Origin of the sequence: Terrimonas ginsenosidimutans, from assembly GCF_022012415.1 — a bacterium.
GTDB classification, from domain to species: domain Bacteria; phylum Bacteroidota; class Bacteroidia; order Chitinophagales; family Chitinophagaceae; genus Terrimonas_A; species Terrimonas_A ginsenosidimutans.
In genome coordinates this window covers 173015-230685 of record NZ_JAKLTR010000005.1, presented here as the reverse complement: position 1 = coordinate 230685, position 57671 = coordinate 173015, and the positions used below count along the sequence as shown (strand labels likewise).

The 57671-nt window shown below is 46.0% G+C and carries 44 protein-coding genes (2 of these 44 running past the window's edge); 18 read left to right on the top strand and 26 right to left on the bottom strand.

Annotated elements, in window-relative coordinates:
• A protein-coding gene (gene hemA / locus LZZ85_RS09945) for a glutamyl-tRNA reductase (protein ID WP_237871181.1) crosses the window boundary here: on the bottom strand, positions 1–77 show its 5' portion. Its footprint begins 1165 nt before the window's first position; the window shows 77 of its 1242 coding nt (coding positions 1–77); the start codon lies at positions 75–77; its stop codon lies beyond the left edge, outside the window.
• A gap of 424 nt (positions 78–501) precedes the next feature.
• On the opposite strand from hemA, the gene hemH reads away from it, so the two are divergent.
• Both hemH and LZZ85_RS09935 read left to right on the top strand, forming a co-directional pair.
• Positions 502–1536, top strand: coding sequence for a ferrochelatase (gene hemH, locus LZZ85_RS09940; protein WP_237871179.1), 1035 nt, complete (start codon positions 502–504; stop codon positions 1534–1536).
• Between the two features lie 135 nt (positions 1537–1671).
• Positions 1672–2202 (top strand): CopD family protein, encoded by a 531-nt coding sequence (locus LZZ85_RS09935; protein ID WP_237871177.1) that lies wholly within the window; start codon positions 1672–1674, stop codon positions 2200–2202.
• A gap of 178 nt (positions 2203–2380) precedes the next feature.
• On the opposite strand, the gene LZZ85_RS09930 is transcribed toward LZZ85_RS09935, so the two are convergent.
• The 7 genes from LZZ85_RS09930 to LZZ85_RS09900 all read right to left on the bottom strand — a co-directional run bounded on the left by LZZ85_RS09930 (position 2381) and on the right by LZZ85_RS09900 (position 9949).
• Entirely contained in the window at positions 2381–3556 is a 1176-nt protein-coding gene (locus LZZ85_RS09930; RefSeq protein ID WP_237871175.1) for a PepSY-associated TM helix domain-containing protein, read from the bottom strand.
• An 85-nt stretch (positions 3557–3641) separates the two neighbouring features.
• Complete coding sequence (locus LZZ85_RS09925) at positions 3642–4355, bottom strand: DUF4198 domain-containing protein (protein ID WP_237871173.1); 714 nt, start codon at positions 4353–4355, stop codon at positions 3642–3644.
• Positions 4356–4761: 406 nt separating this feature from the next.
• On the bottom strand, positions 4762–5235 hold the full coding sequence (locus tag LZZ85_RS09920) for a DUF4920 domain-containing protein (RefSeq protein WP_237871171.1): 474 nt from the start codon (positions 5233–5235) through the stop codon (positions 4762–4764).
• Positions 5236–5442: 207 nt separating this feature from the next.
• Complete coding sequence (locus LZZ85_RS09915; protein WP_237871168.1) at positions 5443–6585, bottom strand: cytochrome-c peroxidase; 1143 nt, start codon at positions 6583–6585, stop codon at positions 5443–5445.
• A gap of 134 nt (positions 6586–6719) precedes the next feature.
• A complete protein-coding gene (locus LZZ85_RS09910) occupies positions 6720–7298 on the bottom strand; it encodes a nitroreductase family protein (protein WP_237871166.1) in 579 nt (192 codons plus the stop codon).
• 302 nt (positions 7299–7600) lie between these two features.
• A complete protein-coding gene (locus LZZ85_RS09905; protein WP_237871164.1) occupies positions 7601–7930 on the bottom strand; it encodes a DUF6686 family protein in 330 nt (109 codons plus the stop codon).
• Between the two features lie 306 nt (positions 7931–8236).
• Complete coding sequence (locus tag LZZ85_RS09900) at positions 8237–9949, bottom strand: tetratricopeptide repeat protein (protein ID WP_237871162.1); 1713 nt, start codon at positions 9947–9949, stop codon at positions 8237–8239.
• 810 nt (positions 9950–10759) lie between these two features.
• Between LZZ85_RS09900 and LZZ85_RS09895 the strand changes: the two genes are divergently transcribed.
• The 4 genes from LZZ85_RS09895 (at position 10760) to LZZ85_RS09880 (ending at position 15965) form a co-directional block, all read left to right on the top strand.
• A complete protein-coding gene (locus tag LZZ85_RS09895; RefSeq protein WP_237871160.1) occupies positions 10760–11731 on the top strand; it encodes a ribonucleoside-diphosphate reductase small subunit in 972 nt (323 codons plus the stop codon).
• Positions 11732–12259: 528 nt separating this feature from the next.
• A complete protein-coding gene (locus LZZ85_RS09890) occupies positions 12260–14692 on the top strand; it encodes a ribonucleoside-diphosphate reductase subunit alpha (protein ID WP_237871158.1) in 2433 nt (810 codons plus the stop codon).
• 515 nt (positions 14693–15207) lie between these two features.
• Complete coding sequence (locus LZZ85_RS09885) at positions 15208–15765, top strand: DUF6934 family protein (RefSeq protein WP_237871156.1); 558 nt, start codon at positions 15208–15210, stop codon at positions 15763–15765.
• Positions 15766–15776: 11 nt separating this feature from the next.
• A complete protein-coding gene (locus LZZ85_RS09880; RefSeq protein WP_237871154.1) occupies positions 15777–15965 on the top strand; it encodes a hypothetical protein in 189 nt (62 codons plus the stop codon).
• Between the two features lie 560 nt (positions 15966–16525).
• Here LZZ85_RS09880 and LZZ85_RS09875 read toward each other — a convergent pair.
• Entirely contained in the window at positions 16526–16987 is a 462-nt protein-coding gene (locus LZZ85_RS09875) for a nuclear transport factor 2 family protein (RefSeq protein ID WP_237871152.1), read from the bottom strand.
• Between the two features lie 220 nt (positions 16988–17207).
• Here LZZ85_RS09875 and LZZ85_RS09870 point away from each other — a divergent pair, with 220 nt between their 5' ends.
• Together LZZ85_RS09870 and LZZ85_RS09865 are read left to right on the top strand one after the other, a co-directional pair.
• Positions 17208–18332 (top strand): sensor histidine kinase, encoded by a 1125-nt coding sequence (locus LZZ85_RS09870; protein ID WP_237871150.1) that lies wholly within the window; start codon positions 17208–17210, stop codon positions 18330–18332.
• Positions 18316–19053 (top strand): LytR/AlgR family response regulator transcription factor, encoded by a 738-nt coding sequence (locus tag LZZ85_RS09865; RefSeq protein ID WP_237871148.1) that lies wholly within the window; start codon positions 18316–18318, stop codon positions 19051–19053. The genes LZZ85_RS09870 and LZZ85_RS09865 overlap by 17 nt, the downstream gene beginning before the upstream one ends.
• Before the next feature lie 103 nt (positions 19054–19156).
• Here the strand turns inward: LZZ85_RS09865 and LZZ85_RS09860 are convergent, their stop codons facing one another.
• Positions 19157–20146, bottom strand: coding sequence for a GlxA family transcriptional regulator (locus LZZ85_RS09860; protein ID WP_237871146.1), 990 nt, complete (start codon positions 20144–20146; stop codon positions 19157–19159).
• Positions 20147–20258: 112 nt separating this feature from the next.
• Between LZZ85_RS09860 and LZZ85_RS09855 the strand changes: the two genes are divergently transcribed.
• Entirely contained in the window at positions 20259–20705 is a 447-nt protein-coding gene (locus LZZ85_RS09855; RefSeq protein WP_237871143.1) for an SRPBCC family protein, read from the top strand.
• A 223-nt stretch (positions 20706–20928) separates the two neighbouring features.
• On the opposite strand, the gene LZZ85_RS09850 is transcribed toward LZZ85_RS09855, so the two are convergent.
• Together LZZ85_RS09850 and LZZ85_RS09845 are read right to left on the bottom strand one after the other, a co-directional pair.
• On the bottom strand, positions 20929–21651 hold the full coding sequence (locus tag LZZ85_RS09850) for a LytR/AlgR family response regulator transcription factor (protein WP_237871141.1): 723 nt from the start codon (positions 21649–21651) through the stop codon (positions 20929–20931).
• Positions 21648–22703 carry a sensor histidine kinase gene (locus tag LZZ85_RS09845; RefSeq protein ID WP_237871139.1) on the bottom strand — a complete coding sequence of 352 codons (1056 nt, stop codon included), beginning with the start codon at positions 22701–22703 and terminating at the stop codon, positions 21648–21650. Before LZZ85_RS09845 ends, LZZ85_RS09850 begins: the two co-directional genes overlap by 4 nt.
• 175 nt (positions 22704–22878) lie before the next feature.
• On the opposite strand from LZZ85_RS09845, the gene LZZ85_RS09840 reads away from it, so the two are divergent.
• Positions 22879–23937, top strand: coding sequence for a DUF4932 domain-containing protein (locus LZZ85_RS09840; RefSeq protein WP_237871138.1), 1059 nt, complete (start codon positions 22879–22881; stop codon positions 23935–23937).
• A gap of 89 nt (positions 23938–24026) precedes the next feature.
• Here LZZ85_RS09840 and LZZ85_RS09835 read toward each other — a convergent pair whose 3' ends face one another.
• Positions 24027–25340, bottom strand: coding sequence for a DUF418 domain-containing protein (locus LZZ85_RS09835; RefSeq protein WP_237871136.1), 1314 nt, complete (start codon positions 25338–25340; stop codon positions 24027–24029).
• Positions 25341–26546: 1206 nt separating this feature from the next.
• Here LZZ85_RS09835 and LZZ85_RS09830 point away from each other — a divergent pair.
• Positions 26547–32126 carry a PKD domain-containing protein gene (locus tag LZZ85_RS09830; RefSeq protein WP_237871134.1) on the top strand — a complete coding sequence of 1860 codons (5580 nt, stop codon included), beginning with the start codon at positions 26547–26549 and terminating at the stop codon, positions 32124–32126.
• 111 nt (positions 32127–32237) lie between these two features.
• Here the strand turns inward: LZZ85_RS09830 and LZZ85_RS09825 are convergent, their stop codons facing one another.
• On the bottom strand, positions 32238–33332 hold the full coding sequence (locus tag LZZ85_RS09825; protein WP_237871131.1) for a DUF695 domain-containing protein: 1095 nt from the start codon (positions 33330–33332) through the stop codon (positions 32238–32240).
• Positions 33333–33595: 263 nt separating this feature from the next.
• Here LZZ85_RS09825 and LZZ85_RS09820 point away from each other — a divergent pair, with 263 nt between their 5' ends.
• Together LZZ85_RS09820 and LZZ85_RS09815 are read left to right on the top strand one after the other, a co-directional pair.
• Positions 33596–34489 (top strand): hypothetical protein, encoded by an 894-nt coding sequence (locus tag LZZ85_RS09820; protein ID WP_237871129.1) that lies wholly within the window; start codon positions 33596–33598, stop codon positions 34487–34489.
• Between the two features lie 17 nt (positions 34490–34506).
• Entirely contained in the window at positions 34507–35421 is a 915-nt protein-coding gene (locus LZZ85_RS09815) for a hypothetical protein (protein WP_237871127.1), read from the top strand.
• Between the two features lie 74 nt (positions 35422–35495).
• Here the strand turns inward: LZZ85_RS09815 and LZZ85_RS09810 are convergent, their stop codons facing one another.
• Entirely contained in the window at positions 35496–36344 is an 849-nt protein-coding gene (locus LZZ85_RS09810) for an alpha/beta fold hydrolase (RefSeq protein WP_237871125.1), read from the bottom strand.
• A 210-nt stretch (positions 36345–36554) separates the two neighbouring features.
• On the bottom strand, positions 36555–38519 hold the full coding sequence (locus LZZ85_RS09805) for a M1 family metallopeptidase (RefSeq protein WP_237871123.1): 1965 nt from the start codon (positions 38517–38519) through the stop codon (positions 36555–36557).
• A gap of 296 nt (positions 38520–38815) precedes the next feature.
• Here LZZ85_RS09805 and LZZ85_RS09800 point away from each other — a divergent pair, with 296 nt between their 5' ends.
• Positions 38816–39340, top strand: a complete 525-nt coding sequence (locus tag LZZ85_RS09800) for a ferritin (RefSeq protein ID WP_237871121.1) — start codon at positions 38816–38818, stop codon at positions 39338–39340.
• A 179-nt stretch (positions 39341–39519) separates the two neighbouring features.
• Here the strand turns inward: LZZ85_RS09800 and LZZ85_RS09795 are convergent, their stop codons facing one another.
• The gene (locus tag LZZ85_RS09795) at positions 39520–40464 is read right to left on the bottom strand and encodes a helix-turn-helix domain-containing protein (protein ID WP_237871119.1); all 945 of its coding nucleotides are present in this window, start codon (positions 40462–40464) and stop codon (positions 39520–39522) included.
• A 311-nt stretch (positions 40465–40775) separates the two neighbouring features.
• Here LZZ85_RS09795 and lpxA point away from each other — a divergent pair, with 311 nt between their 5' ends.
• A complete protein-coding gene (gene lpxA / locus LZZ85_RS09790) occupies positions 40776–41582 on the top strand; it encodes an acyl-ACP--UDP-N-acetylglucosamine O-acyltransferase (RefSeq protein ID WP_237871117.1) in 807 nt (268 codons plus the stop codon).
• Positions 41563–42180: an ABC transporter ATP-binding protein gene (locus tag LZZ85_RS09785; RefSeq protein WP_237871116.1), complete on the top strand. Its 618-nt coding sequence runs from the start codon at positions 41563–41565 to the stop codon at positions 42178–42180. The genes lpxA and LZZ85_RS09785 overlap by 20 nt, the downstream gene beginning before the upstream one ends.
• Before the next feature lie 238 nt (positions 42181–42418).
• On the opposite strand, the gene LZZ85_RS09780 is transcribed toward LZZ85_RS09785, so the two are convergent.
• The 9 genes from LZZ85_RS09780 to tsaE all read right to left on the bottom strand — a co-directional run bounded on the left by LZZ85_RS09780 (position 42419) and on the right by tsaE (position 53769).
• Positions 42419–43303 carry a DUF3667 domain-containing protein gene (locus tag LZZ85_RS09780; RefSeq protein ID WP_237871114.1) on the bottom strand — a complete coding sequence of 295 codons (885 nt, stop codon included), beginning with the start codon at positions 43301–43303 and terminating at the stop codon, positions 42419–42421.
• A 289-nt stretch (positions 43304–43592) separates the two neighbouring features.
• A complete protein-coding gene (locus LZZ85_RS09775) occupies positions 43593–45176 on the bottom strand; it encodes a DHA2 family efflux MFS transporter permease subunit (protein WP_237871112.1) in 1584 nt (527 codons plus the stop codon).
• Positions 45177–45503: 327 nt separating this feature from the next.
• A complete protein-coding gene (locus tag LZZ85_RS09770) occupies positions 45504–46601 on the bottom strand; it encodes an HlyD family secretion protein (RefSeq protein ID WP_237871110.1) in 1098 nt (365 codons plus the stop codon).
• A 28-nt stretch (positions 46602–46629) separates the two neighbouring features.
• On the bottom strand, positions 46630–47967 hold the full coding sequence (locus LZZ85_RS09765; RefSeq protein WP_237871109.1) for a TolC family protein: 1338 nt from the start codon (positions 47965–47967) through the stop codon (positions 46630–46632).
• A complete protein-coding gene (locus tag LZZ85_RS09760; protein ID WP_237871107.1) occupies positions 47957–48589 on the bottom strand; it encodes a TetR family transcriptional regulator in 633 nt (210 codons plus the stop codon). Before LZZ85_RS09760 ends, LZZ85_RS09765 begins: the two co-directional genes overlap by 11 nt.
• A gap of 405 nt (positions 48590–48994) precedes the next feature.
• Complete coding sequence (locus LZZ85_RS09755) at positions 48995–51223, bottom strand: monovalent cation:proton antiporter family protein (RefSeq protein WP_255724047.1); 2229 nt, start codon at positions 51221–51223, stop codon at positions 48995–48997.
• A 108-nt stretch (positions 51224–51331) separates the two neighbouring features.
• On the bottom strand, positions 51332–51703 hold the full coding sequence (locus LZZ85_RS09750; protein WP_237871103.1) for a hypothetical protein: 372 nt from the start codon (positions 51701–51703) through the stop codon (positions 51332–51334).
• Between the two features lie 155 nt (positions 51704–51858).
• Positions 51859–53073: an alanine dehydrogenase gene (locus LZZ85_RS09745; RefSeq protein ID WP_237871101.1), complete on the bottom strand. Its 1215-nt coding sequence runs from the start codon at positions 53071–53073 to the stop codon at positions 51859–51861.
• A 255-nt stretch (positions 53074–53328) separates the two neighbouring features.
• Entirely contained in the window at positions 53329–53769 is a 441-nt protein-coding gene (gene tsaE / locus LZZ85_RS09740; protein WP_237871099.1) for a tRNA (adenosine(37)-N6)-threonylcarbamoyltransferase complex ATPase subunit type 1 TsaE, read from the bottom strand.
• A 120-nt stretch (positions 53770–53889) separates the two neighbouring features.
• On the opposite strand from tsaE, the gene LZZ85_RS09735 reads away from it, so the two are divergent.
• Positions 53890–56037, top strand: a complete 2148-nt coding sequence (locus tag LZZ85_RS09735; RefSeq protein WP_237871097.1) for a heavy metal translocating P-type ATPase — start codon at positions 53890–53892, stop codon at positions 56035–56037.
• 232 nt (positions 56038–56269) lie between these two features.
• Positions 56270–57671, top strand: the 5' portion of a protein-coding gene (locus LZZ85_RS09730; protein WP_237871095.1) for a RecQ family ATP-dependent DNA helicase. Its footprint extends 506 nt past the window's final position; the window shows 1402 of its 1908 coding nt (coding positions 1–1402); it begins with the start codon at positions 56270–56272; its stop codon lies beyond the right edge, outside the window.

Genomic DNA, 57671 nt, shown 5'->3' with positions numbered 1-57671 from the left:
GCTTTATGATAATTGATGCCGGCCACGCAAAAGCGGTCGAGGATCGGGGTGGATATAGTATGCGGTTGCGTGGACATAAAGTGCACAAATGTATAAAGTGGTTACGGTTAATCCGTCATCGTTTTGTCATCCGGTTGTAAATCATCATGATCAGGTGAAATCAGCGGATGAAACATGATTAAAATCATATGGGTTGAGGCTTGTTTTTGAGTGGTCCGGCATAGGTCCCCGCAGATTACGCAAATATCTCTGAGACGGAAACTTATCTGCGTAATCTGCGAAATCATATAGAAGTAAGTACCTTACAAATGGAACTTTTCAACTTTTTGACTGATAAATCTGCGCAAATCTGCGGGAACCTACGCCAGACATTCCAGTGCATACCCAAGTCATTATCGCTAATCTTCAAACAAAAGTTGCCGGTATCCGAATTTATTTCTGCTAAAACTCACGAACTTTGCCCCGCCTCTTCTTTCCTCTATAACAATTTTAATTGATACGATGAGTCAGGTTGAAAAAGCCATTTTGTTAATGAATCTCGGTTCGCCGGATAGTACCTCCGTACCCGATCTGAAGAAATATCTGAATGAATTTTTGATGGATCCACGGGTGATCGATAAGCCTGCTTCGAAATTGCTGAGAACGATTTTGGTGAAGGGGATCATCGTGCCCTTGCGCGCGCCAAAGAGTGCGGAAGCGTATAAAACGGTTTGGACGAAAGACGGATCGCCGTTGATCGTGCTGACGGATCAATTGAAAGCGGAGCTGGAAAAGAAAACTGATCTTCCCGTAGAAGTATGCATGCGTTATGGCAACCCGCATCCGAAGGTAGCGATGGATAACCTGAAGAAGAAGTATCCTTCGTTAAAGGAAGTGGTGCTTGTTCCATTGTATCCGCATTATGCCTGGAGCAGTTATGAAACTGCAGTGGAATATGCAAAGGAGATCCATCAGAAAGAAGGTTATTCATTTAAGCTAAGCATCGTTCCGCAGTTTTATAAAGACGAAGACTATATCCATGCATTAACGGAAAGCATGCGCCCTTATGTAGAGCAGAATGAATTTGATCTGCTCGTGTTCAGTTATCATGGCATTCCGGAGAGACATATCACGGCGCGTCATCCGGCGGGAACACATGATGTGCATGATCCGGAGAAATGTTGTACCGATCCTGCAGTGCAGGAGGTTTGTTATCGTCACCAGGTGATTACAACCACGAAACTGGTCGCGCAGAAATTAGGATTACCGAAGGAAAAATATACGATCTCGTTTCAAAGCCGTTTGGGTCGTGATCCCTGGTTGCAGCCATATACAGCAAAGAGTCTGGCTGAGTGGCCGGCGAAAGGATATAAGAAAGTACTGGTGGCTTGTCCGGCTTTTGTGAGTGATTGTTTGGAAACACTGGAAGAAATGGGTGGTGAAGGAAGTGAGATATTCCTTCATAATGGAGGAGAGAAGTTCACGTTGATCCCCTGTATGAATACGCATCCGGTGTGGGTGGAGAGTTTGCTCAAACTTATAGGGAAGGTGCGTTAATAACTTGTATTTCGCCGCGCGCGCTGCGTATCGTTGCGTCCGCCGCGTTCCTAACTAAGACCGGCGTAAAAGGAACGCGGCGGACGCAACCATACGCAGCGGACGCAACGAAAACAGCCAAGAAATTTCCGAATAATGTACTTATACATAAAAGCCCTCCACATTATCTTTATCGTCACATGGTTCAGCGGTATGTTCTATATCGTCAGGCTTTTTATTTACAATACGGAAGCTGGTGAAAAAGATGAACCGGAGAAGTCGATCCTTCAGCGGCAGTTCTCGATCATGATCAAAAGATTGTGGTTCGGCATCACCTGGCCATCGGCAGTGCTGACGCTGATACTCGGACTGAGTGTGTGGCACATGTTAGGATTCACTCCTACCTGGCTGATCATCAAACTTTGTTTTGTTGCAGGTTTATTCCTGTATCATTTGAGCCTGCATAAGATCTATAAGCAGCAGATGCAAGGCGTGTTCAATTACTCTTCCCAACAATTGAGAATATGGAATGAAATAGCTACCATTTTCCTGGTGGCTATCGTGATGCTGGTTGTGGTGAAGCAGAATATGAGTGTGGTTTGGGGATTGCTGGGCTTGACCCTGTTTGTGATCGTGCTGATGAGCGCGATCAGGATCTATAAGCTGATCAGAACGAAAAAGCAATAGCGTGCTTCCGGAGGGTGAGACACTATATCCGTTAATGCAGGAACGCGGCGATACGCAGCGCGCGGCGAACTACAATGTCTTTCTTGGCTGTTTCGCGGCGTCCGCTGCGTATCGCCGCTTCCGCCGCGTTCCTCCTACGCCAATCATGCCTTAGGTTGACCGCCCTGAAGCAACGGCTTTAGGCTGGATTCAATACCTGCGCCTTTGTTACATTCGACCTGGGCGCCGCTTTACTCTTCTTCCGCCTTCCCCACCAGATACAGAAACCCGTGATCGGCAAGCTCGCCGCAATCATGCTGGCAAAGAATGCCATAATCTTCCCCGGTAAACCCAGCACAGCGCCCACGTGAATATCGTAGTTCATGCGAACGAGCTTATCCGCCAGAGAAGCCGCTTTATACGTGCCGGCATAACTACCCGTGGCGGAAAGTTCAACGCCTGTATACTGGTCATAATGATAATAATCCGCGTTGTAATAAGTGCCGGGCCGGTGATTCACCACGATCTCTACCGGATCTGTATGTGTTGCAGGATACCAAACACCCATGCTTTCTTTTTCTCCCACCTGCGGTTTATGTTCATTCCATACATGGTCCGCTACATTCATGCCTTGCGCGATCTTCGTTGTATCAGATACCGGATGCGCATGCTCCACCATTGTTTTACCCCCACTGCTTACCCAGTAAACAGATTTCGCAAACCATTGAAAGCCCCAGACCAATCCGGTGATAGCGATAAAGATCGCTACCCAGGTCATATAGAAACCCAGCACATTGTGCAGATCATAGTTCACCCGCCTCCACTTCGCATTCCATTTTACAGAGAAGCGTTGCTTGCGTGCTGCTTTGTTCTTTGGCCACCAGAGGATCAGTCCAGAGATCATCATGATCAGGAAGATCAGCGTAGCGGATGCCACGATCGGCTGGCCAATATTCGGCGGAAGCCACAAATAAAAATGCCCGTTGATGATGATCCGGAAGAAATCACGGTTCATATTCTTCACCTTCAGCGTTTCTCCTGTGTAGGGATTCAGGTAGATAAGTTTGTAATCCGTGTCATCATAGTAATAAGCGACGGCAGATTTTCCTTTGCCGGGATATTCAATACCATTTGCTTTTTTTCCTTCAAGATGTTTCTCTGCATTTTCTTTCAGCACTGTGGGAGATAAATAAGCTCTATCCTGCGCTTCCGTTTTGAGATAGGGTTGCGTTACACTTCTGATCTCGTGTTCGAACGCGAGCATACAACCAGTAATGCCGAGGAACACGACCAGCACACCAGAGATCAGTCCGAGCCACAGATGCACGAGGCCGATTATTTTTTTGAACCCTAATTTGTTTTTTCCCTTTGCCACCATTTTACTTTTTAAACACAAAACCCTGAAGGATGGGGCCTTCAAGGTTGAGTTATCACTAAACTTATCTAATCAATGCATTACTTCACTTCACCTCTATGACAGAGTTCGCACCGCGCCATTCTGTTTCATAAGGCTTGCCTTCATGCTGACCAGCTTTTTTATCGCTGCGGGTGAATTCAAGATTGTATTTGCCAGGCCAGAGAGGTTTGAAGTTGGCAGTGCCAGTGCTGTCAGTAAACAGTTTTTTCGACCAGCCATTAGGTGCCACCACTTCCACTTCAGCTTTCGCAGCTGGTTTGCCATCGAGGAAAGCGCTGATCGAAACGGATTGATCTTTTTTGAAACCAGCTTTGCCATCTGCTGAAACTCCGATATTGCTGAATGGAAGGAGTGCAGCAGCAGCCGTTCCAACATGAACCAAAGCACTTGAGTTATAGTCGAGGCGGTTACCATGATAAACATCTTTTACCACATGATGCAGGCGAACGGCATAAACGCCGTCTTTATCAGGCGTAAATGTTGCGGAAAAATATTGTGGTTGTTGGGTTGGCGTGAGTTTGATCTCCTGTCCATCAGGAGTGGTGACGATCAGCGAAAAGCTTCGTGTATCCGAGAACCATTTAGAAGTAGGAGTTGCGGCTGCGTATCCTTCTGAGAATTCGCCAAAGAAAACGCGTATTTCCTGTGCGGTTCCTTTTTTACCGGTTGATGAAGTTTCGATCCAGAGTGCATGTGCAAATGTTTCGGAGAAGAAACAGCATAAGAGCAACGCGAGCAAGGAGAGTTTCCTGTTCATTTTTATGTTTTAGTCAGAGTGATATTTGTTCGATTGGCGGGCACACTCCCGAAAACTTTTGCCCAACTGCTCAAGGCGAAAGAAAACCAGGAATGGCCCTATTAGCTCAGTGTTTTTGTATCCAATGCAAAAGTAGGATGGTGCGAAATTTTGAAGATGCGGTATCGGGAAAAAGGGGTTGCGAAAGGCGAAACTTGACAGAGTTGTGACAGCCATGGTATGCCTAATACAGACTGGCGTAGAAGCAACCTGGCGAACGCAGCGGACCGCAGCGAGCGGCGGACTACAAACGATATAATTCTTTGCGTTCGCTGCGGTCCGCTGCGTTCGCCGCGTAACTTCTACGCCTCCCAAAACAAAACTGCCGACCAATGGCCGGCAGTTCCTTATATATTTTCTGTAATACTTATTCCACTACAACGATTCCTTTTGCAAGGAAGCTGATCTCTTTCTTAGGCTGAGTGATCGCATCGATCTCTGCCTTTGATTTCTTTGCATCTTCAGCGTAGTGCTTTTGCTCGTCAACAGAAACAGTTTTCACCTTAGCCGCACCATCGAGAATGATCGTTTTTCCTTTGATGGCTTCTGGCAGGAAGAATGCATAGTCTTTCATTTTCACGAAAGCTGTTGTAGAATCATTCACTTCCAGTTTCAACCAGCAGCCTTTTTTAGGGCAAACGTCCAGGACTTTCGCTTTGATCTTTGTATCGAAAGACTCTTTCTTATCGAGTTTTCCCGGGATCTCTGAAATACTGATCGCGCCGTCAGCAGATGTTTTTTCACCATACCATTCGCCTGGTTTTGCGTCACCAGCTGGTGGTTGAGCCATTGCGGCTGTTGCAGAAAGGGCTACTACGAAAAGAGAGAATATTTTTTTCATGATTTGAGGTTTAGAATGCAGACGCAAAAATAGATAATATGGATGGTAGTGTGCCATGGTTTGGTAAAAAGAAGTTCGAAATGCGGAAAGCTTGTATTCGACTGGCGTAGGCAGCATCGCAGAGTGCGCAAAGAACCGCCAGGGGCGCAAAGCTTAGCGATCCTTGCGGTTCTTTGCGCACTCTGCGATACCCTACGCCAGTCAATATTATTGAGGCATCAAAGGCTTGATAACAATCGGAGGTTCAGCAGACAACGAACGGAGGAATGCCACCAGGTCTTCCCGCTCCCGGCGGCTCAGGCCGAGCGGTTTGATCAACCTGTCAGTTTGCGGAAACAGGCTATCTGTTGAATTGGCCGGTTTTGATCCCGCCTGTGGCATACCCATATTGTACATGTTCATCAATGCATCCATATTGGTAAACAGCCCATTATGCATCCACGGTGCGGTTTTCATCACATCCCGGAGAGAAGGCGTTTTAAACCGGCCGACATCTTCTGCCTTATGCGTTACCGCGTACCGCCCCAGATCTTCCTGCGGCAATTGGTAATAAGTAAGGCCTATATTATGAAACTCCTGATCTGTAAACAACGGACCATTATGGCAACTCATGCAACCGGCTTTGGTCCGGAAGACATGCAGGCCACGCATGGCGGAATCATTCAACGCCTTTTTATCACCCATGAGAAATTTATCGAAGCTGCTGGGATTACCGACGAGCGTCCGCTGGAAAGTTGCAAGCGCTGTGGCCAGTGTTTCGGGAGAGATCTCTCCATTTTTAAATGCAGCCTGGAACATCGGTTTGTATCCCTTGATCCGCCGGAGTTTCATCATCACTTCGGACATATCGCTATGCATTTCCGTTTCGCTGTTGATTGGAGCAAATGCCTGATCTTCAAGGCTGTTGCTGCGTCCATCCCAGAAAAGTTTCTTCTGCGCCCAGACGTTCAGCAGTCCGGGGGAATTGCGTTTGTTGAGCTGGTCTTCGTGCCCGACTGATTTGGATCTTCCGTCTGCCCAGGAAAGTTCGGGGAGATGGCAGGTGGCACAGGCGATCTTGTTGCTGCCGCTTAGACGGGTGTCGAAGAAGAGAGTTTTGCCGAGGAGGATTAGGGGTTGTACTGAATCGAGATTTAGTGGGCTTTGCGGTAGCAGCCCGAGTTCGGTCCATTTAACAGAGGAGTCGATATTCGGGGCGGGCCATTGATCTGGCTGCAGGGAATAGAGGTAGCGAAGGGTGTCTTCGTAGGTGCCGGCGGGGATTTGCGAGCTGTTTCCGGATTTCTTTACGGATACGGAACAGGCGATGACGAAGCAGCTTAGCAAGGCAATGGTGAAGACCTTCTTCATGGGCTGCTAATATAGCAAAACTGGCGTAGGAGTATCGCGAAGAGCTCAAAGAAAACGCAGAGAACGCTAAGCTTTGCGCCCCTTGCGCTTTCTTTGCGCTCTTCGCGATACTACTATGCCAGCCGACATTAATATCACTTCACCCACTTCACTTTCTCTTCGATCGGGATCCGAGTTGCCGTCGTAGAAGGCACTGCCACATGTCCGATATAGAAAAAGCCCAGCAGCTTATCCTGCTCACCCAACCCGAAAAACTCTTTTGCTGATTCTTTGTACGTTACACCGCCCGATGTCCAGTATCCACCCAATCCGTAAGCGCTAACAGACAGGTAAATATTCTGCACCGCACATGCTACCGCTTCCACATCTTCAATCTCAGGAATTGGTTTAGACAATGTGCGCTTCATGCCGATCGCGATGATATGCGAAGCCTGCAGCGGTTGTTTCTTCAGCTTATTATACGTGATCTCTTTCAGATTCTCACCCGCTTCTTTCTTATACAGCTCACTCTGAAAATCCGCAAACTTCTGCAATCCATCACCAGAGAAAACAGTGAATTCCCATGGCTCGGTCTTGCCATGATTCGGAGCCCATGTTGCATTCGTGAGGATCTCTTTTATAATTGAGTCGTCAACTTTACGCGTACTATCAAACTGATCAGGGAATACTGAGCGGCGGCTTCTTGCCAGCGCGTTAAACATATCTGGAGTCATCTCTAAAAATTTTGACACGAAAGTACACGAATGGCCACGAATGATCGCGAATAGATTCCTATAGATTAGAAAAAGCTACTGTAACGAAGGATTAAAAAAGAAAAGCCCGGCCTTCGGGCCTGGACTTTCAAATTTTTTGAGGCATTCGCGTTGATTCGCGGCCATTCGTGAATATTCGTGTTGTTTTTTTAGTGCCGTCTTAAGACTAAGACCACACCTTTATGATCCACATTTTATGATATTCCTTCTTTCAAGAAAACAATTCGCAAAAGATGAAAGACTTCACCTCTATCCCCTCTTAGCTAGCTTTCGAACAACTTGATGAGTTCCAGTGATCTCAGTTCTGTATCAGCCGATTCCAGCATGGTATCGAAATCCCGTAATTCCCGCATGCTGAGAAGAAGTTTCATTCCATCGCAGGGCGTTGGGATCACGATGCAGCGGAGCGTTGGACTTTGTGCCGGCGATTGCTCCTCTTTGATGCGGCGAAGCCACCAGCGGAAATCCTCAAACTCCGAACGGCCAAACGTGACCATGAGGTTACCGTACCCAATCTGTATCTTCTCACATTCCGGGCATCGTACGACATAACCGGTATTGTCGTTATGATATAGGGTTTGGTAATGACACATCTTGTTTTCTTTTAGTAAAAGTGCAGTAAGAAAAACGAATTAGCTTACGATTTCCGCAAACACCGTTTACGCAATCAGAAAACTGACAGGTAGCTGACATTTCAGGCTGATCGTTACCTGATTTATGATTGGCGTAGGTTCCCGCGGATTACGCAGATTTTGGCCTTGCTATTGAAGGAAAGTATTTTGCTGTGCGGGCACATATCTATTTGAATGCGCAGATGACGCAGATCAGTCCCATATAGAAAGTTGATATCCGCGAAATCTGCGGGAACCTACACCTACACCAATCAAGCGCTCAGCATTTCAGGGAATACGGGAAGACTCGAGTGTGATATCCGCCCATTGCCAGGCTTTGGTAAAAGCTTCGTTAGTTTGTCTGGCTTCTTCGGATTTATTTTGCCCTTTGAGACTGTTGTAAAGTCCCTTAAGCGCCCAACCATTTGCAGGAAAGGTGACAAGATCTGCACGGTACACTTTTTCAGCTTCTCCAAATTGGCGGGCTTTAAGCAGCCAGTAGCCGAGTGAGAGTCGGACAGAAAAGAACCAGTCCGGTGGTTCCTGATACATGAGCCCATCTTCAATCGCAACGGCATTTTTCAGAGAAGCAATTGCCTGATCAGATTGCCCGTTTCTTCCCTGTATCTCTCCCTGTAATGTATGGTGGGCAATTTGTACAAGATCGAATGCATTGTTCATTTCCCAGATCGTGATCTTCTTCAATGATTCATCTTTCGTGATGTTATCGATTGCTTTTAATTCGAGTTTTGCATTTGACAGATTTTTTGTTGCGGCAAAAGCCATTCCGCGTGCATAATGCCAGATTGCATTTGCATAGAGCATACTATCAGCAGGCGCGGGTAATTGCAGGATCTCCTTCCATCTCCCTAATTGTACCAGCATGTAATAGGGAATGATCGCGAAATGCTGGATGCCACCAAACTGATGCATGAAATCTGCATTAGCTTTTCGAGCGATCATCCATGCAGCATCCATTGCTTTTTTGCTGTTGCCTTCGAGGAAAGCGCAGGCAGCAAGAAAGTGAATGTTATGTGGATAATACAACAATGGATAAGCGCCCTGCACTTTACATTGAGCGATGTAGGTACTGTCAGCTTCTGATGCCTGTTCATTTAACAAAACACCTTTGTGATATTCCCCGGTACGAATGTAAATATGAGAGGGCATGTGAACGATATGGCCGGCGGCTGGCATTAATGCTGCCAGTTTATCCGCATAAGGAGTGGCTCGTGCAGCATCACGCGATGCTTCTGTTGCATGAATATAATAGTGAATCGCACCGGGATGATCGGGATTTGCTTTCAGGGCTTCTTCGAGCGTGGCTAGGATGGCGGGCGTCCATGGTTGTGCGGTGCCGTCTTTCAACCAAAGATCCCAGGGGTGCATGTTCATCAATGCATCGGCATACAGCGTGGTGATCTCAGCATCATTGGGAAAATCTTCATGTGCTTTTTTCATAGCATCGACATACTGCGAGTAATACGGCGTCATGTCCTTTGCTTCTTCTTTAGGGAAACGTTTGGCGAGCGCATTGATCAATGCTTTTTCATTCCCGGAAATATGGTTGCTGTATTCAACGGCTTTGTTGATGGCGGCATTGATATCGGTCAGTTGAGTGGGATTTAGTGCGGCGTTATAGTTTGGACCGAGGATCATGGCGATACCCCAGTAAGCCATTGCCATTGTTGAGTCATGACGCAAGGCAGTTTTGAAAGAGCGGCCTGCTTCGCCGTGATTGAAACCGTACATTAAAGCAAGGCCCTGGTTAAAGAAGATGGCGGCTTTTTCGCTTTTTGTGGTGACGTGATAGTTCCATTTACCAAAGCCATCAAGAAGCGGAGCATTGGCATCTTGCATGGCGGTGGGGTCGAAGGTGGGGGAGCAATAAACGATAGAGCGGCGTTGTTCGTTTTTGGGGATTGCTGCATTTTCTTTTTTGCGCGAGATCACCACTCCGCTGAAAAGTCCGAGGGCAATAAGTAAAATTGTAATTCTCATTGATGATTTTTTTAAAATGAAAAGAACAATAGGGCCGATTTTGCAGGGTAGCGGGGTGGGAATAGGCGTCAAAGGTATTGTGGGTAACTGAACGGGGATGAGGCTCACTCAAAAAGAGGAGGCAGGTCAGTTATGTTAGACTGGCGTATAAGGAACGCGGCGGACACGGCGAACCGCAGCGGACGCAGCGAAAACAGCCACGATAAATATTGTTTTCGCCGCGGTTCGCCGTGTCCGCCGCGTTCCTTATATGCCAGCCAATAAAATGTACACTGACAAATTTGCCGACAGTTGTTTCTCGTCATTATTAGAAATTGCTGGTAATGCAGTCGCCCAACCGAAATGTACAGCGATTTTTATTCACCAAAATTTTACATAGAAGTGAAAAACTATCTGGAAAATTCGCATCCGAATTCCACCAGATTCTGTAAAAATCAACTTCAGAATATACTCTTTTTAGTCCTGCCAAAGACCTTTTTCCACAGAAAAAAACTATCCACATTTGTTAAGAAGTACCTCCGGGATTTTCCTGATTTAAAAACTACATTCGTTACAGTTCTACGATAATTCAGCCAACAAACAGACATTCTGTCTGACAGACCTGGCCCTCCTGATTTGACCACTATAGTGTTTATGAGGTGGTTTCCAAAAGATTAGGTGGATACCGGGTCAGCCATATGAAATTATTGTTAGGACAATTCCATAAAAAATAAGGTACTGCCGAAGCCGATCATTGACTTCACCCCATCAGGGTGTGGCCTTTTTGTCTCCCGCCGTGCCGCATTATATATAACTGATCAACCAACCGCTATGCAGAACGAAGAGGAAGTGCTGTTAAAGGAAAATAAAGACCGATTTGTGATCCTCCCGATCAACTATCCGAAGATCTGGGAACAGTACAAGAAACATGAAGCCAGCTTCTGGACTGCCGAGGAGATTGACCTGGGTGCCGACGCGAAAGACTGGGCTTCTCTGAATGACGGCGAGAGACACTTCATTTCCCATGTACTGGCATTCTTTGCAGCAAGTGACGGCATCGTGAACGAGAACCTGGCGGTGAACTTCATGAGCGAAGTCCAACTTCCGGAAGCGCGTTGCTTCTATGGCTTCCAGATCATGATGGAAAATATCCACTCAGAAACTTACGCATTACTGATCGATACCTATATCAAAGATCCAAAAGAAAAAGACCGACTGTTCCATGCGATCGATACCGTTCCTGCGGTAAAGAAAAAAGCGGAATGGGCACTGCGCTGGATCGAGAATGGTTCTTTTGCCGAAAGACTGGTTGCATTCGCAGCTGTGGAAGGCATCTTCTTCAGCGGAAGCTTCTGCTCTATCTTCTGGCTGAAGAAAAGAGGTTTGATGCCGGGGTTGACGTTCAGTAATGAGCTGATCAGCCGCGATGAAGGTTTGCATTGTGAGTTTGCCTGTCTGCTCTACAGCATGCTGAATAAAAAGATGAGCCAGGAAGAGGTATTTGCGATCATTGGTGATGCGGTGGCGATCGAAAAAGAATTCATAACTGAAGCATTGCCGGTGGCATTGATCGGAATGAATGCGAAGCTGATGCAACAATATATCGAGTTTGTTGCGGATCGTTGGTTGGGAGAACTCGGTTATCCGAAGATGTTCAATGCAACGAATCCGTTTGATTTCATGGAGATGATCTCACTGGAGGGTAAGACGAATTTCTTTGAGAAGAGAGTGGGAGATTATCAAAAAGCGGGGGTTCTTTCTAATAAGGAAGACCAGGCTTTTTCTACGGAGGAAGATTTCTAGATCGACTGGCGTGGAAGGAACGCGGCGGACGCAGCGGATCGCGGCGATCGCGGCGAAATACAGTAAGTCAGGATCTTCGATAAAAAAATCAATGATGAAAGTTCTTAAGGTTATGAGGTTAACGTTGCGCTCGCCGCGGTTCGCCGCGTCCGCCGCGCTCCTCTACGCCAATCGAATATAAAATCTGCAGCTGAACTAACTGCTTTTCGTGCTGCTCAATATCCCATCAAGAAACCACATCGCCAAAGGCGAATCCAAAAATCCAAAGAAAGCCTGCAAAGGCAATGGCCTTTTGTAAATCGACCTGGAAAAGGAATCTGAAGGACAATCCGTTTTTTTTCCATTTGAAATACAAGAACCCTGATCTGCTTTTTCATTATTTGAAAAAGTGAATCATCAGCATCTTCATCAGTGAACGAACATATCAGTTGATTTGAAGTTATGCTTTGTTAAACATCTGAAAATGATGTTTTCCGGAATAAGAATTGTATAAAGACGACACTACTAACCTATATAAATATATCTGCTATGCAAGTAATCAAAAGAGACGGAAAAAAGGAGAGCGTGAAATTCGACAAGATCACCGCTCGTATAGAAAAGCTATGTTACGGCCTGGACAGAAGATTCGTAAACTCAATTGATGTAGCAAAGAAAGTGATCGAAGGATTGTATGATGGCGTGACCACTACAGAACTCGATAACCTCGCTGCGGAAACAGCTGCTTCCCTTACGGTGAAGCACCCTGACTATGCATTGCTCGCAAGCCGCATCGCGGTGAGCAACCTGCACAAGAACACAACCAAGAGCTTTTCCAAAACAATGAAAGCGCTCTATGATTGTGTGGATGAAAAATCCGGTAAGTATTCCCCACTCCTGTCTGACGAAGTATGGCAGATCATCCAGGACAATGACGAGCTGCTGGATTCTACCATCATCTATGACCGTGACTACGGATTTGATTACTTCGGTTTCAAAACGCTGGAAAAATCTTACCTGCTGAAACTCGAGGGTAAAGTAGCAGAACGCCCACAGCACATGTTCATGCGTGTCGCGATCGGTATCCACAGAAACGATATCGAGTCTGCGATCAAAACATACAACCTCATGAGCGAGCGTTGGTTCACACACGCGACACCAACATTGTTCAATGCAGGTACACCTAAACCTCAGATGTCATCCTGCTTCCTTCTCACCATGAAAGAAGACAGCATTGACGGTATCTATGATACGCTGAAACAAACGGCTAAAATTTCCCAAAGTGCCGGCGGGATCGGTCTGGCGATCAGTGGCATCCGTGCTACTGGTAGTTATATCGGCGGTACGAACGGCACCAGCAATGGTATCATCCCGATGCTGCGTGTTTATAATGACACAGCGCGTTATGTAGATCAGGGCGGTGGCAAACGCAAGGGTGCGTTCGCTGTTTACCTCGAGCCATGGCATGCTGACGTGTTCGAGTTCCTCGATCTCCGTAAGAACCACGGTAAGGAAGAAATGCGTGCACGTGATCTGTTCTATGCACTCTGGATCCCTGATCTGTTCATGAAACGTGTTGAAGAAGATGGCAACTGGAGCCTATTCTGCCCTAACGAAGCGCCAGGCATGCATGAGTGCTGGGGTGAAGAATTCGAAGCATTGTATCACAAATACGAAGCAGAAGGACGTGCCCGCAAAACGGTGAAAGCACAGGAACTGTGGTTCGCGATCCTCGATGCACAGATCGAAACCGGTACGCCTTACCTGCTGTATAAAGATTCAGCGAACCGTAAGAGCAACCAGCAGAATCTCGGAACGATCAAAAGTTCTAACCTCTGCACAGAGATCATCGAATATACATCACCTGATGAAGTAGCGGTTTGTAACCTCGCTTCATTGGCATTGCCACGATATGTAGTGAATGGCAAATTCGATCACGATAAACTGTATGAAGTAACTTACGAGGTTACGAAGAACCTGAATAAGATCATCGACGGCAACTACTACCCTGTTGATGAAGCGCGCAACTCTAACATGCGTCACCGTCCGATCGGACTCGGCGTGCAAGGTCTGGCGGATGTTTTCATCCTGATGCGTTTGCCATTCGAGAGTGACGAAGCAAAACAGCTGAACAAAGAGATCTTCGAAACGATCTACTTCGCAGCGATGACAGCAAGTAAAGACCTCGCAAAAGTGGATGGTCCTTACGAAACGTTTGCAGGTTCTCCTGTATCAAAAGGGATTTTCCAGTTTGATATGTGGGATGTTGAACCCACGCTGCGTTGGGATTGGTACACGCTGAAAGCGGAAGTGCTGAAGCATGGTGTACGCAACTCATTGCTGGTGGCGCCGATGCCTACGGCATCTACATCACAGATCCTTGGCAACAACGAGTGCTTCGAGCCATATACGTCGAACATTTATGTTCGTCGCGTATTGAGTGGTGAGTTCGTGGTGGTGAACAAACACCTGTTGAAAGATCTCGTTGACCTGAACCTGTGGACAGATGAAATGAAGAATGCGATCATTTCGAATAATGGTTCTATTCAGAAGATCAATGCGATCCCTGATCATATCAAAGAGATCTATAAAACAGTTTGGGAGATCAAACAACGTGCGATCATTGATATGGCGGCAGACCGTGGAGCATACATTTGCCAGTCGCAGTCGCTGAACCTGTTTGTTGATGCGCCTACTGCGGGTAAACTGACTTCTATGCATTTCTATGGCTGGAAGAAAGGTTTGAAAACAGGTATGTATTACCTGCGTACGAAAGCGGCTTCACAGGCGGTACAGTTCACGGTGGAGAAACAAGGCGGCAAATCTGTTGAGCCATTGATCGATAACAAAACGAATACTTCGATCAGTTCGGAAGGTAAAGCGGGTGATGCGGCGGTAGCTGCAGCGGCGGCGAATATTGAACCGACGTTTACGGAGGGAGCGGTTTGTACGATGCAGGATGGTTGTATCTCCTGCGGCTCGTAATGCGAATAGAGCACGAATGATCGCCAATAGACGCGAATCGCGAATGGGTCGTTTGTGATGGAAGATGATTTTAACCTGGACGTTAAATATATAGAGTGTGTTGCGAAAGCGGCACGCTCTTTTTTATTGTACGCGAATGAGCGCGAATGGCCGCGAAGGAACGCGAATGGGTCGATGATGAAATGAGGTTCCAATACTAAGCGGTTATGTGTAGACTGTGTCTACACATCGGTTTCGTAGAAGCCGTCCGTTTTCGGATTACGGGATGTAGTGGATGGAGTTGAAGATTACTGTCGCATAAAACGCTTCTTGCTGCTTTAATCATGGAGGCGCCATGTTGGCACCTCCATGATGATACGTGTTCTGTTTTCTCAGTTGCTTAGACTTTATTCTAAAAATATAGCTTGAAATAATTTTCCGATGAAAAAAACGATAAAATCGGGTAAAAAACATGGCGGTTATACGTGTTAGCTTATTACGCTTGCAATAGCTTAGCGTATAATTGCATAGTGAGAATGGTACGGAATGTAAAAATCGATTTTGACAACAGGTATGGGTTATGTCAGATCACGGAAGATTTTCGGAACAGTGAGTTTACGACTGTATTGAGAGATGGAAAGATAGTTCCGGTATATATACAAATAAGCAATGAGGTGCATGAGTTGATGCCTGATGTTTATAATATGGCCTTCGGACCACTTAAAGGAAACAGAATAGATGATAAGGCCGAGTTAGCTCATTTTGATCATTCAAAAGTCTTTTCTACGATACTTTTCAATGCATGGAATTACCTGCTAGAAAATCCAACGCATTCGGTTGGATTTGATGGATCAGATTACCGTAGGGCGCGTTTGTATTATCAGATTTTACAGAGAAACTTTGATTATCTCAATGAGCGACTCATACTGTCGGGATTAAAGTACTATGTAAGAATAACCCGTTTCGGCAAGACACAATATAATAATCCGTTTGATTTTGCAGACATAATACCGGGTATTGTCCCTATCGGAAAGGACATTGACCTTCCCTGGGACCTCATGTTCAACTACTTTATTTTTAAATTGAAAAATTAAACCTTTAAACTATGAATGAAGAATCTTTAAAGAAGGCTAGAGAGGAATTAAAGAAGAAAGCGCAAGAGTGCAAAGGGAATGGTATGAAATGGCCAAAGGGAAGCGTGACGGGATCTTCGCTGCATCAGATAATCCGGACGCCTGAACAGGCGAAGCGGTTTATGAAGATGTTAAATAATGCGCATAGGGAGGCTGAATGATTTCAATAGCATTTCGCTAAGGAGTATACCCGATAGCATACAATTTATTTGAGCCTATCGGGTTTTATTTTTTTGACGCTGTATAGGGCGTGGGAATGCTTATTCAACATACATTCTACATGCTTTACAATTTCCATCACCCTTCCCGCTTCAGATCGTGCAACAGCCCACGGTTTCAACCGTGGGACGAGGGAATGTTCGATCATTCTTATACCCATCGGAAATCTTCGCCCACGATTGAAATCCAATGTCGTTTAGTTTAGGCTAAGGAACGCGGCGGACGCGGCGATCTGCGGCGGACGCAGCGAAAACAGCCATGGAACATCTTCTATTTTCGCCGCGTCCGCCGCGTTCCTTCGGGGCTAGCAGATGTTCATCGAACATACATTATAAATGCATCTTCAACTTCAATCACCGTTCCCGCTTTCAGATCGTGCAACCGCCCACGGTTTCAACCGTGGGAAGAGGGAATGTTCGATCATTCTTATACCCATCGGAAATCTCCGCCACCCGCCCGCCAGGATTGAAATCCTGGGCTACAAACATCGATCGAACATCCTCTACATATTATTCCTCACCGGAAACAACCCCTCATCCACCTCTGTTCCCTGACCCGCTACCATACACCATACTCCTCCACTCTTATGATAAACCTCCAGGCGTCTCACCTTCAAGGCCACGTCCTTCCCATCCACCACCAGCGACACATCCGCCACAAAATTCACGACGGCCGACGTTCCATCATAAACCCGCACCACCTCACTGCCCGGAATGATCCGCATCGATTTAAAGACCAGTTTCAGCTTTTTTTGCACTTCTATCCACTCCTTACGTGAAAAAGAGATATCGCCTTTGGGTCCCACCGCGATGAAATCGCCGCAACTTTTATCTCCACCCTCTGCACCTTTATGCAATAGCGCTAATATCTCCCGGCGCTGGTCGGGATAACTTGTGGTATCTATCTGTGCAGACCCACTTGCGGCCATAAAAGCCAAAAAGAAAAACAGTGATAAATGTTTCATAGCTGATTTGTTTTCGCAAACGTACCATCAACATATCCGCTAATTCAGTTAATTCGCTGTGATGACCTTTTTTCAAAGCAGAAACCCACCAGCATCAGCCAGTGACGTTCAGCGACGACGAACGGATCTGATATCACTCAAAAGCCTGTTTGCCGAATAAAATCACTGCCGCAACCGCTCAAATCATCTGATGTTGTATATTGAACAAAATCACGCTGATTTGCCCGCTTTACCCTTTATATTTTCCAATGAATCCCGGTGGAAATGGATCCGGCACCTGAGCTTCTGGATCGTATGGCTGCTATTCCAGTTATTCCTGTATTCATTCACGCCTTCCCCGGTATTGAGTCAACAGAATTTCTGGACAAGGATCTATCTCACATTGCCTGAAACGGTACTTTACCTGGTCCCGCAATTATTCCTTGCCTATTCGCTGATGTACGGTGTGATCACTAAACTCGTGATCCCGGGAAGATACATTACAGCCATGTTCGCGACGATTGTGTTGATTCTGGCGACAGCGTTGTTATCAGCACTGATGTCAATCACTGTAGTAGATCAAGTGAGATTTGCAATGACCCGCTCGATCTCGCCAGTGATCGCGCAGCATCCCACCACACCGCGTTCGATCTCTATCGGAGTGGCAATGCTGGCTGGATTACGCGGCGCCGTAACCATCGGCGGAATTGCCGCAGCCATCAAACTGATGAAATGCTTTTATGAAAAACAGCAGGCAGCCCTGACATTGGAAAAGGAAAAGATCAATGCCGAATTGCAGATGCTGAAAGCACAACTGCATCCGCATTTCCTGTTCAACACGCTGAACAATATTTACTCTTTAACACAGGACGTATCAATCAAAGCCTCCGGCATGATCATGCGGCTTTCAGGAATGCTGAGATATATGCTGTACGAAGGCAGTAAGGCATCCGTTCCGCTGAACAAAGAACTGCAGATGATCAATGACTATATTCAGCTCGAGGCGATCCGCTATGACAAATCCCTTGAGTTAAGCATAGCTATTCCGGATAATACCAACGCCGCGATAGCTCCATTGATACTGTTGCCTTTCGTAGAGAATGCCTTTAAACACGGCGCAAGTAAAATGATCGAACAACCATGGATCAGTCTCACCATTGAAATGAATGGAAATCATTTATCAATGAAACTAATCAATGGGAAAGACAACAACAAGCCCGACACTGAACCGGGAATCGGCATCGCCAATGCCCGTAAGCGGCTCGGCTTACTTTACCCGCAAAAACATAATTTGCAGATCAGCGAAGAAGAGGAAATGTTTTTTGTTCATCTGAAAATCGAACTCAGCGATGCCAGTCTTACATAACCGGATATATAACTGCCTCATCGTAGATGATGAGCCGCTTGCGCGGGAAGTGATCCGCCGGTACATACAACAGTTACCGATGCTGGCGATCGCCGGAGAATGCTCCAATGCTGTTGAAGCGATCGTAAGATTAAAGCAACAACCCATAGACCTGTTATTTCTCGATATCCAGATGCCCAAGATCTCCGGCATCGAGTTGATCAAAAGCATTTCATCCTTACCAAAAATCATTTTAACCACCGCATTTGAACAATATGCACTTCAGGCATTCGATCTGGATGTTACAGACTACCTGCTGAAGCCTGTTCAATTTGAACGCTTCCTGAAAGCAGTGATGAAAGCATTACCTTCAAATGATACAGCTGCTACGGAATCATCACTTGTTACGAATGCTGATCCACTTAACGAACCGCCGTTTCTGTATTTCCGTGCCGAACGGAAAATGATGAAAGTATACCTGGATAAGATCCTTTATATAGAAAGCCTGAAAGATTATATAAAGATCCGGACTACTGATGGTGACGTGATCACAAAATATTCAATGGCGGCGCTTGAGGCTGTGTTGCCTGATAAGCGTTTTATTCGTATACACCGTTCGTTCATTGCGGGCATCGATAAAGTCAATTCGTTCACATCGGAGCAGATAGAGATCGGAGGCGTTAAATTGCCGGTTGGGAAGTTATACAGGATGCAGGTGTTAAAGATGTTGCAGGGTTTGTGAAATGGAAGAGGACGGTTGGGGATACTCTTTTTCTGCTTGGGTGCATCTTTTTAATTGACCTGCGTAGGTTCCCGCTGATCAGAAAACACCATCCCACTTCCAGCTAAACCGCCGGACTCAACGCCTCCTTACTATACCTATTCCTATACTGCATTGGCGACATCCCCGTTACCCTTCTAAACACCTCCCTGAACGCCTTCACATCCGTATACCCCACCTCAAACATCACTTCACTGATCGTCTTTCGATTCGTTTCAAACGCCTTCTTCGCTGCTTCCACTTTCACCCGCTGCGCATATTCCACCGGCGTATTACCGGTTGCCTTAATAAACCGTCTGTCAAAGTTGCGACGGCCCACAGAGAATTTTGAAGATAATGATTCCATTGAGATCCTTTCCTGTACATTCTTCTCTATATATTCCTGCGCCTGCCTGATCACCTCATCATCATGTTCTTTCTGCCCTTTAAATATAATGAACGAAGATTGTGAATGCCTGTCTATCTCGATCTGAAATACTTTCGAACAAAACACCGCTGTCTTCCTGTCAAAATATTTCTCTACGAGATAAATGATCAGGTTCAAAAACGAATATGCTCCTCCATTGGTGTAAATCCCATTTTGATCGGTGATGATCTTATCTTCCTGCAGATCGATCTCCGGAAACATTGTTCGGAATGTATTCGCAAAGGCCCAATGCGTAGAACATGTTCTGTTAGTCAGCAATCCAGATGCTGCCAGCAAAAACGCACCGGTGCAAATACTCGCCACCTCCGCTCCGTTTTTATACTGCTCATCGATCCAGCGGATCAAGGCTGCATTTTTCTCTATCGTTTGCTGATAATTATGATTCAACGAAGGAATAATAATAAGATCGGTACGCAATACCGATGACAATAACACCTGCGGCTTCACCGTGAACAATCCACCATGAAACGCCACTTCTTCCCTCACCCCTACCAACTGGATCTTATAAAGATCCCGGCCGCCATTCTCCATGAAATATGCATTCGCCCGCGTAAGGATCTTATACGCTCCCACAATACTGCTCAGGTTGTTCTCACCGTCAGGCACAAGTATGGAGATATGTTTCATCTTTTATTTAAAGATACTGATCTGAGCTGTCCAAATCAACCCGCGAGATTGTCCATTTTACACAGCACCAAAGTCAGGAACAGACAATAATTTTGAGAAAAATCATTCAACCATGGCAGATATCTTACACAAAGTCGGGATCAGATCAGCATCGATCGATCAGGTTTACAAGGCATTGACTACCCAGGACGGTCTTGCCGGCTGGTGGACTTCCAATACAAAAGGAGAAGGAGATAAAGTCGGAAATATCATCCAGTTCCGTTTCGGCGCTGGTGGATTTGATATGCGGGTCACGGAACTGAATGCACCAACACTGGTGAAATGGGAATTGGCGGAAGGGCCCGAAGAGTGGATGCCCACGACTATTCAATTTGAGTTAAAGGAAGATGGTGAATATGTGATCGTACTCTTCAAACATTTGAACTGGAAAGAACCGGTTGAGTTCATGCATCATTGCAGTACGAAGTGGGCGATCTTTCTGATGAGTTTGAAATCATTCATAGAAACAGGGAAAGGAAACCCCGATCCGTATGATGTGAAGATCGATAACTGGAATTGATGTTTCCTGATCTTCCGGGGCGGGAGGGGCAAACCAACGGTTGATACAATCTACTGCGAGCCAGGGCCCGGGCTTATCGTAGCTTAAAGAATCTTCCTAAGAGAAATTCCCGGCTTTTTTCGGGATGTATCAAACTGCGGAATCCGGCGATCGGCGATCGGTCATCGGCCATCGGTCATCGTCCATCGGCCATCGGCCATCTCACAAACCGCGTCCCTTGACATCACGTCCCCCGCCACCTCTCTAACGCCTCATAAAATCCATCCCTGTATTTATCTCCAATACCAATCTCTTTATCACCAATCAATATACGGCTTCGCTTCACACTACTAATATGTCGTAACCCAATAATGAAAGACCTGTGCACCCGCTGAAAATATTTCACCGGCAACTGATCTTCCACCGCTTTGAGTGTTTGAAGAGTCAGGATCCTGCCATCAACCGTCTGCAATGCCACATAATTCTGCAGGCTTTCCGCATATTGCAATTCTGCCAGGTTGATCCGCTGAATGCGATACTCTGTTTTTACAAACAAAAAATCGTTCGTTTCGCTGATAATATTTTGAACGGCCTGGTTACCAGTTACCGCTCCTGCCTGCTTCAGTGCTTTTTCCGCTGCTCGGTAAAACCGGTCAAAAGCGATCGGCTTGAGCAGGTAATCGACCACATCATATTCGTATCCGGCCAGCGCATAGTCTGAATACGCTGTTGTAAGGATAAACATACATTCTTTAGGACAAAGTCTGATGAACTGCAGACCAGTCAGCTCCGGCATCTGTATATCCAGGAATACAAGATCCACTCTCTTTTTACGGACAATATCCAGTCCTTCCACAGGATTTGTTGTGCTTCCAACCAGTTCCAGGAAAGATGTTTTACTGACATAGTCTGCCAGCACATCGATCGCGAGCGGCTTATCATCGACTATCAAACATTTTAATGTCATGATCCTAACTGGATTTTTAGATATACGGAATAGCGTTCCTGTTCGCTGATGATCAGTTCATGTTTTCCGGGATATATCAGTTCGAGCCGGCGTTTTATATTACTCAATCCTATCCCACTTGTCTGATCTTTCTGAGTTCCGGATACTACTGTTGAATTCGACACGGAGAATTCAACCTGCTGATTGGAGGCTTTTAGCTGTATACATACCGGTTTATCAGGGTCGTTCAAAACACCATGCTTGAATGCGTTTTCAACAAACGCCACAAACAATAGCGGAGCCACTTCCTGCCCGCCAACATATCCTTCGATCTCAAAACTGATATTCGCAAGCCCTTTTGAACCGATCCGTTGCAACTCAACCAAATCATTCAGGTATTCCACTTCATGATGAAGCGGCACTTTATCACGCGCTCCTTCATAAAGCATATAACGAAGGATCTTCGACAGCTTCAACAATGCCACCGGAGCTTCATCCGATTTCTGATACGTCAGTGAATAGATATCGTTGATCGTATTGAACAGGAAATGCGGATTGATCTGCGAACGGAGAAATGCAAGTTCCGTACTCAGCTTCTCGCGCTGCAAAGCTTCCTGCCTGTTCCGGTTACGGATCCAGTTCTCGGCAGAGAAATACAGCAGACCATAAACAAAATACTTGGGAAAATAATACCAGAAAATATTGCTCACATAATAGCTGACTGATACATTATTTCCCTTGTAATTATCAAAGCCCAGCACGGGTTTAAAAAACCAGAATTCAAGAAGGTATCGCCAACCTGTCATCAAGAATAACAGTACTGCCGTCATCAGAAGGGCTTTGAGATAATTCTTACGAAGGAACAGTGCCGGTGATACCAGGAAATAGCTGCCATAAAAACAAAGTATCATGATTGAATTATACCCTGCGACAAGCATAATGTCCTTAAAGATCACAGCACTATCGATGACCGTATTATGTGCACGGGTGGCCGCAATGGAATTGATCACGTTATTTGTTATCAGCAATGTCCAGAATAAGATATGTAATCCAACGATGTACTTCCGCTTCATCCGGTAAAGATATCACGCAGAAGTCTCATCTCGCCCGGAGCCCGCATTTTCATTGACGAAAAGGCAAATCATATTGACTAAACGCCTGTCCCTTGTTTGATCAGCAAAAAAACGTTTTACATCAATCAGTTTTCTACAGGCGTGGCCGGAGATGCACTTTTACAAAAAATAGCTCATGAAAAAGACATTTATTATTCTCCTGGCCTGTTTCGGCTTTTCAAGTGTAAGATCACAGGTTCAGGACAAACTAAAAGTGGATGTTCATCCCGGAGTGGAACTCTTCACCATCATTCAGATCCTTGCCAACCAATTTCCAAAACCCAACCCATCTGCCTATACGAAAGAGGCAATGGCCTATTTTTCGCCTTACAAAGATCATCCGGCTGTTAAGAAAGTGGCCGGCTTTGGCAAAGTGTATACCGACCTGGTTGAACTCGGCTGGTGTATGAGTGGTTTCCCCGAGATAAAGATCTATACACCGGAACAGACCAGCTGGTATGATTATTATGGGAAAGAGAATGTGAAGGAATATATTAACCTGTGCCGGGACTTTTTTAATGAAACGAAATTCTGGGATTTCTTTCTTCAACACAGCAGCCGTTATAAAAAATGGGGCGATGAATTGAAAACGAAGGTTGATTCAGCAGGATTGGTCCAAAAGCTCCAGGGCTTTTATAAGTATGACGCTGATGTTCGCTGGTGGATCTGCATCGATCCATTGAATAGCTGGGGCTCGCATGCCATCATGACCAAAACGCTGAATCCGCCATTTTCCGACTGGATCGTGTACAATACCGGCTTTTTTAAAAGAGATGGAGATTCTTTAAGCGATCCTGTTTTTGAGTTCCGGGATTTTGACAATCTGGTATTCCATGAAGGCAGTCATGTTTATGTCAATGGCCTTTTTGATAAGTATGAAAAACAGATCGACGAGCTCAGTTATCTTTTCAACAAAGACGATGAAGGAATGAAGAGGAACACTATCGGAAACTGGCGGTATTGTCTCGATGAAAATATTGTGAGAGCTGTTACAGCTACTTTATATCGCCAGTACAGGAGCGAGCGCGCTTACAAAAAACAACTTGCACGAGAACTGTTAAGCGATTTTATCTATGTGGAAGAATTGGAATCATTTATCCATGAGAAGTATGTACAGGGAAAGAAGTATAAAACGTTTGCCGAGTTCTTCCCCGAAATACTTGTATTTCTGAAGAAAAAACATCCTGGAAAGTAAGTCAGGAAGATGATATTGATATCGCGGAGCACCCTGGCCGATCGGGTATGCTCCGCGATATTAATTACTACGGTAACCTGTATGCTAACTCACTTCCTCATCGGCTGCCTTTTCCAATACGTCAAACTCCTCCACAACCATTCCATCGGACCGAACAGGAAAAACCGCAACCAGATATGACTCCAGATGATCTGTAATACCCATGTCGCTACCACCACATAATAGATCTCATACCGCTGCAACTTCCCGAACATACCAAAACCAACTCCATAAAAGAACAAGCCCATTAAGAACGATTGCGTCAAATAGTTTGTAAATGCCATTTGCCCCACGGGCCTCATCAATGCAAAGAACCATTTGAATAAACCCGACCTGTATAACAACATGATCAATCCTAAAATGCCAACAGATCTCAATCCACGGGCAATCGCATACATATCAAACCTAACAGATTTCGCGATCTGATAGTTGTCAAAATTCAGATCGATATAATGCTGCAGGTAAAACCAGGTCAGTATACATCCGGGGATTAATCCTCCCAGGCATAGCAGCCAGTACACTTTGGTTGATGCAACTCCCGTCAATATCCCATTTTTGTAGAAGGCCATACCAAGGAACATGAACACAAGAACATCCCAGATAAAATAGTACAAGCCGGCCGTTTCACCACGAAAGCTTCGCTCACTTTGGTATTCGTACAGCTCAGCATAACTGCCTCTTACTTTCCGGAGACTTTTCTCCATCGCTTTTCGCTTCGCTTCAACAGTGCTTTTCTCTTTCATTTCCGTCATCGCGCCAAGTTGGGCAGATTCGTCTTCAGTTAGTTTCAAAACAGATGTATCCCTGGTTGCAAGCATTTCTCCTGTGGTTACGATCCTCTTATCCCGGTAGAAATTGACATTCTCCCTGGCGAATTGCAGCACCAGGCAGATCAGCGCCGCGATGATCAATGACTTCGCAGAAAGCTTTCTGAACGCAAACAGGATCATTCCGGCGATGGCATAATGATACAGTACATCCCAAAACCACAAAAGAACAAATGCATTGAACAACCCGAATACCAGCAGCCACAGTTGCCTTCTGAAAAAGTAGTCAGCGGGGATCAGTCCTTCCGCATTCTTTTCCTTCCTGCTGATGAACAGGATCATGCCTGCCCCAAAAAGCATCGAAAAGAGTGCCCGCTGCGTTCCCTCCACACTCATGGACACATAATACCAGGCCTTGAAGTTTGCACCGGTTTCGTTTAATACGGCAAGGTCGCCATTGTGAAGTGGGGATGGTAACCCGAAGCCGGGGATGTTCATTAACAGTATCCCCAGGATGGCGATACCGCGGAGGCTGTCGATAAGAGTAATACGATCCTGCTGGTTTACAGGTGCGACTGAAATGTACGAGGTTGACATCTGATTAGTTTTGGTGGGAAAAAGACGAAGAAGTTGTAAGGGATAGGCATCAAAGTTCAGATGAAACAAAAGTTCGCGTGAGGATTAATTACGCATTTTCCGAGAGATTTTCGATTTTCCACACGGACAATTTCTGAGAAGGCGGATATAATGACCGGATTAGGTTTTGTACATGTGTATGGGCCGGGGGTGTACGGAAATGTGGGGGGAGATCAGGTATTATTGAGTTAATAACCTGAAACGATAGACTTCAATCTAAGTCTTAAACGGGGCCTCTCGGTTCCCAGCCTTGTTGCATTTTGTTAAACTGCCGGGAATAATATGCATGTTCTCTGTTATCCAGATAAATACTGGATCAGGAACAAAGGTTGGGGGAAGGGAGGGATCATGTTGAAAAGTTGGGGGATGGTCCACAAATGGCTTGGGGTGAAATGTTCCGGATGAGCATCGCTCGCATAAACTTCTGGCGGCCCTTTCACCGTAGCGAAGCGGAGGAGGGAACCTGGGCCAGTCGCTCAAAAGATTTATCACCCTCAGCGTGTCAGCTTGTCACGATTTTTCACTGCCTAAAATCCCGTCAAACTTTGGACGACCAAAGGACGACCAAGAGACGGACTAACGACGACTAACAAGCATTTCAAAAACACGCGAAGTTTGACCCTGAATGATTATCATCAGTCAACACATCAGCTGGCTTGGCGTGCCAGAATGTCGTATCTAAGGAGCATTTATCGCTTCAAGGCGTGCTCACGTTTTTGTGCCCGATCCGACAGCTATCGCTTAAAAACCTGTAAGTGGACAAGTGATAATAACCCGTTTGCAGCATACCGCCAAGCCTGATTACATCAGGCGAGGGCCCGAAGCAAAAACAATAACTTTAAACTTTTAAACCATTAAACATTTAAACAACCATCCCACAACTTTTACGCTTGATCCTATATTGTCCACGCTTTCAGAAGATCTGTTGAAAACGGAGAATTCAGCATTTTTAGCCTGATGAACAGCGTAAGTAGTTTAACGGGGTTTGGTTTTCAGATACTTATTAAACGCACGACCAGCTTCGGTTTCATCATAAAGAATTAATAACCTGCCTGTATAGCAATACTCAAATTAAATCTCGATTTTTACCCCCGGAGATAGCATAAAGCCTGAGAATTTTACCTATCTTATTTCCCTTACAAGCCCACCAAGGCCTACTAACTATTTATGAGGATCTATTTCTTTTTTGCTGCAATGATTTGCGGCATTTGTTCTTTTGCCCAAAACATCTCTGTCTCCGGCCCAACGAACCTGTGCCAGGGCGAAACTGTTACGCTGACCGCTCCGGCTGGGGCGCCGTGGCAATGGCTGGAAAACAATACACCGATACCCGGGGCAACCGGACAGACTTTTACAGCAAATACAAGCGGATCTTATTCAGTCACCTATACTGTTGGCGGGGCTTCCCAAACGGCCAATCCTGTTGTCGTAAACGTCCGTCCTCTTCCCATTGCGACATTTACTTTTACAAATAATGCCTGTTCCGGCACATCGGTCAACTTCACAAGCAATGTGTCGGTTGGTACGGCTCCCTATACTTACAGTTGGAATTTTGGGGATGGCGGCACTTCTACTGCGGCAAACCCCAGTCATGTCTTTACTTCATTAGGTTGTGCCACACAAAACTTCCCGGTGACATTGAGCGTCACTGACGCAAATGGGTGTACAGCTACTGTCAGCCATACCATCACAATCAAACAGGCTCCTATTGTTGAACTACAGGACCAGGATATTTTCTCCCCCTTCAGCAATTGTGACAATGCTCCCTCACCAGGCAACTCAAGCTTTACGCTAACAGTTAACAATGTTTCTCCTAATCTGTCCTGCATTGCCACGTATACATTGAATTGGGGAGATGGAACTATTGAAACTGGTCTGACATTGGGAAGCTTTCCTCGGAGCCATACCTATACACAACTTGGAGCTTTCGATCTGGTGATCACCGCCAACGGCACTAATGGATGCATTTCTCAGAAATCCTATCCGGTGGCTAACCAGGTAGAACCAAACGCCAGCCTCGGTACTTCCGGACAACTTTCTGGCTGCGAATCCATTCAGGTACAACTGGAAATCGGTCTCTGGGCACAAAACTCTCCCGGCACTAAATACCGCTTGGATTTTGGAGACGGAACCTTCCAGGAATTTACCCATCCGATCAATGGAACCAATTCAAACCAGGTCATCCAGCATACCTATACTGCGTCTTCGTGTATTAATGGCAGCATCAAGCCAATACTAACCACAACAAACTACTGTAAGACTACACAGTTTGTCGGTCCTGAGATCCTGGTTTATAAAAAACCTCAACCGGAGTTTTCAACCTCGCCGGTTCCAGGATGTGTTGGTCAACCCCTTTCCTTTACCAATCAAACAATAGCGGGCTATTTTTTAAACTGCTCACGAACGACCACTTATCTGTGGGATTTTGGCGATGGAGCAACCTCCACATTGACAAATCCCCCCGCGCATATTTACGCCGCTGCGGGAACCTATACCGTAACATTGACTGCAAATAACGGCTGCGGCTCTAATGCCATCACAAAACAAGTTTGTATAACACCAAAGCCCACTGCGAACTTCACACTCGATAACCTTGCCGTCTGCGCAGGCACCACTGTTAACGCAACAAACACATCTGTAAAATCCACTTGCGGAGTGACCAATTATAACTGGACTGTTGCCTACGCTTCCGGCTTCTGTGGCACCAGCTCTTCCTGGTCATTTGCCAACGGGACAAATGCCAATTCGGAAACACCCTCTTTCACGTTTACCAACCCGGGCACTTATACTATTACACTTACGGTAAACAGCCCTTGCGGTAATACAACCTCCCAGCAGGTTGTCAAAGTAAAACAGAAGCCGACCGTTGTTTTACCAACTATTCCTGATGCATGCGACATTGTCAACTATACGCCTCAACCAACCATCACCAGCTGCGGTGAATCTCCTCTTACCTACGCATGGCTGTTTGACGGCGCACCATCAGGCAATGCAAACAGCGCAACCCCGGGTACCATCTCCTTTACCACTCCGGGAGTACATACCGTAAGTCTTGCAGTCACAAATGAATGTGGCACAACAACAGTTACCCGGCAATTCACGATCAGCTCCAGTGCTAACCTTTCTGTTCCCCCATCCACCGCATTCTGTAATGGAGAGACCACCGGAAACCTCAACATCACAAGTACAACTCCGGGCGCTATCATCAGCTGGACAAACAATAACACGTCCATAGGATTACCTGCAAACGGATCCGGCAGCATCAATTCATTTGCCGCCATCAATACCGGCACTACGCCGCGCATTGCAGTCATCACCGTAACAGCGATGTCAAATAGCTGTTCTGCACAATCATCGTTCACTATCACTGTAAATCCTACCCCACAAGCACCAGTAGTAAGCGTAGTAAATTATTGCCAGGGAGATGCGGCAACACCGCTTGGTGCAACGGCTGCACCGGGACATACATTGAATTGGTATAGCGCATCTACCGGTGGCTCCGGTTCAACGACAGCTCCAACTCCTGTAACAACAGGTATTGGCAGTACGGCTTACTATGTGAGCCAGATCAACAACACCACGAATTGTGAAAGCAGCCGTGCGATGATTACCGTGAATGTGTATCCCGTGCCTGTGATCAGCAGCAGCAGCTTCACGGCTCCCTTGAATTGTGCGAGTACAACCGGAACAATTACGCTTAATGGATTGACAGCGTCATCCACTTATAATGTTCAGTATACATTGAACGGCGCGCCTGTATCGATAAATATTATGTCAAATGCTTCAGGATCCTTGCTGATCTCAGCACTGGGCGCAGGCACCTATGATAATATCCGCGTGTCACTAAATGGATGTACCTCCAATGCCGTTGGTCCGTATACACTTACCGATCCGAATCCACCTGCAACGCCGACCACAGCTACCAACGCACCATTCTGTGAAGGCGGATCATTGAGCCTGAACGCAAGCTCCGCAACACCAGGCGTCAGCTATACCTGGACTGGTCCAAATGGTTATACAAGCACGCAACAGAACCCGGTGATCAATCCGGCGAATGCCAATGTAAGCGGCACTTACAATGTAATTGCGATACTGAACAACTGTAAGTCGGCACCGGCGCCGCTGAACGTCCTGATCTATCCGCGACCCGCTGCCCCAACTACTGTAAACGCCGTTACGATCTGTGCCGGAGAAACAATAAATTTAACCTCGAATACATCATTCCCTGGTGTGGTTACCTACAGCTGGACTGGCCCGAACGGTTTTACAAGTGCTGATCAGAATCCATCGATCGCTAACACTACTACCGCAATGAGCGGGAACTATAACGCAACGGTTACATCAGCAACGGGAAGCTGCATGTCGCCTTCAGCCTCGGTGCCTGTTGTAGTAAACCCCATTCCGGCTATCTCCGGTCATTCGTTTACCAATCCGACCAACTGCGGTTCTTCTACAGGAACGATCACATTGATCGGGTTATTCCCGTCAACCTCCTACATCGTCCGTTACCTGAAAAATGGAACCCCTGTAACCACAACGATCATCTCCAATGCAAGTGGAAACCTGATCATCCCAGCTCTCACTGCCGGGGTATATACTGATATCTATGTGACGTTAGCGGGATGTATATCGAATACGATCGCATCTGTTACGCTGGCCGATCCGAATCCTCCAGCTGCACCGGCAACAAGCACAACAGGGCCTGTTTGCCAGGGGGAGAGCTTCCAGCTGAATGCGACCTCTTTAGCCGGAGCTGTTTATTCCTGGACAGGGCCAAACTCGTTTACAAGTACACAACAAAATCCGGTGATCAATAGCGCATCGCTTGCTGCCGCCGGTACATATAATGTGATCGCAACATTGAACAACTGCCCTTCGCCCGCTGCGCCTGTCAATGTGCTCATCCATCCCAGACCACTGGCGCCGACATTACCGGCAGTAGTGACCACGTGTCTGAATGAAACGATCCGGCTTACCTCTTCATCAACCTTTGCCGGTGCGCTTTCTTATGCATGGACAGGACCAAACGGATTCACCAGTAATCAGCAGAACCCTGAGATCCCAAATGCAACGGCGGCTATGGCCGGTACATACACTTTAACCGTTACGTCTGTGACTGGAAGCTGTGCTTCACCTTCAGCATCTTTGAATGTAACCATCCTCCCATTACCAAATATCACCAGCAGTTCACATATCAATCCGATCGGTTGCGGCACCGCAACAGGCTCTATCATTTTAAACGGATTGATCGCAAACCAGGTATATACCGTCTTCTATCGCAAAAATGCAGGGGCCATTGTTTCGGAAACAGTGACGGCAAATAATTCAGGAAGCGTGATCATCAGTGGAATGACAGCGGGAGTGTACACAGATGTACTCGTAAGCCGCAACGGATGCAACTCGAATATTGCAGGACCATTCCTGCTGACCGATACTGCTCCTTACTCCATTATGGCATCAACCAATGCGCCGCTTTGTGAAGGAACGACCATACTCTTAAATGCTGAAGTGACCACTACCGGTGGTGCTACCTATGAGTGGAACGGACCAAACGGCTTTACGAGCACGATCAAGTCGCCGGTTATTCCAAACGGAAATATTACCCACAATGGTATTTATTATGCAGCCGTAACGATCGATGGATGTACAGCGAACGATAGCATTACTGTAACAGTCTCTGAGCGTACTATTGCAGGTAATACCTCAACCAATGCGACGATATGCCGGGGTAAAAATGATGGAACGGTCTATCTGTCGGGCCAGCTTGGACAAGTGGTCCGCTGGGAAACATCCATCAACAATGGGGCAAGCTGGATGCCTGTTCAGAACAGCGGCCTGTTTATCCGTTATAAAGACCTGATGGTAACTACCTGGTATCGCGCATTGGTACAGAATGGTGCCTGCCAGGGTTTATATTCCGGCATCACGATGATCACTGTATTAAATACTGTGGAAAATGTCAGTTTCACGCCAAATGATCTCGGCACCTGTGTACGTGATACAACGATCAGGTTGAACGCAGCCTATAATTATACCGGCAGCGACCCCGTGTCTTTCTACTGGTATGTTAACGGTCAGATCCGCAGTACGACCAATCCATTCAATCTTGAGATCCGCGTACCGGCGAACAGTACGTTGAGTGATGTGACAAACATACGCGTACTTGCTGAAAACTCTTTTGGTTGTGGCGATACATCTGCAATGGGCAAGATCACTATTTATCCAACCCCACAACTCGTCAAGACAAAAGATAATGATATCAATTGCAAACTGGCAATCTCACATATCAGCGTATCAGGAGCAAGTACTTACCTGTGGCGTTCAACAGATCCCGCGGTAAATGGCGCAATCACACCTGCTCTCACCGTTACACCGTCTACTACAAGCACGTATTATGTTCTCGCCACTTCGGCTGACGGTTGTCAGGCACGTGATAGTATTCAGGTTGTGGTAGACCGCAGCATTGGCGATGGAAGTTTTGAGCTCCCCAACGCGTTTACACCAAATGGCGATGGAAAGAATGATTGCTTCGGTGCAAAAGCATGGGGAAATGTATCGAACTTCAGACTTTCTATATTCAATAGAAAAGGTCAGGTTATGTTTACCACCACCAATCCAAACGATTGCTGGGATGGGCAGTTCAACGGCAAGCCACAGCCGCCAGATGCTTATGTATATTGGATTGAAGCGAAAACGATTTGTGAAGAAAGGGCGTTCAGAAAGGGAACGGTCGTTCTGATCAGGTAGCCGGCTTAAAGAATAGAACAAGACTTCAAAAATGCATTATACTATTCCTGCCGTCCTACCGATGAGTAATCAACCGGTAAGACGGCAGGAATGCTCTTCAGGTGATCTTGTTTATTCTTTGTGAAATCGTTCAAAACTTCTCCAGTATTTGTCCTGATAGATCTCGTAGGAAACATCATATCGTGAAGCCAGCTCCTGCTGAACCTGGTAAAATATCTTTGAAGGTTTACGAAAATCCCTGCAGGCAAAATAGATCTCACGGATCCCATCGGCAGTTTGCCTGCCAATATTGAGATACCCCTCATGGTCAGGTAGGGCCGCCAGAATCTTTTCTTCTACCTGATTGAACAGCTCATAATCGGTAGAATCCGGCATGCCATTTCCTTTACTGCCATCGTACTTTATTACCAGCACTGCAACCCACGGGTGCGAAGCCTTCCTGTCCCACCGCAACAATTCTGTATTGATCGTCGCAATGAGCGCATTGCCGTTTTCAAGTTTTGCTTCGAGGATAGCACGATCATTTACCTCCGTATCATACGTTGCATCTTCATACTTCTCTACAAACTCTCTTTGGCGCCAGGATAGAAATCCCTGAAGCTTCGTGATGGGGATCAACTCCTGCTTCGCGAGGTTGTGGCTGGTCACATGCACCTCATCGATGTTATTCACGAAATCAAGTTCACCCAGTATGTGTTCCAGAAAAATGAATACACCATTTGAGATCACACTTTTGTTCTCTTCAGTAAAATCCGGATGACAAACAGTGATATTGATCTCGTCAGGATAGCTGTCATCAATCTCGCTGTAGAAGGAAAGCGTCTCCGCACTGAATTTATATCCACCCATCGAGATGCCGATATCGTTAACATTCAACGCAGCCTTCAGGGCGGTAAATTTCCAGCCTGCTATTCCCGGAGCGCTGCTTACCAGTTCTTCCACAAAAACAATATTATTGAGATTACTATCTGCAGTGAACACAAGTTCAACTGTATCGTCATCAAACATGCCAGTAAGAAAAAAATAGCCCTCTTTTAATTCAGCAAGTTTCGCAGCGAGATCATTAAAAAAGTCTTTCTCGATATTTCCTTTCTTTTTTACGGTAGCGAAAAAAAATTTCTCCCTCGTCAAAAACCAGTTCCAGAAGTCTGTATAATTTTTTACAGGCCTGTCTTTCTTACCGAAAAATCTTTTCAGGAAATTCATGGTGGGGTTGAATTTTATAAAAGGATGGTTTGGTAAACAATATAGGTAATTTTTGCATATGTAAGGTTCCCCGCAGTAGCGTGAGACTACTGATAAAGATTCTGATCTGGCAGATCAATACCCCCAAAGAGGTACAAAATTATCCGGTCCGGAAAATATTTCCAGGAGCAGAGTTCCCTGTTTGAAAGAATGAAATATAGTCCGTTTATTAGCGTTATCATCCGCTGTTTACTTTTGACCAATAGCGGTAAACCCTGCAACACATGAAGCTATTTATTCCATTTCTGCTTTTTCTGCTAAATATGACTGCCTCAGCGCAGTTTAAGAAAATCGATCGGTCAACTAACAATCTGCAGGGAGCTGTAAAGTCGATCACAACTGTTTACCACCGCGCTGAGGAAAAGTTTGGGGAGTTGACCAAACAATCCATCCAGATGACAGAGACGGAGGAGTACAATAAAGACGGACTCTTGACATTTTCTAAACTCGTCATAGGGAGCTCCACTACCAGGACAACATATAAATACGATAAGGCCAATAACCTGATCGAAAAAAAGGAAGATGAAGACGGCGAGGCAACCCTGGTACAGGCCATTTATAATGCCGACGGGAAGGAAATAGAACTGAATACTTTCGATAAAAAAGGCGCGCTTGAAACTAAACTCAAAAAGAAATATAATGAGCAGGGGCAATTGATAACAGCAAGCTTATATAACGGTGATGGGACATTGCGGGAAAAAGAAACATTTTCTTACAATGAAAAGAAATACCTGGATGAGAAAACTACATCTAATGCCAAGGGAGAAGAAAAGAAAATGTCAACATATAAATTTAGCGACAAAGGATTGCTGCTGGAAGAAATTACCTTCACTTATGAAAAGCTGATATCCTTCGTATACTACGTCAATAAATATGACGACAAGGACCGCGTGATCCTGAAAAAGAAATCCCTTCCAGACGGTGAAAGTTTCGAGGACACCAAAATAGAATATGATACGTTCGGGAATATCACCAACGAATTTACGAATGCCGATAACTATCAGAAAGATAAGTACACCTACGATACCCGGAATAACTGGACAATGTCTGTACGCGAATGGAACTATTTCAAAAATAAGCGTAAATACATCATTGAAAGAAGTATAAAATATTATTAACCTTTCCTGCTATAAATATGAAAAAGAGAATTTCATTGATTGCTTTTTCTTTCCTGTTGCTTTTACATATGCAGGCACAGACCGAATTGCTAACGATCGCAGAAAACAATCTGAAAGGGTCTGTTAAATCGGCCACGATCAAAGCCCATTGGATGAAAGAGATGTTTGGAGAGCTGGAGCCAGATGGTTTTTATTTTGGAGAATCCTGTGCTTTCAACAAAGAGGGACTTCTCACTACCTCTACCAGGGAAGAAAACTTTGACTACGGAAAAGTGTATAGCTTCAGGTATGATAAAAACAACAGGCTGAGCGTTAAAAAAAGTGAATTCGGTAAAGCAAAGGAAAAGAAACATTATACATGGAAACCTGTTTATGATGCGGATGGTAAAGAGATTGAGGTGAACATGTATGATGAAAAAGATAAGCTGAACTGGAGGCAAAAAATAAAATATCGCGAAGACGGCCAGATCAAAGAAAGCGTCTATTACGATGGCGAAGGTGATTTGTCTTCAAGGCTGGAATATATCTACAATAGCAAGAACCAACTAACTTCCACTACAAGCTATAATAAAGACGATAAGGTATTCAGAAGAGTGACGGCTGAATATGATGAACAGGGAAATAAAGTAAAAGAGGAAATAAAGGAGTTCGCAGGAAAATATGGCACCGACGTATCCTACACCTGGGAGTATGCGAACGGCAAAAAGATCGCTGAATTTAAGACTACTGTTAATGACAATAAGGTAAAGAAATACAGTTCAGAATTTGATCAATGGGGGAATGTGATCAGGGAGGTAGGAGCGTCAGGCACGGTGATCACGACCGTGTATACGTTCGATAGCTATAACAACTGGGTCACTGCTACGAGTAGCTGGAAAGGGTTCAACGGACCGGCGGTGTACCGGAAGGTCCGCGAGATTAAGTATTACTAGGTTCAAGCCGGCTTAGATCAAATTTAAACAGGCACCAGCTTCATCAGCGGTCTGCCAGCTGCGTCCAGCATTGATCAATGCTGTTGATTGCTGCGCTGTTTTAAGCCATCTAAAAACTCCTCCACTAATTTCGCTCCCACCCAATCCTTTTTTTCTGGCTGTTTTAGCGTGGTTATTTCTCCGATATATTCTCCATGTCCGCCGGGGATGATCGCAAGTCTGGCATTCGGTATCAGGCGACTCAGCCAAACAGCATGCTCGGGTAAGATCATGTCTTTGTCACCGATCATGATCAGGGCAGGAGATTGAATACCGCTTAACGCGGAATCCGGTATATCTTTAAAGTTCACCATGCGCTTTACATCGCGGTCATGCATGATCTGCAATCCGTTCGTATCGGGCGCAACGTCCCTGTATGCTTCTTTTAATTGTTCAGGCATTTGTTCTATTTGCGCCTGATCCATGAATTCCCAGAAACCTTCAGGAGCTCCATCGCGCTTAGCCAGGGCAGAACCAAGAATGAGTGCGTTTACTAGTTGAGGATGGCGGATTGCGATCTGCAGAACCGTTGTACCTCCATTACTGAACCCGAAGAAATCTGCCTTCACTATTCCCATAGTATGCAGTAATGCTGCCACGTCATCCGCATCCTGCTCGAAGGAGAGATCCGCATCTCTGTCACTCGTACGCCCGTGCGCCTGCAATTCGACTGCAATGAGCTGGCGTGACTGGGCAAGCTGAGGCAGGACGCGGCCAAAAGTAGTTCCAATGGTAGATCCTCCTCCATGGATCAAAACAAGAGGATCGCCTTTACCATAGATCTCGTAATACATCGGGAGTCCATTGACGGAAGAATATCTCGTCTGTGAAGGTTTCACGGCCACAAAAGAATAATCGGCCTGGCTGTTATCACAAGATGCCATAGTATAGACTATTATTAATATGAATATCGAAACTCTCAACTTTATCAATCAAAAATTAATGACGGTGTGGCCTTATCAAAGGCCATGCAGGTTGTTTTGAGTAAGGGAAGTTAAAAAATTTACCGCAGGTTATAAACCCTGACTCAACCTAACAAAAAAATCCCATCCCGCAATTAAGCAGGATGGGATCCACAACTAAAAAAATCAGTCTTATTGTTTACTCCAGGTGTTATTCGCACCATTCGCATCAGGTAATACTTTATCAGGATCGATCACCACTTTGGTAACTTCTTCTTCTGTTGGAAGTAAAACCTTCCAGCTTATATTGTTCTGCCAGATCTCAACAGGCAATTTCTTACGCGCAACTTTACCGCTTGCTGTAGTGTACTCGATGGTAACCGGCATCGCCATTTTTTCCAGGTTATCGATCGTTACGATCGCGCCTTTCTTCACATCATTTTCAAGATATTCTACTTTGTTTACTGCCTGATCCAGTGAATAGGTTTCAAAGAATACAGCTTTCCAGAACCATGCGAGATCTTCACCCGCTGAGTTCTCGATGCTGCGGAAGAAATCTGTTGGTGTCGGATGCTTGTATGACCAGTCGCTGATGTATTTGCGGAAAGCGAAATCAAAACGTTCTTGTCCAAGCACTTCATCACGCAGCAGTCCAAGTGCGAAACCTGGTTTGCTATAGAGAAGGCTTCCGATATTTCTTTCAGCCATGCCATCTGGTGTATTCAAAACTGATTCGATGTTCGCACTGAACAGGCGGTTTCCATGCTGACTTCTTTTTGGAGAGGCATATTCTCCATTGTTGAAATCCTTTTCAGCGATACCATTAATGAAAGTATTGAAACCTTCATCCATCCAGCCGTATCTTCTTTCGTTGCTACCAACGATCATCGGGAACCATGTATGGCCGAACTCGTGATCAGTCACACCAAACAAACCCGCGGTACGTGCGCGATAGCTGCAGAATACGATACCAGGATATTCCATGCCACCGATATTGGATGCCACATTCACTGCAGCAGGATAAGGGTAAGGGAACCATCTTTTTGAATAGTTCTCAATAGAACCTTTTGTATATTCTGTTGAACGGCCCCATGCATTTTTACCATTTGATTCTGCGGGATAAGCGGAGATCGCCAGAGCGGTTTTACCACCAGGCAGGTTCATTCTTGCCGCATCAAGGATGAATGATTTGGAAGATGCCCACGCAAAATCACGCGCATTGACCATTTTGTATTTCCAGGTCACTGTCGGTTTTGAGGGACGTGATGCAGGATCTGTCACTTCAGCGCTGTCGCGGATGATCACTGTAGCATCACTTGTTTTTGCCTGGTTGTATTTCTGCAATTGTTTTGCCGTAAATACTTCTGAAGGATTCAGCAGGTCACCAGATGCAACCACAATATGATTAGCAGGAGCAGTAATGTTTACATCAAAGTCGCCATACTCACAATAGAATTCGCTGGCGCCAAGATATGGATCGGTATTCCATCCACGAACGTCATCAAACACGCAGAGGCGTGGGAACCATTGGGCGATCGCATAGATATCGCCATTTTTTGTTGGTTGAATACCTGTACGGTCAGCACCATACTGAGGAACAGTGTAAGAATATTCGATCCTGAATTTCAGTGTGCCGCCTTTTGCCGCAAGAGCATTGGCGAGTTTCAACTGCATTCTTGTATCAGTGATCAAATAGTTTGCGTCACTCGCAGTAGCACCATTGATCAGTTGTACTGATTTGATCTTGTATCCGCCATCGAATCCGCTTTTTGCATCACCATAACGGCTGCGGCCGGTTGCAGGCATTTTTGCCTGTCCGCGTGAATCTTTATTAAAGAGGTTCTGATCCAGCTGAAGCCAGAGGAAAGGCAGTTTCAGCGGGCTGTTATTTTTGTAAGTGATAGTAACAGTCGCGCTTACTTCATTCTTTGTATCATCCAGTTTTGCATTGATCTGGTAATCCACTTTATTCTGCCAGTAAGATGGTCCGGGTTCGCCGGTTGCCGCGCGGTATTCATTGCCGTTCTGTGTGTAGAAAAGGGGGGAGAATAACGCATGTGGGTCATATTTCGATTGGGTGGCTGCTGGTTGCTGCGCGTTGAGCGTACCTGCTACCAGCAATGTTCCCATTGCCCATGCGAGCCTTGCTTTCGTCATGTTGATTGTGTTGTTTTGAGCGGATGCTACCTCCGCGAATGATTAAAGAGGGGTTGAAAGTAAGGAAAAAGGAGGATTTGACAATCGTTGTCCGTTGTCCGTTTACCCATGACCATAGTTCCCCGGTTAAGCATTCGTTCTCACACCTGGTCCGGGCCAGTGCATCCGCTGACGGGTAAAACCAGGATAATGTGTTTGCCATCTTTCTCTCCGGCAACCGTCAACGGTCAACAGACAACGGCCAACGATTGCTAAATCCCCAAAATGTGTATCTTGCTATTCTAAATCAAACAGCTATGTTATCCAAAGCCATTCAGGAAGCGTTAAATAAGCAAGTTCAAATGGAGGCCGAATCATCCCAGGCATACCTGGCCATGGCTTCCTGGGCCGAGATACAACCGGGCCTTGAAGGTGTTACAGAGTTCTTTTATAAGCAATCAGACGAGGAAAGAGTGCACGAGTTGAAGCTGATCCGGTTTATCAATGAGCGGGGCGGGTTTGCAACTATTCCTCCTTTGCCACAGCCAATGATCACGTTTCAGTCACTGCGCAGGGTGTTTGAAGAATTCCTGAAACATGAATTGCAGGTTAGTAACAGCATAAATGATCTCGTACATTTATCCTTACAGGAGAAAGATTATGCAACGCATAACTTTTTGCAGTGGTATGTAAATGAGCAGATCGAAGAAGAAAGAACAGCCAGGGTATTGAACGATAAGCTGGAACTGATCGGAGACGATAAGAGCGGCTTGTATCTGTTTGACCGGGATATTATGAATTACCGCGGACCGAATAAGGGCGGCGGTAAAGGCGGGCATTAATATATAATGTACTTTACTATAATTGATCCCGGGTGTCTGATGATATCCGGGATTTCTTTATGCTAACTGGCATGCAAGTATCGCAAAGGACGCTAAGTAACAGCCAGGAACGTAAAGATACTTGGCGTTCATTGCGGTTACTTAGCGTCCTTTGCGATACTGATTACGCCAATCGAAAATTAGCGCAACAATAACTCGCAAGGCTTCAACCCTGTATGTTTCTTAAATGCAGTGGAAAAATGGGAAATAGAAGAATATCCCAATAATAAAGAAACCTCCGTCACACTCAATCCTTTTTCATACAAAAGATATTTCGCGTGTTCCATTCGCTGACTCTGATAGAAATCAAAGATGGTAGTACCGAACATTTCCTTGAACCCCTTTTTCAGATAGCATTCATTCATGGCCACCTTACGGCTGAGTTCTTTAATGGTGATGGGCTCACCAATATGTTGAATGAGGACCTCCCTTGCTTTCACGATCTTGTCCCGGTCAGCTTCATTCGCCAGGAATTTACAGCTGATCGTATCGATCTCTTTTTCGCCCACCATACAATCCAGGCTATGCAAAAGCAACATCTGGATCTGTGCGTTGACGAAGATATTTTCCAGGGAACCCGCATAGGTATTGTTCAGCATCGCTTCCAATACCATTCGCGACTTGCCGCAAAGAGGAAGAATTTTTGTAAAAGAAGAAGACCGTTTGAACGCCATCACCTCATCACTGATCACATTATCATTGGCAGCACGGGGTTTTACAAACTGGGAAAGCTGGGCGGGAGTGAACTTAAAGCTCAGCAGATCCACGCTTTCTTCTTTTGAAAGACAGTCTTTAGATGTATTGAGTTTGCATTTGTCGCACTCAGTATCCTTCTGACGGCAATAAACATTCCCGCTGATACAGAATTTAAGCTCCAGGAAGCTTTCGCGGCTCTTTTCTTTTTCGTAATGATACACCATCATTCCGGTGTCTTCCATATTCCATTGCTCATTCCGTTTGAAACGCTTGATGGTATATTGAACAGACCCGGGAACCTGCTGCTCTTTTTCATGAATAAGAGACATCTGTTCCTGCATCGGGGCTTGCTTGTAAGCCAAAGTCCATATATCGGGAGCCTGGTGCATAATATTGGTGTTTGGTTCAATATGGCTTCTAATCGTAATCTGTTTGATGCATGATCGGATGCGTAGTCAGAGACTCCGCAACCCACATAATAGAACGCAAACGTTATTCGTAGTTTCAACGCTATCGTAGTCTTAGACCACGAATGCTACGAACAACGCAAATTTACATGTAAACGCAGGAACCAGCAAGAAGGTTTCCTGTAAAACCGGGTTTTGGTCAACTTCACGAAAAAAAATTCGGTTTTGGGCTGTAAAAGCTAACTTTGCCTGTCACGTTTACTAACAAACGTGGCTTTTTTGTAATACGACTCATGATCCATCCCCATACTTATATTCATCCCAATGCGAAATTGGCGACGAATGTGAAGATTGACCCCTTCACTGTTATACATCAGGACGTTGAGATCGGCGATGGCACCTGGATTGGTTCCAACGTTACGATCATGGAAGGCGCCCGGATCGGAAAAAACTGCCGGATCTTCCCGGGTGCGGTGATTGCCGCCATTCCCCAGGACCTGAAATTCCAGGGAGAATATTCCCAGGTTATCATCGGTGATGGCACAACGATCCGTGAATTTGTGACCGTTAACCGCGGTACCAAGGACAGGGACAAGACCGTGATCGGCAAGAACTGCCTGATCCAGGCTTATTGTCACCTGGCGCACGATTGTATTGTGGGCGATAACTGTATCATGAGCAATAATACCCAGGTAGCTGGTCACGTGGTGATCGGTGACTGGGCGATCCTCGCCGGCATGTGCGCGGTGCACCAGTTCGTAAAGATCGGTGCGCATGCATTCGTTGGTGGCGGCTCACTCGTTGGCAAAGATGTACCTCCCTTTATCAAAGCCGGCCGCAATCCTTTAAGCTATTCGGGTGTGAACTCGATCGGTTTGAAGCGCCGTGGTTTCAGCGTTGATACCATTAACCAGATCCTGGATATCTATCGTGTTCTTTATAACAAAGGCATGAATACCAGCCAGGCGGTTGAATATATCGAAGAAGAAATGCCTGCAACGGACGAGCGGGATGAAATCCTGACGTTTATCCGTGAAAGCGGACGCGGTATCATCAAACGCTTCACCAAAGGCAGCAGCGATGACGATCTCCCTATCTGATACCGGAAAACGGTTCAACAGGGAATGGATCTTCCGCCATTTCAGCTACCAGTTTATTCAAGGCCATTCATACGCCATCACCGGGGCAAACGGCTCGGGTAAGTCCACATTATTGCAGGTACTAAGCGGCTCCATGCATTTTAATGAAGGGAAATGCGACTGGTCCTCCGGCGGAAAATCTATCGATCCCGAAAAAGTCTTTCAGCAGGTTTCAATTTGCGCTCCCTACCTCGAAGTAGTGGAAGAAATGACGGTGACCGAATTCCTGGATTTTCACCAGTCTTTTAAATCTTTTCTACCTGGCGTTACAACTGCTTCAGCGATTGAACTTGTCGGATTAAAGGCTGCGGCGGATAAACAGATCCGTTATTATTCTTCCGGCATGAAGCAAAGAGTGAAGCTGGCGCAATGTATTTTCTCTGACACTTCACTTGTGCTGCTGGACGAACCCTGCACCAATCTTGATCTCACCGGGATCGATCTCTATAATTCATTGATAGAACAGTATGGCAGGAACAGACTGGTCATCGTTTGCAGTAATGATAAAACGGAATATGGATTCTGCGAAGAGATCATTAATATAATGGATTATAAATAAATCCAGTCTTTGTCGCCGGCCGGGATAGTTGTCAATTCAGAAACATCTTTGTGAACTGGCGGGAGGCCCCCTCTAAATCTCCTCCTTCAGGGGAGACATTACGCCGCCTCAATAGATATCTCTTTTTGAAATTAACATAGCCTATACGATACGAAAGGATAGCTCCACTTATAATGATTGTGCAAAGTCTCCCGTGAAGGGGGAGATTTAGAGTGGGCCTCCCGCCAATCGAACGGATTTACTCCACCGTCACAGATATCCACAAAATAATCTCCCGGTACAAAGGAATGATCACGATCAGTCCCGCTATCAAAACCAGTGTACGAAGAATCTGCAACAACACTGATCTCAACGGCAGCACCTTCCTGAACGATAAGAACGCATACACGATAAATAAAAGATTGGGGGGAATGAAGGCAATGTTTGCATCGAACTTCCAGTGAAACCATTTCTCCAGCAACTGATATACACACAACCACACTGTAACGACCGCCAAAAGAAAAGTGAAAAGATGCGTTGCGTGAACAAGATGAGGAACGTATCGTTTCTCCTGTTTGAAGCCCGTAATATAAATGAAGACTGACATAAGCGGGATCATCAGGAACGCCAGCAGCTTTGCCAGCGCCGGCTGATGCTCGTCAACCTTCACAACAAACTCAAGCAGGCTTATTCCTTTTGCCGTAGCCTTCGTTTCCGCATAATTACGTAACGCCAATGAGAGTCCTTTCAGTTCACCAGGCTTGAACGCAATGGTAGTTCCTGTTTCAGCATCATAGTTCCCTAATATTGCATACTGAAGACGCACAAAGAATATATCCCAGCTTTTAAAAAGAAAGAAAAAGGCTATGCCAACGATCACATAAAGCTGTAATGGCTTCATCAGCTTAACGCGTCTGCCCGCAACATAATCCGCCGTCAGTTTTCCGGGTTGGAAAAGAAGATATTTGAATGATTTGAAGAATTTCCCTTCAAAGTGAGTGAAAGCGTCGAGGCCCTGAAGCAGGTACTTTTTCAGGCGCATATCCTCGGGTGACGGCTTCTTTTCTCCGCAATTGGGGCAGAACTTGCTGGTGCGGCCGGCACCGCAGGTCTGGCAGATCTCTGCTGAGTTGACTTGCTGCATAAGGTGTTTTGGTCTGTACAAAATACAGCAAAATGGGATGGGAAAGAGCAGGGTGGATATTTTCTGCAGATACACTGGCGTATAAGTAACGCGGCGAACGCGGCGAACCGCAGCGAACGCGGCGAAAACAGCCACGGAGAACTATTGTATTTCGCCGCGCTCGCCGCGGTTCACCGCGTCCGTTGCGTTCCCTATACGCCAGACGATAAAACCCGGAAAGCAGGACCACATGAATTTGCCGATCAACCATTGTCTCCCATAGGAGTGATCCTGACTTTCCGGATTGTATTTAGTGTGCATTGCTCAGATCGAGCTTCTCACCTTTTTTCTTATTACTTCTTACCAGCATCACAAATGGTACACAGAGCAGGAACATCACACCGATATACCAGAATACATCCATATAAGAAAGCACCATTGCCTGTTTCATTACACCACCATCCAATGCCTTATATGCAAACTGCTCTGCCAGGTTTGGGGGTAAACCATGCGCCATGAAATTTTGCTGCATGGCTGCCACGCGTGTAAGATCCGCAGGGTTTGTTACATCAATGTGAGACACAAGGTCTGCACGGTGCTGCATGGTCTGTCTGGCCATAAATGTCGTGATCGCAGCGATACCAAAAGAACCGCCTAATTGCCGCATCATACCGGTAAATGCCGCACCTTCTCCAATCTGCTTCCCTTTCAAACCGCTTAGTGAAAGTGCGGTGATCGGGATAAACAATAACCCCATTCCTATACCACGCATCATCAGCATCCAGAAAAAGTTAGCCTTGGCTGTATCCGGTGTGATGATCTTAAATCCCCAGTAGCAGAAGAAGAAAAATACCAGCATGCCCGCGGCAACAAGGAATTGCTGCGGAACACCTCTTTGCATGAGCTGTGCAATCACAGGCATCATAAACGCCGTCATCAATGCAGCAGGGACCATCAGAACGCCCGCCTGTGTGGCTGTCCACCCAAGAGTCGCCTGAGTATAAAGTGGAATAATGAACGTTGAGCCATATAAACCAAAGCCCATAATAAAAGACAGTACGGTACCTACTCTCAGGTTACTATTTTTCAATACCCTGAGCTGCACTACGGGATTTTTGGCTGTCCATTCCCTCCAAATGAAGAAAAAACCTCCCAGCACCGCCAGTGCGGTGAACAAAGAAATCATGGGACTACTGAACCAATCTTCATCCTGCCCCTTTTCCAGTACAAGCTGAAGAGACCCTACAAATAAAGCAAGTAATCCGATACCCAACCAATCAATTTCACTTGCAGCTTTCTTTTCGCCATACTTAGGACTTCTCACATATTGCAAAGTCAGCAAAGTTGCAATAACCCCGAGCGGGATATTGATGTAAAAGATCAATGGCCAGCTTTCAAATGTATCAATGATATAGCCTCCCAGGGGTGGCCCTAATGTCGGACCTACGATCACACCCAGGCCATAGATCGCCTGTGCCATACTTCTCTTTTCAGGAGGATAACTTTCAGTGATGATCGTTTGCGAAGTAACCAGCAATGCTCCACCACCAACGCCTTGCAAAAAGCGGAAGATGATCAGTTCATTGATCGTTGTTGCGTTACCACACAGAAAAGAACAAATGGTAAATAATATAATAGACGCGGCAAAATAATTCCTTCGCCCAAACTGCTGTGACAGCCAGCTTGTCAATGGAATGATGATCACGTTACCGATCGCGTATGCCGTTATCACCCATCCCACTTCGCTGGTAGTTGCACCAAGGTTTCCCTTCATGTCATTCAACGCCACGTTCACGATGGTGGTGTCCACTATCTCCAATAAGGCACACACGATTGCAGTCAACGTTATGATCACCCGCCTCGATCCGTATTCAATTAATGATTCCTGTTGCATGTTTTCGATTTTTCGAAAAAACAAGAGAAAGAGATGGATTAAAGTTTAAATGTTTAATAGTTTAAAAGTTCTTCCAGCAATAAAAATCTCTTCGGTTTGGTAGTATCGCTGATCCTTTCCTTTATTAAATCCGAACTGTAAGAACCTTAAACTATTAAACATTTAAACTTTTAAACCGTCCTCCCACTCCTCTTTCACACATATAAAGTTGTAAGGCTCTCACAGCGATAATCATTCTTCGGCCTGGTAGTCTAGCTGATCCTTTCTTATTAAATCCTTTGCCGCAAGAACCTTAAACTTTAAAAAATTTATACTTTTAAACTTCGCTCAATCCAGATGTACATCCACTTCCACGTTCATCCCCGGGCGGAGCTTCTTCACCAGTGGATCATTCTTATCTGTAAATTCGATCTTCACTGGGACGCGCTGTACAACCTTCACAAAATTTCCGCTTGCATTGTCGGGAGGCAACAATGCGAATGTCGCACCCGTTGCAGGGGAAAAAGATGTTAGTGTCGCGTTGAACTCATGACCGGGATAGGCATCTACTTTCACCACCACTTTCTGGCCGACACTCATTTTATTCAGTTGCGTTTCTTTGAAGTTGGCGACTACCCATAATGCATCTCCATGTACGATACTGAACAATGCCTGTCCGCCCTGTACATATTGACCGGGTTGAACGTTTATCTTTGATACCAGTCCATCCTGTGGAGCAGTGATGACAGTATAAGAAAGATTCAGCTTTGCCGCATCCACATCCACTTCACGCTGATGGATGGTTGCTTCGGCTACGCTGATCTGAGAAGCGGTTGCTACACTCTGAACAGCTACTGCATTTGTTTGCTGAGCGGCCTGTTTTCTTTGCTCAGTTAATACACCAAGCTGCCGTTCCGCACTTTGCTTTGCCGCTTCCGCCTGTTCGAATTGCTGTTGAGTGACTGAATGATCTTTGATCAGGTTTGCATAGCGGTCATAATCCTGGGAAGCTCTCCACAGGTTTACTTTTGCTGCTTCGATCTGAGCATCGATCGTTCCTACAGACGCCCTGGCCGTAGCAATACCAGCTTCCGCAGCAGATGTTGTTGCCTGCGCGCTTCCGCGGTTTGATTTCGCGATCTGCAACGCTGCTTCTGCCTGTGATACTTTCACCGCATAGTCACGGTTATCAAGGATCAGCAATGTATCGCCTTTCTTCACCTGCTGGTTATCTTTTACACGTACATCTGCCACATATCCGGCCACACGGGGGATCACCGGACTTATATCACCGCTGATCTGCGCATCTTCTGTGTCTTCATGGTGTTGGCCATGAATATAGCTGGAGATACCAAAGTATCCGCCACCGATCACCAGTACCGCCAGTACGATCGGGAATACCAGGTTACGCTTTTTAGGAGTTGAGTTTTGAGCTGTTGTTTCCATATCAATAAATTGATTCTTTCTTTCTTAATTATTTGTTTCCAGCATTCTCAAGCATGCCGGCTGCTTTTAAAAGATCGTTGTATTTTACAATAGCATCTGCTTTTGCAAACACATAGTTGACTCTCGCTTCCAGTTGGGCAACGTCCGCATCTAAAAGATCAGTCGTTGTGGCAAGACTGTTATTGTATTTATTCTTTGTGATACGATAGTTCTCTTCCGCCTGCTCGATCGCTTTTTTATATACCTCGATCTTCTTTTCATTGCTTAGTACATCGAGATAGTTCTTATTCACTTCCAACCGAACCTGGTCACCAAGCATTGCTTCGTTTGCTGCAAATTGCTTCACTCTCGCTTCGCTTTGCTGCACTTTAGCCTTATTCTTCCATAAAGAACTGACGCTGTAAGAAACACCCACACCAACATTCACCGCATTGGTCACCGTAAGCAGGTTTGGTATGTTTGCAGCGACATAACCTGCCTGAACATTCAGGCTTGGATAGAGATCAGATCTGCTCGACTTCACATTCGTTTCTGCAGACTTCTTTTTCAGATCAATAGAGGAGATCTCCTTACGATGCGTTAAAGCTGATTGAACATAGTTATCCAGCGGGTCAAGCGCCGATGCCTGATCAACCAGTGTCGTATCCAACTCCAACTGTGTCTGCTCAGGCAAACCAAGCAACAGGTTCATGTTCACATTTGCGAGTTGCTGATTGTTCTGTGCATCAACCAGGGAAAGTTCTTTGTTGGACGCTTGCAATTGCGCCTTCAACAGGTCGTTTCTTGCCAGCAGACCATTCTTCTCCAGGTCAGAAAATTCTTTCACACGCTGCTGTGATTGTGCAAGGCTCTCTTTCACGAGCTTCACAGCCGCACCGGCTTTGTATAAATTGATATAAGCTTCGATCGTATTCTGAATCACTTCATCCTTTTCGATATCTGCATCAAGCTTTGCAGCTTCGGCAAGCAATCTTGACGACTCAATACCATAACGGATCCTTCCTCCCTGGTAAACCGGCATGGACACGTTTGCCATTCCGTACATCAGTTGGTTCACCTTTGGCACTTCGTCATTGCCGCCACCGGTACCACCGCCGTTGTCAGCACTTTTCATATTGATATTCGGGCTGTTCAGCCAGAGATAAGAACCTGATACATGAGCATCGGGCAATCTTTTATCTACCGCTTCTTTCAGTGCGGCTGTTGCTTCTTCGATCTTTGCCTGGCTGTTCTTGAGCTGATGACTGTTTTTTACACTCAGGCCAATCGCTTCATTCATTGCGAGAGATCTTTTCTCCTGCGCCTGCAAGCCTGAAATGGCCATCAACAACACGGCACCAAGCAGAAGTTTTAGTCTATTGTTCATACATTAATGTTGCTTTAAATATTCCTTTCAGATGTTGACTTAGTTTCTTACGGATATGTTTCTGGAAATCGTCTTCCGCCATTGACTGGAGATTATTCATTTCCCGGTAGATATGCTGTGTAGTGACCATCTGGCTGATGGTACCAACGAGTGTGATCATAAAAAGAGACACATCCACATTCTTTCTGAACTCACCGCTCCGTTGCCCCTGTGCGATCAGCTCTTTGATCAGTCCCTGGTTCTTTCTTTTGATCTGCTGAATCTGCTCTGCGATGAACCCGTTATTATTTACCATCTGCTCCCTCACCATGATGCGGTGGAAACATTGCTGACTCAACAGCTTCTCTATATACCGATCGATCAGTTTTTCTACCTTCTGAATGGGAGACAGGGTCTTGTCATTGACCATTTCTTCCAGCTGCAAAATGGATGAGCTGGCGCGATGATCAAACATCGCTTCCATGAGCTTTTCTTTGGACCCGAAATAATAAGAGATCATGGCAAGGTTGACTCCGGCGCCTTCGGCAATATCCCTGACAGACGTTCCTTCAAAACCCTTATCAGCGAAGAGCTTTTCAGCTGCCTCCATGATCTGTACCTGCTTTTCATTATATGCTGACATAATTAGTGTTTGAAATCGGACGCAAGTTAAACAGATGTTTAGTTTTAAACAAACGTTTAATTAAGCGTTAACGAATTATTTTTTTGTAAAATGATTGGAGATGTGGTGATTTATGATTGCAACTGATTCATTTAAAGGCGCATTTAAGACAACGGTGGGCGTTGGATGTGTGAGTGTAATTTTCAGAAAAGTTCAAAAAAAGTTCCGCGGGAAGTACTCAGTTTGGAGCTAAATCGCCCATTGGCCGGATGCTTGTTTCTACTCTGCCTGGCGTAAGCCTCCCGCAGATTCCGCAGATAAAAGAAACGCAGATACGCAGATAATATCACCACGCGATGAATTATCGGCGTATCCGGGTATTGATCTGCGGAATCGGCGGAAAACTTACGCCACGCAAATCAAGGCCTATACGAGCTGTTTTGACTTCTGCAGGGAAAGCAATCTCAATTTATCTCCCACTACCCAAACCGTATCACCAGACCTGATCACATAAGACGAATCTGGGTTAACGACACGCCCCTGTTCGTTTTCGATACCCACCACAATGCCATGTATTTTTTCCCTGATCTCACCCTCGCGGATATTCTTATTGGCAAAAACAGAGTTTTCTGTAACGGTGAAATGCTCAAGCACCACTTCCACAGGTTTCTTTTCAACGATCAGCAATCGCGCAGATTCCATGTCTGTACGGAACTGGACGATCTGATCATCCGTTCCTATAATAAACAATACATCACCTGGAAATACAAGCTGACTTCTCTTTGGTGTATTGATAATGGTATTCCCCCTTTCAATAATGGCGACGTTTATCCCATATTTCTCCCTCCACCCGAGTTCCAGCAAGCTTTTGCCAACGCCAGGCATATCGGCTGTGAGTACAAACTCCGCCATGTGCGCATCCCAGGGCGCCAGAAGATCCTGCTTGGCCTTCTTTTCTTCCCGTTCATTATAGTTTGCCAAAAATCTTTCGCGGATCCGGCTGTACAGGTATTGAATACGCTTGCTTAGAACGATCAGCAATGATAACATTCCGATCGTGACAATAAAGGCCACCTGCGGCGAAAAGAAACGATCCAGCAAGAAACCGATCAGGAAGATCGCAATGGCTGTCCTGAACAATTGCAACAGCAGCATACCCGTCCGGTATTTATTCTGACTGACAAATTTTTGTACAAGATCCTTACGATGCTGTTTTATCGCAAGCGACCAGAGAAAGGGAGCCATGAAAGCAAGAGTACAGATAGCTCCGATAACCGTTGTCCAGGTATTGTCTCCCAGCCTCGTCCGGGTGAACGGAAGCAAATAATGCGAAGAAAGCATTACGATCGCGGTGGTGATCACCGAAACAAGTATTGTATTCACCATCCCTGAACGTACATAGACCTGCCATTCAGTACTGTTGGAGATCGACTGGGACCGGCTGCTGTAGCGGTGGATGGCTGTTGTCCATGACGCGGGCAATTTTTTCTGTAGCCATTCATATAATCGCTCAGACATCTTGATCATATATGGCGTCGTGAAGGTCGTGATCGCAGATACGGCAACTGCAATGGGGTAAAGAAAATCGCTGGTTACTTTCAACGTCAGACCAAGTGTCGCAATAATAAAGGAGAACTCGCCGATCTGCGACAAACTCATCCCTGCCTGTACGGAAGATTTCAGCGGCTGGCCAGAGATCAACGCACCTGCAGTTGTACTAAGCGCCTTTCCAATGATCGTCACCACGGTGATCAATACAACAGGAACGGCGTATTTAGCCAGCATCTGTGGATCAAAGAGCATCCCCACAGATATGAAGAAGACCGCACCGAAAAGGTCTTTCACCGACTTAATAAGATGTTCAATTTTCTCAGCATACACCGTTTCCGCCAGGATAGAACCCATGATAAAGGCGCCGAGGGCGGGAGAAAAACCTACGATCGTTGCCAGCCAAACCATCAGGATACAAAGTGACAGAGATGTGATCAGCAACATTTCATCATTCATGAATTTCTTCGTCTTCCGTAAGAATGTTGGAAGGAAAAATATGCCCGAGACAAACCAAAGCACGAGGAAGAAAACGAGTTTGGCTACAGACATCAGCATATCCATACCCGCAAACTGTGCACTTACGGCAAGCGTGGATAATAATACAAGCAGAACGATCGCCACCAGATCCTCCACAATAAGGATCCCAAAAACCAGGCTCGCGAATTTGTGACCTTTCACTCCAAGTTCTTCAAATGCGCGGATGATAATAGTTGTAGAGGAGATACTCAGTACACCACCGAGAAAGATACTATCCATTCTCGACCATCCCATCAATGACCCCGCCACATAGCCGATCATCAGCATGAATACTACTTCCACCACCGCCGTTACAGATGCCGGCGTACCTACTTTCAAGAGTTTTTTAAAACTGAATTCCAGCCCAAGACTGAATAACAAAAAGATCACCCCGATCTCTGCCCACACTTTGATATTCTCCGTTTCAACAACGGTCGGGAAGATCGAAAAATGCGGGCCTACCAAAAAACCGGCAATGAGATAACCCAATACCAATGGTTGTTTCAACCACTTAAAAATTATCGTAATAACTGCAGCCGCGCCTAGTATAAGTCCAAGATCTGATATCAAATGTGGTAAATGGATCATCGTCGTGATTTACGCTTTAACAAAAAACATTAATCCCATCAGTATTGTTGAGTATCGGATCGCATACTCCATCTTCCTTGCCGGAAGAGCTGTCCTGAATAAAACGACCTACCAGAAATAATGAGACGGAAAAAGATGCAGAAGATATCCGTTAGGCACCTGAGCATCGGGTACCGCGATAGTTTCTGATTCCTCAGGGAAATCAATAACCGGCACATATTCTCCTGCCTGTAAGGGGATCACCTGCGAGCAGCAGGCACAATGAATATTATAAACGGAAGAACAGATCTCATCCGGACAGTTGCTGCCAGGATACGCTGTATCGGAACTTATCTTAAAATAAAGGGATCTGACTTTTAGATCGCAGGCTGTTAAGCTTTTCTTAACAGCATCTTTCGCCGACCTGCGATTCGCCATCCCGGACAGCGAGAAAAGAATGAATACAACAAACAAAAGATATGTGGTAATCCATTTTTTCATTGTCGCGAATGTACGAAAAAAGGGAGAATCGACCACTGAAGACGAACCTCAGACGAGCGTTACGAGGTTGCCTCAGGGAAAACATTGTATTTCGCCCCGCCGCGTATCGTTGCGTCCGCCGCGTTCCCCTACACCGATCGAAGATGCGTTGCTACCTATCGCTGACTCGCTATCAGCAGGTTCAGATCCGTATATTTAAGATCAAAACGTTCGCTGAGATAGAAGTTTGTGAGCGCACCCTTAAACATATATATCCCGCTTCTCAAATGAACGCGGTGCCATACCAGGTTCTCAAAACCGCCTTCCTCACCGGCCTCAAGCAATAACGGCATCAGGACATTACTGATAGCATGAGAAGCCGTTCTCGCAAATCCTGAAGGAATGTTCGGAACACAGTAATGGATCACCCCGTATTTCATGAAAATCGGGTGTTCATGACTGGTAATTTCTGAGGTTTCAAAACAGCCGCCACGATCGATGCTGACATCGATCACCACCGAACCGGGACGCATATTGCTCACCATCTCTTCTGTCACGACCATTGGCGTACGGCCGGTTTCGGAACCGAGCGCACCAACAGCCACTTCACAGGTCTTCAACTGTTTGGCCAGCATCCGTGGCTCGATCACGGAGGTCCATAAACGATGCCCGATATTATTCTGCAGTCGCTTCAAGCGGTAAACACTATTGTCAAACACTTTTACAGACGCACCAAGTGCCAGGGCAGCCCTTGCGGCATACTCACCAACTATACCGGCACCTATAATGATCACCTTTGTAGGAGCGATACCCGAGATCCCGCCGAGAAGAACCCCTTTTCCGTGGTTAGCAGAACTCAGGTACTGTGCCGCGATCAGCATTACCGCACTACCCGCAATCTCACTCATGCTTCGTACGATGGGATATGAATCACTGTCGTCTTTCAGATTTTCAAATGAAATAGCCGTAACTCTTTTTTCCATCATCGACTCAAGGATCTCCGCCTTCAGAACCGAAAGATGGATAGGAGAAATGATCACCTGGCTTTGCTGTATCAACGGAAGATCTTCTTCAATGATCGGTGCGCTTTTTACGAGGATCGGTGCTTTAAAGACCTCAGCCCGGTCGTAAACGATCCTTGCACCCGCTTCGCTGTAATCTTTATCGCGATAATGGGAAGCGTCGCCCGCATTGTGCTCGATCACCACCTGGTGGCCATTGCTAACGAGTACGCTCACCGCATCCGGCGTAAGGGCTATCCTGTTTTCCTGGAAAGCGATCTCTTTGGGGATGCCAATCATCATTCCTTCCGCTTTCGGCTTGATGTCAAGCGTTTCTTCTAGGGTTTCGTAGCTGAAGGAAGTACTTATCCGGGGTTTTTGCTGGCTCATGAAGGGTTGGTTATTGCCATTTAAGGCCGGCTTCAAAAATACTTAATTCCTGTTGATTATGAGCGGAAGGAAAAGATGCTTTAGTTAACAAATTTTCCGGGAGAGGAACGGAGCCGTTATCCGTTGTCCGTTCACCGTTGTCCGTTGTCCGGACGTCCAATCGCTAAAGTCTTTTTAGAATCGTTGGGTTTAGTATACCGAAGAAATGCCGTAATTCAGCGTTTTCGTCCCGTGAATCCTGTCAACGGACAACGGTCAACGGACAGCGGATAGGTCAACGATCCTCATACGGCGCGTCACCGAATCGACCACACTGATATATACGTGCACCGTATTCTCCGGGAAAATACCTGGCGCCCTTTCAGGCCATTCGACCAGGCTGATATGATCGCTGTAAAGACAGTCCTCCACCCCCGCACGGATCGCCTCTTCCTCATCCCGCAAACGGTAAAGATCGATATGGAAGATCTTGCCCGTGCCCGTACCTGCAGTTTCAAAGGCATATTCATTGATGATCGAGAAGGTCGGGCTGCCTACAACGTCCTTCACTTTTTTAGCCTCACAGAGCGCATGAACAAGCGTCGTTTTTCCCGCACCCATCTCACCATGAAGCGCAAATACTCCGACGCCGTCAAACGATTTCCAAAACTGTGTTGCAATTTCGGCAATGGTTTCCAGCGAATAAATAAACTCCATAACGCAAATGTAAACGAATAGCAACCTTGTTGCCAATATATTACAAGCTTACTTACCCCCGGCGTTCTAAATTTGCAGAACAAGCAAACACCATTTTTTGTTATAAGAACAATTCGACTTATGGAAAAGATTCAATGGAAAGTAGATGGAATGGATTGCTCCAGCTGCGCCCTCACTATCCGGAAATACCTGGAAAAAGAAGGCATGAAGGACGTACGCGTCAACTTTGCCACCGGTGACGTAAGTTTCAATCTCGATGATCAGCATAAAACGGCCGGATTAAGCAAAGGCATCAATGATCTCGGCTATAAAGTGGCCGCCGATGGACACGGCGCTCATGCCGGACATGGGCATGAACACGAAGAGAATTCCGGTCACGGTTTTCTATCCACCCATCTTCAACGATTCTGGTTCTGCCTCCCCTTTACTGCCATTCTTTGGTTACACATGATACCCGGATTGCATTTGCACTGGCTGATGAACCCCTGGGTTCAACTGGGCCTTTCCCTGCCGGTATTCATTGCCGGTATGCTATTCTTCGGAAAAAGCGCCTGGAAAAGCCTGCGGAACGGCTATCCTAACATGAATGTACTCGTTGCCATCGGCGCTGCCGCTTCATTTGTATATAGCCTTTATGGCACATTGACCGGCCAGGCACAGGATTACATGTTCTACGAAACCACGGCAACGATCATTACATTAGTGTTTCTGGGCAATTATCTCGAGGATGCCTCCATCGCCTCCACTCAACGCGCCCTGAAAAAGCTTGCCGTTAACCAAAAGGTAATGGCAAACATGCTCACATATGATGATCAGCATGAAGAACATATTTTCCCTATCGAAAGTGATCAGCTTCATTCCGGCGACCTGATCCTGATCCGTACAGGTGAGCAGGTTCCGGCCGACTGTAAAATATTATGGGGAGAAGCCGACGTGAATGAAGCCATCATCACCGGCGAAAGCGTTCCCCTACATAAAATAAGTAAAGACAGCCTGATCGGTGGATCGATCATCGAAAACGGATCCGTTAAAGCTCAGGTAACAGCAGCCGGAAAAGACACCGTACTGGCCGGCATTGTCAATCTCGTAAAAGAAGCACAGGGGGAAAAGCCACCCGTACAGCAGCTGGCCGATAAGATCAGCGCCATCTTTGTTCCGGTCGTATTGAGCCTCGCTGCCATCACCCTGATCGTTAACTGGATCGTTCTCGGAGAATTCACACCTTCCCTCATGAGAGCCATCGCGGTACTGGTGATCGCCTGCCCCTGTGCGATGGGACTGGCCACACCTGCCGCTATTGCCGTTGGAGTTGGTCGCGGTGCCAGAAACGGTATCCTTTACCGCAACGCTACCAGCCTCGAACTGTTCAAAAACATCCGGCAGGTAGTATTTGATAAAACAGGAACACTGACGACCGGCAAATTTATCATCAGCAATTTCAAGATACTGGAGGAGAGTATCTCAGAAGAGGAATTCAAACGCATCGTTTATTCGCTGGAGAAATATTCCAATCACCCGATCGCGAAAAGCGTAACCAGCGAATGGAAGATGAAGAATGAGATCAGGTTCAAAACGATCGATGAGATCAAAGGATTGGGCATGCAGGCAGCAGATCGCGATGGCAACCTGTATCAGGCAGCTTCTTACAAAGCAGCTGCCGCTCTTACAAAAGAGGATTCACATAATATCTATATCATCAAAAATGATCAGCTGATCGGTTGGCTTGATGTCAAAGATGAAATAAGACCTGAAGCAAAACCCATTATCGCTTACCTGCAGGCAAAAGGGATCAAAACGATCTTACTGAGTGGTGATAGAAAAGCAAAAGCAGAAGAACTTGCAAAGGAACTGGGTATTGAAGAAGTGATCGCGGAGCAAACACCAGCGCAAAAACTGCAGATCATTACAGAGAAAAGCGCCGCCGTTCCAACCGCGATGGTCGGAGATGGGATCAATGATGCCCCCGCACTCGCAAAAGCAACCGTCGGCATTTCCATGAGCGACGCTTCACAGATGGCGATGCAAACGGCACAGGTAGTACTAATGAATCACGGTCTGAAAAAACTCCCCATGGCGCTGGGCCTTGGCAAACACACTTACACAACGATCAAACAAAACCTGTTCTGGGCGTTCGCCTATAACGTGATCGCCATTCCAATCGCCGCACTTGGGTTGCTGAAACCCGGGTTTGCCGCTCTGGTAATGGGACTGAGTGATGTGGTGCTGGCCATTAACTCCGGAAGACTGTATGTAAAGAAGGTAGAATAACGGTGACAAAACCGTCTGACCGGGGAAAAACAACATTTCGTTTATCGGTACAATATTTAGCTTTATCCGATCAACCCTTGTATTGAAACCAGCATAAATTCAAACATCGCAGGTTTCCGCTGGTAAACGCTGATCAGGAACAGACATGCAGTAAATTTCATCCGGTTCACCCATACATGCGTATCTGCGCCGGCATCTGCGTAACAGCTGCGGGAACTTTCAGGCCGAAATAATGAGTCTTCACGAAATACTTAAAGAATATTGGGGATACGATCAGTTCCGCCCGTTGCAGCAGGAGATCATGCAGGCTGTGTTGGATGGAAAGGATTCACTTGCGCTGATGCCCACCGGTGGAGGCAAATCGCTTTGCTACCAGGTGCCGGCAATGGCAATGGATGGCGCCTGCCTCGTCGTATCTCCCTTGATCGCCCTGATGAAAGACCAGGTGGAAAGCCTGCGCCGGCGCGGCATCACGGCATTTGCGATCTATTCCGGCATGAAGCGAAAGGAAGTGATCAATACACTGGAGCTTGTAACAGCAAGCAACTGCAAGTTTCTATACGTATCGCCTGAACGGTTGGAAACATCCCTGTTCAAAGAGTACCTGCCCGGGATGAATATCAACCTTGTTGCCGTTGACGAAGCACACTGCGTATCACAATGGGGATATGATTTCAGACCATCGTATCTCCGGATCGCGGCGTTGCGGGAAGAACTGCGCGAGATTCCCATACTTGCACTCACCGCATCGGCTACACCGGATGTTCAACAGGATATAATCGACAAACTCCAGCTGAAAAAACCAGCTGTATTCAGACAATCATTCGAACGACCAAACCTTTCCTACAGTGTATTTGAAGTAGATTCAAAGATCAATAAGGCTATTGAAATTCTAAGTAAAATACAGGGCACCAGCATTGTTTATTGCAAAAGCAGGAAGCGCACGCAGGAGATCAGCGATCTGCTACAATTGCAGGGCATCTCCAGCGATTATTACCATGCGGGACTATCACAGGAAGAACGCAGCCGTAAACAGGAGGGCTGGATCAAAAACACCATTCGCGTCATCGTCTGCACAAACGCATTCGGCATGGGGATCGACAAACCAGATGTTCGCACCGTGATCCATGCGGATATTCCCGACTGCCTTGAAAACTACTACCAGGAAGCCGGAAGAGCCGGTCGCGATGGAAAACCGGCCTTTGCCGTCCTGCTGTATTCCCCAAAGGATCTTGAGGAATTACAGGAGCTCACCTCTCGCCGTTTTCCAACTATTGAAGAGATCAGGCAGGTGTATCAGAGTGTGGCGAATTACCTGCAACTGGAAGCAGGAACAGGATTGGGTAATTATTATGATTTTGATCTGGCCGACTTCAGCCGTAAATTCAAGCATGACAGTTTTACATCCCTGTATGCGTTAAAAACGCTTGAACAGGAGGGATGGCTTTCTGTAAATGAACAGGTGTTTCTTCCGTCCACCGTTCAGTTCAATGTAACCAAAAGCTATCTCTATGAATTTGAAGAATCGCATCCCGCACTGGATCTGACGATCAAAGCTTTGTTACGCACCTATGAAGGGATCTTCGACTACACCTGTTTTATTTCTGAATTGCTGCTCGCCCAACTTTTGAACA

Excerpts from the sequence above, each read along its gene's own strand:
- hemH (WP_237871179.1), top strand. The coding sequence starts at position 502 with ATGAGTCAGGTTGAAAAAGCCATTTTGTTAATGAATCTCGGTTCGCCG.
- LZZ85_RS09935 (WP_237871177.1), top strand. The coding sequence starts at position 1,672 with ATGTACTTATACATAAAAGCCCTCCACATTATCTTTATCGTCACATGG.
- LZZ85_RS09925 (WP_237871173.1), bottom strand. The coding sequence starts at position 4,355 with ATGAACAGGAAACTCTCCTTGCTCGCGTTGCTCTTATGCTGTTTCTTC.
- LZZ85_RS09920 (WP_237871171.1), bottom strand. The coding sequence starts at position 5,235 with ATGAAAAAAATATTCTCTCTTTTCGTAGTAGCCCTTTCTGCAACAGCC.
- LZZ85_RS09915 (WP_237871168.1), bottom strand. The coding sequence starts at position 6,585 with ATGAAGAAGGTCTTCACCATTGCCTTGCTAAGCTGCTTCGTCATCGCC.
- LZZ85_RS09910 (WP_237871166.1), bottom strand. The coding sequence starts at position 7,298 with ATGACTCCAGATATGTTTAACGCGCTGGCAAGAAGCCGCCGCTCAGTA.
- LZZ85_RS09905 (WP_237871164.1), bottom strand. The coding sequence starts at position 7,930 with ATGTGTCATTACCAAACCCTATATCATAACGACAATACCGGTTATGTC.
- LZZ85_RS09900 (WP_237871162.1), bottom strand. The coding sequence starts at position 9,949 with ATGAGAATTACAATTTTACTTATTGCCCTCGGACTTTTCAGCGGAGTG.
- LZZ85_RS09895 (WP_237871160.1), top strand. The coding sequence starts at position 10,760 with ATGCAGAACGAAGAGGAAGTGCTGTTAAAGGAAAATAAAGACCGATTT.
- LZZ85_RS09890 (WP_237871158.1), top strand. The coding sequence starts at position 12,260 with ATGCAAGTAATCAAAAGAGACGGAAAAAAGGAGAGCGTGAAATTCGAC.
- LZZ85_RS09885 (WP_237871156.1), top strand. The coding sequence starts at position 15,208 with ATGGTACGGAATGTAAAAATCGATTTTGACAACAGGTATGGGTTATGT.
- LZZ85_RS09880 (WP_237871154.1), top strand. The coding sequence starts at position 15,777 with ATGAATGAAGAATCTTTAAAGAAGGCTAGAGAGGAATTAAAGAAGAAA.
- LZZ85_RS09875 (WP_237871152.1), bottom strand. The coding sequence starts at position 16,987 with ATGAAACATTTATCACTGTTTTTCTTTTTGGCTTTTATGGCCGCAAGT.
- LZZ85_RS09865 (WP_237871148.1), top strand. The coding sequence starts at position 18,316 with ATGCCAGTCTTACATAACCGGATATATAACTGCCTCATCGTAGATGAT.
- LZZ85_RS09860 (WP_237871146.1), bottom strand. The coding sequence starts at position 20,146 with ATGAAACATATCTCCATACTTGTGCCTGACGGTGAGAACAACCTGAGC.
- LZZ85_RS09855 (WP_237871143.1), top strand. The coding sequence starts at position 20,259 with ATGGCAGATATCTTACACAAAGTCGGGATCAGATCAGCATCGATCGAT.
- LZZ85_RS09850 (WP_237871141.1), bottom strand. The coding sequence starts at position 21,651 with ATGACATTAAAATGTTTGATAGTCGATGATAAGCCGCTCGCGATCGAT.
- LZZ85_RS09845 (WP_237871139.1), bottom strand. The coding sequence starts at position 22,703 with ATGAAGCGGAAGTACATCGTTGGATTACATATCTTATTCTGGACATTG.
- LZZ85_RS09840 (WP_237871138.1), top strand. The coding sequence starts at position 22,879 with ATGAAAAAGACATTTATTATTCTCCTGGCCTGTTTCGGCTTTTCAAGT.
- LZZ85_RS09835 (WP_237871136.1), bottom strand. The coding sequence starts at position 25,340 with ATGTCAACCTCGTACATTTCAGTCGCACCTGTAAACCAGCAGGATCGT.
- LZZ85_RS09830 (WP_237871134.1), top strand. The coding sequence starts at position 26,547 with ATGAGGATCTATTTCTTTTTTGCTGCAATGATTTGCGGCATTTGTTCT.
- LZZ85_RS09825 (WP_237871131.1), bottom strand. The coding sequence starts at position 33,332 with ATGAATTTCCTGAAAAGATTTTTCGGTAAGAAAGACAGGCCTGTAAAA.
- LZZ85_RS09820 (WP_237871129.1), top strand. The coding sequence starts at position 33,596 with ATGAAGCTATTTATTCCATTTCTGCTTTTTCTGCTAAATATGACTGCC.
- LZZ85_RS09815 (WP_237871127.1), top strand. The coding sequence starts at position 34,507 with ATGAAAAAGAGAATTTCATTGATTGCTTTTTCTTTCCTGTTGCTTTTA.
- LZZ85_RS09810 (WP_237871125.1), bottom strand. The coding sequence starts at position 36,344 with ATGGCATCTTGTGATAACAGCCAGGCCGATTATTCTTTTGTGGCCGTG.
- LZZ85_RS09805 (WP_237871123.1), bottom strand. The coding sequence starts at position 38,519 with ATGACGAAAGCAAGGCTCGCATGGGCAATGGGAACATTGCTGGTAGCA.
- LZZ85_RS09800 (WP_237871121.1), top strand. The coding sequence starts at position 38,816 with ATGTTATCCAAAGCCATTCAGGAAGCGTTAAATAAGCAAGTTCAAATG.
- LZZ85_RS09795 (WP_237871119.1), bottom strand. The coding sequence starts at position 40,464 with ATGCACCAGGCTCCCGATATATGGACTTTGGCTTACAAGCAAGCCCCG.
- lpxA (WP_237871117.1), top strand. The coding sequence starts at position 40,776 with ATGATCCATCCCCATACTTATATTCATCCCAATGCGAAATTGGCGACG.
- LZZ85_RS09785 (WP_237871116.1), top strand. The coding sequence starts at position 41,563 with ATGACGATCTCCCTATCTGATACCGGAAAACGGTTCAACAGGGAATGG.
- LZZ85_RS09780 (WP_237871114.1), bottom strand. The coding sequence starts at position 43,303 with ATGCAGCAAGTCAACTCAGCAGAGATCTGCCAGACCTGCGGTGCCGGC.
- LZZ85_RS09775 (WP_237871112.1), bottom strand. The coding sequence starts at position 45,176 with ATGCAACAGGAATCATTAATTGAATACGGATCGAGGCGGGTGATCATA.
- LZZ85_RS09770 (WP_237871110.1), bottom strand. The coding sequence starts at position 46,601 with ATGGAAACAACAGCTCAAAACTCAACTCCTAAAAAGCGTAACCTGGTA.
- LZZ85_RS09765 (WP_237871109.1), bottom strand. The coding sequence starts at position 47,967 with ATGAACAATAGACTAAAACTTCTGCTTGGTGCCGTGTTGTTGATGGCC.
- LZZ85_RS09760 (WP_237871107.1), bottom strand. The coding sequence starts at position 48,589 with ATGTCAGCATATAATGAAAAGCAGGTACAGATCATGGAGGCAGCTGAA.
- LZZ85_RS09755 (WP_255724047.1), bottom strand. The coding sequence starts at position 51,223 with ATGATCCATTTACCACATTTGATATCAGATCTTGGACTTATACTAGGC.
- LZZ85_RS09750 (WP_237871103.1), bottom strand. The coding sequence starts at position 51,703 with ATGAAAAAATGGATTACCACATATCTTTTGTTTGTTGTATTCATTCTT.
- LZZ85_RS09745 (WP_237871101.1), bottom strand. The coding sequence starts at position 53,073 with ATGAGCCAGCAAAAACCCCGGATAAGTACTTCCTTCAGCTACGAAACC.
- tsaE (WP_237871099.1), bottom strand. The coding sequence starts at position 53,769 with ATGGAGTTTATTTATTCGCTGGAAACCATTGCCGAAATTGCAACACAG.
- LZZ85_RS09735 (WP_237871097.1), top strand. The coding sequence starts at position 53,890 with ATGGAAAAGATTCAATGGAAAGTAGATGGAATGGATTGCTCCAGCTGC.